This window comes from Pararhodobacter sp. CCB-MM2 (assembly GCF_001691415.1).
Lineage (GTDB): Bacteria > Pseudomonadota > Alphaproteobacteria > Rhodobacterales > Rhodobacteraceae > Pararhodobacter.
Window position 1 is genome coordinate 1 of record NZ_LRRR01000032.1, and the last position, 48,585, is coordinate 48,585.

44 protein-coding genes and 4 pseudogenes are annotated in these 48,585 nt (G+C 64.9%); 26 read left to right on the top strand and 22 right to left on the bottom strand.

Annotation, left to right across the window (positions count from 1 at the left end; genetic code table 11):
- Positions 1 to 185: 185 nt before the first annotated feature.
- Both clpA and gloB read right to left on the bottom strand, forming a co-directional pair.
- Positions 186 to 2,504, bottom strand: coding sequence for an ATP-dependent Clp protease ATP-binding subunit ClpA (clpA, locus tag BCY78_RS20550; RefSeq protein ID WP_068305583.1), 2,319 nt, complete (start codon positions 2,502 to 2,504; stop codon positions 186 to 188).
- Positions 2,505 to 2,718: 214 nt separating this feature from the next.
- Entirely contained in the window at positions 2,719 to 3,471 is a 753-nt protein-coding gene (gloB, locus tag BCY78_RS20555) for a hydroxyacylglutathione hydrolase (protein WP_068305584.1), read from the bottom strand.
- A gap of 84 nt (positions 3,472 to 3,555) precedes the next feature.
- Here gloB and BCY78_RS20560 point away from each other — a divergent pair, with 84 nt between their 5' ends.
- The 6 genes from BCY78_RS20560 to BCY78_RS20585 all read left to right on the top strand — a co-directional run bounded on the left by BCY78_RS20560 (position 3,556) and on the right by BCY78_RS20585 (position 9,641).
- The gene (locus BCY78_RS20560) at positions 3,556 to 4,335 is read left to right on the top strand and encodes a class I SAM-dependent methyltransferase (RefSeq protein WP_068305585.1); all 780 of its coding nucleotides are present in this window, start codon (positions 3,556 to 3,558) and stop codon (positions 4,333 to 4,335) included.
- A 436-nt stretch (positions 4,336 to 4,771) separates the two neighbouring features.
- Positions 4,772 to 5,332, top strand: coding sequence for a F0F1 ATP synthase subunit delta (locus tag BCY78_RS20565; RefSeq protein WP_068305586.1), 561 nt, complete (start codon positions 4,772 to 4,774; stop codon positions 5,330 to 5,332).
- Positions 5,332 to 6,870, top strand: coding sequence for a F0F1 ATP synthase subunit alpha (gene atpA / locus BCY78_RS20570; protein ID WP_068305588.1), 1,539 nt, complete (start codon positions 5,332 to 5,334; stop codon positions 6,868 to 6,870). Before BCY78_RS20565 ends, atpA begins: the two co-directional genes overlap by 1 nt.
- Positions 6,871 to 6,893: 23 nt before the next feature.
- Positions 6,894 to 7,763 carry a F0F1 ATP synthase subunit gamma gene (locus tag BCY78_RS20575; RefSeq protein ID WP_068305590.1) on the top strand — a complete coding sequence of 290 codons (870 nt, stop codon included), beginning with the start codon at positions 6,894 to 6,896 and terminating at the stop codon, positions 7,761 to 7,763.
- A gap of 19 nt (positions 7,764 to 7,782) precedes the next feature.
- Positions 7,783 to 9,198, top strand: coding sequence for a F0F1 ATP synthase subunit beta (gene atpD, locus BCY78_RS20580; RefSeq protein WP_068305591.1), 1,416 nt, complete (start codon positions 7,783 to 7,785; stop codon positions 9,196 to 9,198).
- Positions 9,199 to 9,221: 23 nt separating this feature from the next.
- Positions 9,222 to 9,641, top strand: coding sequence for a F0F1 ATP synthase subunit epsilon (locus tag BCY78_RS20585; protein WP_068305593.1), 420 nt, complete (start codon positions 9,222 to 9,224; stop codon positions 9,639 to 9,641).
- Between the two features lie 268 nt (positions 9,642 to 9,909).
- Here the strand turns inward: BCY78_RS20585 and BCY78_RS20590 are convergent, their stop codons facing one another.
- A complete protein-coding gene (locus BCY78_RS20590) occupies positions 9,910 to 10,926 on the bottom strand; it encodes a ribose-phosphate pyrophosphokinase (protein ID WP_068305598.1) in 1,017 nt (338 codons plus the stop codon).
- 94 nt (positions 10,927 to 11,020) lie between these two features.
- On the opposite strand from BCY78_RS20590, the gene BCY78_RS20595 reads away from it, so the two are divergent.
- Together BCY78_RS20595 and BCY78_RS20600 are read left to right on the top strand one after the other, a co-directional pair.
- The gene (locus BCY78_RS20595; RefSeq protein WP_068305599.1) at positions 11,021 to 11,620 is read left to right on the top strand and encodes a 2-hydroxychromene-2-carboxylate isomerase; all 600 of its coding nucleotides are present in this window, start codon (positions 11,021 to 11,023) and stop codon (positions 11,618 to 11,620) included.
- Entirely contained in the window at positions 11,620 to 12,423 is an 804-nt protein-coding gene (locus tag BCY78_RS20600; RefSeq protein WP_068305600.1) for an alpha/beta fold hydrolase, read from the top strand. Before BCY78_RS20595 ends, BCY78_RS20600 begins: the two co-directional genes overlap by 1 nt.
- Before the next feature lie 81 nt (positions 12,424 to 12,504).
- On the opposite strand, the gene BCY78_RS20605 is transcribed toward BCY78_RS20600, so the two are convergent.
- Positions 12,505 to 12,825, bottom strand: a complete 321-nt coding sequence (locus tag BCY78_RS20605) for a DUF6280 family protein (protein ID WP_068305602.1) — start codon at positions 12,823 to 12,825, stop codon at positions 12,505 to 12,507.
- A gap of 216 nt (positions 12,826 to 13,041) precedes the next feature.
- Here BCY78_RS20605 and efp point away from each other — a divergent pair, with 216 nt between their 5' ends.
- Genes efp through BCY78_RS20620 form a run of 3 tightly spaced genes read left to right on the top strand, consistent with a single transcriptional unit; the run spans position 13,042 to position 14,650 of the window.
- Positions 13,042 to 13,605: an elongation factor P gene (efp, locus tag BCY78_RS20610; RefSeq protein WP_068305604.1), complete on the top strand. Its 564-nt coding sequence runs from the start codon at positions 13,042 to 13,044 to the stop codon at positions 13,603 to 13,605.
- A gap of 3 nt (positions 13,606 to 13,608) precedes the next feature.
- Complete coding sequence (locus BCY78_RS20615) at positions 13,609 to 14,025, top strand: META domain-containing protein (protein WP_068305605.1); 417 nt, start codon at positions 13,609 to 13,611, stop codon at positions 14,023 to 14,025.
- Between the two features lie 16 nt (positions 14,026 to 14,041).
- On the top strand, positions 14,042 to 14,650 hold the full coding sequence (locus BCY78_RS20620; protein ID WP_068305606.1) for a CDP-alcohol phosphatidyltransferase family protein: 609 nt from the start codon (positions 14,042 to 14,044) through the stop codon (positions 14,648 to 14,650).
- A gap of 11 nt (positions 14,651 to 14,661) precedes the next feature.
- Here the strand turns inward: BCY78_RS20620 and BCY78_RS20625 are convergent, their stop codons facing one another.
- From BCY78_RS20625 to BCY78_RS20660, 8 genes and pseudogenes are all read right to left on the bottom strand, one after another.
- Positions 14,662 to 15,183: a lipocalin family protein gene (locus BCY78_RS20625; protein ID WP_068305607.1), complete on the bottom strand. Its 522-nt coding sequence runs from the start codon at positions 15,181 to 15,183 to the stop codon at positions 14,662 to 14,664.
- A gap of 75 nt (positions 15,184 to 15,258) precedes the next feature.
- A complete protein-coding gene (locus BCY78_RS20630) occupies positions 15,259 to 16,251 on the bottom strand; it encodes an acyltransferase family protein (RefSeq protein WP_068305609.1) in 993 nt (330 codons plus the stop codon).
- Between the two features lie 71 nt (positions 16,252 to 16,322).
- Positions 16,323 to 17,435 (bottom strand): annotated as a pseudogene (locus BCY78_RS20635) (IS5 family transposase).
- A gap of 396 nt (positions 17,436 to 17,831) precedes the next feature.
- A complete protein-coding gene (gene mgrA / locus BCY78_RS20640; RefSeq protein WP_068305611.1) occupies positions 17,832 to 18,860 on the bottom strand; it encodes an L-glyceraldehyde 3-phosphate reductase in 1,029 nt (342 codons plus the stop codon).
- Between the two features lie 147 nt (positions 18,861 to 19,007).
- On the bottom strand, positions 19,008 to 19,928 hold the full coding sequence (locus BCY78_RS20645) for a LysR family transcriptional regulator (protein ID WP_068305612.1): 921 nt from the start codon (positions 19,926 to 19,928) through the stop codon (positions 19,008 to 19,010).
- Between the two features lie 277 nt (positions 19,929 to 20,205).
- Positions 20,206 to 21,564, bottom strand: a complete 1,359-nt coding sequence (locus BCY78_RS20650) for a HAMP domain-containing sensor histidine kinase (RefSeq protein ID WP_068305613.1) — start codon at positions 21,562 to 21,564, stop codon at positions 20,206 to 20,208.
- Positions 21,561 to 22,232 carry a response regulator transcription factor gene (locus tag BCY78_RS20655; protein ID WP_068305614.1) on the bottom strand — a complete coding sequence of 224 codons (672 nt, stop codon included), beginning with the start codon at positions 22,230 to 22,232 and terminating at the stop codon, positions 21,561 to 21,563. Before BCY78_RS20655 ends, BCY78_RS20650 begins: the two co-directional genes overlap by 4 nt.
- A gap of 79 nt (positions 22,233 to 22,311) precedes the next feature.
- The gene (locus tag BCY78_RS20660) at positions 22,312 to 22,686 is read right to left on the bottom strand and encodes a PepSY domain-containing protein (RefSeq protein ID WP_068305615.1); all 375 of its coding nucleotides are present in this window, start codon (positions 22,684 to 22,686) and stop codon (positions 22,312 to 22,314) included.
- 201 nt (positions 22,687 to 22,887) lie between these two features.
- Between BCY78_RS20660 and BCY78_RS20665 the strand changes: the two genes are divergently transcribed.
- From BCY78_RS20665 to BCY78_RS24830, 5 genes and pseudogenes are all read left to right on the top strand, one after another.
- Complete coding sequence (locus tag BCY78_RS20665) at positions 22,888 to 24,273, top strand: lysylphosphatidylglycerol synthase domain-containing protein (RefSeq protein ID WP_068305617.1); 1,386 nt, start codon at positions 22,888 to 22,890, stop codon at positions 24,271 to 24,273.
- Positions 24,257 to 26,275 (top strand): bifunctional DedA family/phosphatase PAP2 family protein, encoded by a 2,019-nt coding sequence (locus tag BCY78_RS20670; protein ID WP_068305618.1) that lies wholly within the window; start codon positions 24,257 to 24,259, stop codon positions 26,273 to 26,275. The genes BCY78_RS20665 and BCY78_RS20670 overlap by 17 nt, the downstream gene beginning before the upstream one ends.
- 123 nt (positions 26,276 to 26,398) lie before the next feature.
- Positions 26,399 to 27,037: a hypothetical protein gene (locus tag BCY78_RS20675; RefSeq protein WP_068305619.1), complete on the top strand. Its 639-nt coding sequence runs from the start codon at positions 26,399 to 26,401 to the stop codon at positions 27,035 to 27,037.
- A gap of 4 nt (positions 27,038 to 27,041) precedes the next feature.
- Positions 27,042 to 27,830 carry a hypothetical protein gene (locus BCY78_RS20680; RefSeq protein WP_068305621.1) on the top strand — a complete coding sequence of 263 codons (789 nt, stop codon included), beginning with the start codon at positions 27,042 to 27,044 and terminating at the stop codon, positions 27,828 to 27,830.
- A gap of 328 nt (positions 27,831 to 28,158) precedes the next feature.
- Positions 28,159 to 29,179: pseudogene (locus BCY78_RS24830) on the top strand (IS5 family transposase).
- A gap of 113 nt (positions 29,180 to 29,292) precedes the next feature.
- On the opposite strand, the gene BCY78_RS20685 reads toward BCY78_RS24830, so the two are convergent.
- The gene (locus BCY78_RS20685) at positions 29,293 to 29,769 is read right to left on the bottom strand and encodes a hypothetical protein (RefSeq protein ID WP_068305622.1); all 477 of its coding nucleotides are present in this window, start codon (positions 29,767 to 29,769) and stop codon (positions 29,293 to 29,295) included.
- A 421-nt stretch (positions 29,770 to 30,190) separates the two neighbouring features.
- Positions 30,191 to 31,150 (bottom strand): alpha/beta hydrolase, encoded by a 960-nt coding sequence (locus BCY78_RS20690; protein ID WP_068305624.1) that lies wholly within the window; start codon positions 31,148 to 31,150, stop codon positions 30,191 to 30,193.
- A gap of 178 nt (positions 31,151 to 31,328) precedes the next feature.
- Here BCY78_RS20690 and BCY78_RS20695 point away from each other — a divergent pair, with 178 nt between their 5' ends.
- Both BCY78_RS20695 and BCY78_RS20700 read left to right on the top strand, forming a co-directional pair.
- Positions 31,329 to 32,222, top strand: coding sequence for a LysR family transcriptional regulator (locus tag BCY78_RS20695; RefSeq protein WP_068305625.1), 894 nt, complete (start codon positions 31,329 to 31,331; stop codon positions 32,220 to 32,222).
- Between the two features lie 148 nt (positions 32,223 to 32,370).
- Positions 32,371 to 33,651, top strand: coding sequence for an NAD(P)/FAD-dependent oxidoreductase (locus BCY78_RS20700; RefSeq protein WP_199523185.1), 1,281 nt, complete (start codon positions 32,371 to 32,373; stop codon positions 33,649 to 33,651).
- Here the strand turns inward: BCY78_RS20700 and BCY78_RS20705 are convergent.
- Positions 33,630 to 34,211, bottom strand: coding sequence for a TetR/AcrR family transcriptional regulator (locus tag BCY78_RS20705; RefSeq protein ID WP_158515974.1), 582 nt, complete (start codon positions 34,209 to 34,211; stop codon positions 33,630 to 33,632). The genes BCY78_RS20700 and BCY78_RS20705 overlap by 22 nt on opposite strands.
- 193 nt (positions 34,212 to 34,404) lie before the next feature.
- Here BCY78_RS20705 and BCY78_RS20710 point away from each other — a divergent pair, with 193 nt between their 5' ends.
- On the top strand, positions 34,405 to 34,968 hold the full coding sequence (locus BCY78_RS20710) for a nuclear transport factor 2 family protein (RefSeq protein ID WP_068305630.1): 564 nt from the start codon (positions 34,405 to 34,407) through the stop codon (positions 34,966 to 34,968).
- Positions 34,969 to 35,034: 66 nt separating this feature from the next.
- On the opposite strand, the gene BCY78_RS20715 is transcribed toward BCY78_RS20710, so the two are convergent.
- The 4 genes from BCY78_RS20715 to BCY78_RS20730 form a co-directional block, all read right to left on the bottom strand.
- On the bottom strand, positions 35,035 to 36,090 hold the full coding sequence (locus BCY78_RS20715; RefSeq protein WP_068305631.1) for an MBL fold metallo-hydrolase: 1,056 nt from the start codon (positions 36,088 to 36,090) through the stop codon (positions 35,035 to 35,037).
- A gap of 84 nt (positions 36,091 to 36,174) precedes the next feature.
- Positions 36,175 to 38,400, bottom strand: coding sequence for a molybdopterin cofactor-binding domain-containing protein (locus tag BCY78_RS20720; protein WP_083195203.1), 2,226 nt, complete (start codon positions 38,398 to 38,400; stop codon positions 36,175 to 36,177).
- Between the two features lie 3 nt (positions 38,401 to 38,403).
- A complete protein-coding gene (locus BCY78_RS20725; RefSeq protein WP_068305634.1) occupies positions 38,404 to 38,850 on the bottom strand; it encodes a (2Fe-2S)-binding protein in 447 nt (148 codons plus the stop codon).
- Between the two features lie 225 nt (positions 38,851 to 39,075).
- Positions 39,076 to 39,348 (bottom strand): cyclophilin-like fold protein, encoded by a 273-nt coding sequence (locus BCY78_RS20730; RefSeq protein ID WP_068305636.1) that lies wholly within the window; start codon positions 39,346 to 39,348, stop codon positions 39,076 to 39,078.
- A 275-nt stretch (positions 39,349 to 39,623) separates the two neighbouring features.
- Here BCY78_RS20730 and BCY78_RS20735 point away from each other — a divergent pair, with 275 nt between their 5' ends.
- From BCY78_RS20735 to BCY78_RS20750, 4 genes are all read left to right on the top strand, one after another.
- Positions 39,624 to 40,385 (top strand): carboxymuconolactone decarboxylase family protein, encoded by a 762-nt coding sequence (locus BCY78_RS20735; RefSeq protein WP_068305638.1) that lies wholly within the window; start codon positions 39,624 to 39,626, stop codon positions 40,383 to 40,385.
- A gap of 18 nt (positions 40,386 to 40,403) precedes the next feature.
- A complete protein-coding gene (locus BCY78_RS20740) occupies positions 40,404 to 41,042 on the top strand; it encodes an NADPH-dependent F420 reductase (protein WP_068305640.1) in 639 nt (212 codons plus the stop codon).
- A 28-nt stretch (positions 41,043 to 41,070) separates the two neighbouring features.
- Positions 41,071 to 41,466 (top strand): cupin domain-containing protein, encoded by a 396-nt coding sequence (locus BCY78_RS20745; RefSeq protein WP_068305642.1) that lies wholly within the window; start codon positions 41,071 to 41,073, stop codon positions 41,464 to 41,466.
- Positions 41,467 to 41,579: 113 nt separating this feature from the next.
- The gene (locus BCY78_RS20750; protein WP_068305644.1) at positions 41,580 to 42,887 is read left to right on the top strand and encodes an MFS transporter; all 1,308 of its coding nucleotides are present in this window, start codon (positions 41,580 to 41,582) and stop codon (positions 42,885 to 42,887) included.
- A gap of 61 nt (positions 42,888 to 42,948) precedes the next feature.
- Here the strand turns inward: BCY78_RS20750 and BCY78_RS20755 are convergent, their stop codons facing one another.
- Together BCY78_RS20755 and BCY78_RS24835 are read right to left on the bottom strand one after the other, a co-directional pair.
- Complete coding sequence (locus tag BCY78_RS20755; RefSeq protein ID WP_068305645.1) at positions 42,949 to 43,812, bottom strand: aldo/keto reductase; 864 nt, start codon at positions 43,810 to 43,812, stop codon at positions 42,949 to 42,951.
- Positions 43,813 to 44,178: 366 nt separating this feature from the next.
- Positions 44,179 to 44,873, bottom strand: a pseudogene (locus BCY78_RS24835) (IS5 family transposase); the annotation flags it as partial.
- 111 nt (positions 44,874 to 44,984) lie between these two features.
- On the opposite strand from BCY78_RS24835, the gene BCY78_RS20770 reads away from it, so the two are divergent.
- From BCY78_RS20770 to BCY78_RS24840, 3 genes are all read left to right on the top strand, one after another.
- Entirely contained in the window at positions 44,985 to 46,190 is a 1,206-nt protein-coding gene (locus tag BCY78_RS20770; protein ID WP_139103251.1) for a hypothetical protein, read from the top strand.
- 422 nt (positions 46,191 to 46,612) lie between these two features.
- Positions 46,613 to 47,563, top strand: a complete 951-nt coding sequence (locus BCY78_RS20775) for a BRCT domain-containing protein (RefSeq protein WP_068305648.1) — start codon at positions 46,613 to 46,615, stop codon at positions 47,561 to 47,563.
- 405 nt (positions 47,564 to 47,968) lie between these two features.
- The gene (locus BCY78_RS24840) at positions 47,969 to 48,217 is read left to right on the top strand and encodes a hypothetical protein (protein ID WP_083195204.1); all 249 of its coding nucleotides are present in this window, start codon (positions 47,969 to 47,971) and stop codon (positions 48,215 to 48,217) included.
- Positions 48,218 to 48,416: 199 nt separating this feature from the next.
- On the opposite strand, the pseudogene BCY78_RS24845 reads toward BCY78_RS24840, so the two are convergent.
- Positions 48,417 to 48,585: pseudogene (locus BCY78_RS24845) on the bottom strand (integrase core domain-containing protein); the annotation flags it as partial.

The window sequence follows — 48,585 nt, forward strand, 5'->3', positions numbered from 1 at the left end:
GAGCTCGTGGATGGGTATAAGAGACGGGGCGGGGGTGTTTGTATTGCAGATAGTGGTGGTGGTGGTGACCGCGTCTGAGTATTTGCGACAAGGTGAGAGGGGGGATGGGCGCAGGGAGGCAAGCCGCGAGATTGGAACGAAAAAGGCGCCCCGGAGGGCGCCTTTTCCTTTGGCTTGTCGGCAGGTCAGTCCGCCGTGAGAAGCGGCGGCTTCGAACCCGAGAGGCGGGGTTTGTCACCTTCCTCGCATTCGAGCGCGATCTTGTCGTCGCGCACCACCACCCGCACGAGGCCGCCCTTGGTGAGGCGCCCGAACAGCAGCTCCTCGGCCAGCGGCTTCTTGACGTTCTCCTGGATCACACGCGCCAGCGGGCGGGCCCCCATCTTGTCGTCGTAACCCTTCTCGCCGAGCCAGGCCGCGGCCTCGTCGGTGAGTTCGAAGGTCACGTTGCGGTCCATCAGCTGGGCTTCCAGTTGCAGCACGAACTTCTCGACGACCTTGAAGATGGTCTGCTTGGCCAGCGGGCCGAAGCTGATCACCGCATCCAGACGGTTGCGGAACTCGGGCGTGAAGGTCCGCTCGATGGCGGCCGTATCCTCGCCGTCGCGCCGGTCGCGACCGAAGCCGATCGCCGCCTTGGCCTGCTCGGCCGCGCCCGCGTTCGAGGTCATGATCAGGATCACGTTGCGGAAGTCCACTTGCCGGCCGTTGTGGTCGGTGAGTTTCCCGTGGTCCATGACCTGCAAGAGGATGTTGTAGACATCCGGGTGGGCCTTTTCGATCTCGTCGAGCAGCAGCACGCAATGCGGATGCTGGTCAACGCCATCGGTCAGAAGCCCGCCCTGGTCGAAGCCGACATAGCCCGGAGGGGCACCGATCAGGCGGCTAACCGCATGTTTCTCCATGTATTCCGACATGTCGAAACGCAACAGTTCCACACCCAGCGTATTCGCCAGCTGCTTCGCCACCTCGGTCTTGCCGACGCCGGTCGGACCCGCGAAGAGGTAGTTGCCGATCGGCTTCTCGGGCTCGCGCAGGCCGGCCCGGGCGAGCTTGATCGCCGAGCTGAGCTGCTCGATCGCCGAGTCCTGCCCGAAGACCACGCGCTTGAGGGTCGTTTCCAGATCCCGCAGCATTTCGGTGTCGTTCTTGGACACGTTCTTCGGCGGGATGCGGGCGATCTTGGCCACGACGGCCTCGATCTCCTTGGGACCGATGGTCTTGCGACGCTTCGATTCCGCCACCAGATGCTGGGCCGCGCCGGCTTCGTCGATCACGTCGATCGCCTTGTCCGGCAGTTTGCGGTCGTTGATGTAGCGCGAGGCCAGCTCGACCGCGGTGCGGATCGCATCATTGGTGTAGCGCAGCTCGTGGTGCTTTTCGAAATAGGGCTTCAACCCCATGAGGATCTTGACCGAATCCTCGACCGAGGGCTCGTTCACGTCGATCTTCTGGAACCGGCGGCTCAGCGCGCGGTCCTTCTCAAAGTGCTGACGGAACTCTTTGTAGGTGGTCGAGCCCATGCAACGCAGCTTGCCGCCCTGAAGCGCGGGCTTCAGCAGGTTCGAGGCATCCATCGCCCCGCCCGAAGTCGCGCCGGCGCCGATCACGGTGTGGATCTCGTCGATGAAGAGGACGGCATCCTCGTGATCTTCGAGCTCCTTCACCACCGCTTTCAGACGCTCCTCGAAGTCGCCGCGATAGCGGGTGCCGGCCAGCAGCGCGCCCATGTCGAGCGAGTAGATTGTCGAACCGGCGAGGATCTCAGGCGTTTCGCCGTCGACGATCTTCTTGGCCAGACCTTCGGCGATGGCGGTCTTGCCCACGCCGGGGTCACCCACCAGCAGCGGGTTGTTCTTGCGGCGGCGGCAGAGGACCTGGATCGCGCGCTCCACCTCGGCATGACGGCCGATCAGCGGATCGACGTCGCCCTTGCGGGACTTGGCGTTGAGGTCGACGCAGTACTTCGCCAGCGCCGAATCCTTGGGATCGGTCTTGGGCTGTTGCGGCTCGCCCTGGCCTTCCTCGGCGCCCGACACGGGGCGCGCCTCGGAGAAGCCGGGGTTCTTGGCGACGCCATGGGCGATGAAATTCACCGCGTCATAGCGCGTCATGTCCTGTTCTTGCAGGAAATAGGCGGCGTTGGATTCGCGTTCGGCAAAGATCGCGACCAGCACATTGGCACCGGTCACTTCATTGCGGCCCGAGCTTTGCACATGGATCGCCGCGCGCTGGATCACCCGCTGGAAGGCGGCCGTGGGCACGGCCTCGGAGCCTTCGACATTGGTGATCAGCGTGGAGAGATCGTCATCGATGAAATCGTCGAGCGTCTTGCGCAGCTCGTCGAGATCCACGTTGCAGGCCTGCATGACGCGGGCTGCCTCGGGTTCGTCGATCAGCGCCAGCAGCAGATGTTCCAGCGTGGCAAGCTCGTGCCGGCGCGTATTGGCCAGGGCCAGCGCACCGTGGATCGCCTGTTCAAGGGTCGCGGAAAACGAGGGCACGTTCTTGCTCCTTCAAGTTACGCGGCATCTGCCGCAAGAGGCGGAGCGACCGGAGCGTTCCCGGTCGATCCGGGCCATCCTAGGATGGGGCCATACGATTAAACTTTGGTTTTCCCGCCGGCGCTTCAAGTGTTTTCTGCGAAGGTTTTGCGTCACGTTTCAGTTTGCCGTCTTTTCAGGCGTTGCGTTGCGGGCGCGCAACGGCTGCGCTCGCTCAGGCATTGTCCTTCTGAAGACGGATCTGTGCAAGAACCTCGCGGGGCGAGGCACCCGGGACGCCGGCAGCGTCGGCCACCTGCGAAAGGTGACAGCGCAGATATGGGTTCAACCGGCGTTCACTTTCAAGGGTTGTTCCCGTCGTCGGCAGCCCTTCCGCCGCCAGACGGGGCAATTCGGCCTGACGGGCGGCCAGCGCCTCGGGGTCCGGGGCATAGCGTGCGGCGAAATCGAGGTTCGCTTGCGCATAGTCGTGGCCGGACAGGATCCGTGTCTCGCCGGGCAGGGCGTCGAAGCGGGCGATGGCGTTGAACATGTCCTCGGCCGTGCCCTCAAACAGGCGGCCACAGCCATGCGTCATCAGGCTGTCGGCGGTGAACAGGGCCTTCAGCGCCGGATAGTGGAAGGCGACATGGCCCAGCGTGTGACCGGGCGCGTCCAGCACCTCAGCCCCGCCGGGCAGGCTGTCGCCCGGCTCGAACGCGTGATCGAGGGGCGGGAGGCGATGGGCATCGGCCTTGGCGCCATAGACGGGGGCGGGCGCGGCCGCCAGAACCCCGGCGAGGCCATCGACGTGATCCCAGTGGTGATGGGTGATGTAGACGCGGGTCAGCGACCAGCCCTTGTCGGCCAAGGCCTTGAGGATCGGGCCGGATTCCGGCGCGTCGATGAGGGTGGTCTCGCCACTGGCCTCGTCGTGGACGAGGTAGGCGTAATTGTCCTTGAGACAGCGGATGATCTCGATGGCCATGGATTCTCCTGCGGCATTCGCGGGCTTTGCAAAGCGGTTGCGATGGGGCAGGGTGCAGTCTGTCGCAGGCCTGACCGAGGTTCAATGCATCTCGACGTGCATCATCTGAGGGACTTCTACTACCGCAGCCAGCTGGGGCGCGCGGCACAGAAGGGCGTGCGCGACCGGGTGATCGAACGCTGGGGCGATACCCGCGGCCTGACACTGGCGGGCTATGGCTTCGCGGTGCCGCTGCTGCGGCCGTTCCTGGGCGTGGCCGAACGGGTGATCGGCCTGATGCCGGGGCCGCAGGGCGTGATGAACTGGCCCGCCGACGGCCCCAACCATTCCGTGTTGTGCGACGAGGCCCGCTGGCCCCTCGCCAATGACAGCGTGGACCGGCTGGTGGTGATGCACGGGCTGGAGACCTCGGAGACGCCGCTGGCCCTTCTGGACGAGATGCACCGCGTTCTCTCGCCGCGCGGGCGGGCGCTGATCGTGGTGCCCAACCGCAACGGGCTCTGGGCGCGGTCGGACCGGACGCCCTTCGGTTTCGGTCGGCCCTATTCCCGCGGCCAAATCGAGCGGCTTCTGGGCGAGGCGGGGTTCGTCAGCCCGGCCCATGCCTCGGCGCTTTTCTTCCCGCCCTCGCCGAAGCGGTTCTGGCTGCGCTCGGCCCGGGCGATGGAGAAGGCCGGCCGCAAATGGGCGCCCGAGCGTCTGGGCGGTGTCCTGATGGTCGAGGCGATGCGTCGCGACATGGTTACTCCGCGCGGTCTGAAGGTGGCCGAGCGGCGGCCCCTGCGGGTGCTCGAGGGGATCCCGGTGAGCGGTGCGCAACCGGCCTGGCGGCAGGGCCCGGGCGAGGGTGACGGGCCGGCGTGACAGCCGCGTTTCACCGGGCTGATGCTGCGCTGCGGCGATGCGGGTGTGAGACGGCGCGCGGCGTAAACCACAAGTCACGACCAGAAGCCGAATCTCTCACGAATCTATCCCGCGATTCTTAATACGCGCGTGCGCGCGTATGATTTCGCGCGCACGGGCTGCCGAAATCCGACCCGATTCCGGGGCTTTCACGGGGCTTGCCGCTGCGCCGCGGCGGCCTGTAACATCAGCAAATCGACGCCTGTGCGACATTCTGTCCCGGCTAGCCCCGGATAAGCGCTAACAAGGGGGTATTTCACGTCTCCTTGATGGTTGCCGGACGGGGAATGCTCTGCTACACCCGCGCCGATTTGAGGTGCCGCGCAACTCCACGAGCACCCAGACCAGCCCGGACCTTGCGCGAGGTCGGAGGGCGCACAAACTCGAAAGGGTGGAAGTGTCCGAACCTGCTTCGATCTCCACTGGCATTGCGAACCGCTATGCCACCGCCGTCTTCGACCTGGCGAAAGAGAGCTCGGCCCTGGCCGCGCTCGAAGCCGATCTCGACACGCTTGAGGCCGCTCTGAACGACAGCGCCGATCTGCGTGGCGTGCTGACGTCGCCGGTCTACAGCCGCGAGGAACTGGCCAAGGCGGTAAGCGCCCTTGCCGCGAAGATGAACCTGTCGCAGTCGACGGCTGGCGCGCTGGGCATGATGGCCCAGAACCGCCGCCTGTTCGCGCTGCCCGCCCTGATCGCCGAACTGCGTCGCATGATCGCCGACGAAAAGGGCGAAGTGACCGCGGACGTCACCTCGGCGCAGGTCCTGACCAAGGCACAGGCGGACCAGCTGGCCGCGACGCTGAAAGAGCGCGTCGGCAAGAAAGTGAAACTGAATGTCGCCGTCGATGAAGCCCTCATCGGTGGCCTGATCGTCAAAGTGGGCTCGAAGATGATCGACACCTCGATCCGATCCAAGCTCGCGGCCCTCCAGAACAGCATGAAAGAGGTCGGATAATGGGTATCCAAGCAGCTGAGATCTCTGCGATCCTCAAGGAGCAGATCAAGAACTTCGGCCAGGAAGTCGAAGTCGCCGAAGTCGGTCGCGTTCTCTCGGTCGGGGACGGTATCGCCCGTGTCCATGGCCTGGACAACGTGCAGGCCGGTGAAATGGTCGAATTCCCCGGTGGTATTCGCGGCATGGCCCTGAACCTCGAAACCGACAACGTCGGTATCGTTATCTTCGGTTCGGACCGTGACATCAAAGAAGGTGACACCGTCAAGCGCACCAAGTCCATCGTGGACGTGCCCGCCGGCGAAGGCCTGCTCGGCCGCGTCGTCGACGGTCTCGGCAACCCGCTGGACGGCAAGGGCCCGATCGTCTTCTCCGAGCGTCGCATCGCCGACGTCAAAGCCCCGGGCATCATCCCCCGGAAATCGGTGCACGAGCCGATGGCCACCGGCCTGAAGTCCGTGGACGCCATGATCCCCGTCGGCCGTGGCCAGCGCGAGCTGATCATCGGCGACCGTCAGACCGGCAAGACCGCGATCGCGCTCGACACCATTCTGAACCAGAAGTCGTACAACACCGCCGCTGGCGATGACGAGTCGAAGAAGCTGTATTGCGTCTACGTCGCCATCGGTCAGAAGCGTTCGACCGTGGCCCAGCTGGTGAAGAAGCTGGAAGAAAACGGCGCGATGGACTACTCGATCGTCGTCGCCGCGACCGCTTCGGACCCCGCGCCGATGCAGTTCCTCGCGCCCTACGCCGCGACCGCGATGGCCGAATACTTCCGCGACAATGGCAAGCACGCCCTGATCATCTACGATGACCTGTCGAAGCAGGCTGTGTCGTATCGTCAGATGTCGCTGCTGCTCCGCCGCCCGCCCGGCCGTGAAGCCTATCCGGGCGACGTGTTCTACCTCCACTCCCGCCTGCTGGAGCGTTCGGCGAAGCTGAACGAAGACTTCGGCTCGGGCTCGCTGACCGCTCTGCCGATCATCGAAACCCAGGGCGGCGACGTGTCGGCCTTCATCCCGACCAACGTGATCTCGATCACCGACGGCCAGATCTTCCTGGAAACCGAACTGTTCTACCAGGGTATCCGCCCGGCCGTGAACACCGGTCTGTCGGTGTCGCGCGTGGGTTCGTCGGCTCAGACCAACGCCATGAAGTCGGTTGCCGGCCCGGTGAAACTGGAACTGGCTCAGTACCGCGAAATGGCCGCCTTCGCCCAGTTCGGTTCGGACCTCGACGCCGCGACCCAGAAGCTGCTGAACCGTGGTGCCCGTCTGACCGAGCTCATGAAGCAGCCGCAATACTCGCCGCTGACCAACGCCGAGATCGTCTGCGTGATCTTCGCGGGTACCAACGGCTATCTCGACAAGGTCGCCGTCAAGGAAGTCGGCCGCTTCGAGAAGGGGCTGCTGAACCACCTGCGCACCCAACATGCCGACCTGCTGGCCGACATCACCAACAACGACCGTAAGGTGAAAGGCGAGCTGGAAGACAAGATCCGCGCAGCCCTGGATGAATTCGCGAAAGATTTCGCCTGAGGGCGGGACGAGAGGATCGGTAGATGCCTAACCTCAAGGACCTGAAAAACCGGATCACGAGTGTGAAGAACACTCGGAAGATCACGAAGGCCATGCAGATGGTCGCGGCGGCTAAACTCCGCCGTGCCCAGGAAGCAGCCGAGGCCGCGCGGCCCTACGCCGCGCGGATGGAATCGGTCGTCAACGGCCTGGCGGCTTCGGTCGCCGGCTCCTCGACCGCGCCGCGCCTTCTGGCCGGCACGGGTGAGGACAAGGTGCACCTCCTGGTCGTCATGACCGGCGAGCGTGGGCTTTGCGGGGGCTTCAACTCCTCCATCGCCAAGCTGGCGCGGACTCGCATCCTGGAGCTGCAGGCGCAGGGCAAGACGGTCAAGATCCTGACCGTCGGCAAGAAGGGCCGTGAACAGCTTCGCCGTGACTTCGGCGCGCTGATGATCGGTCACGTCGACCTGTCGGAAGTCCGTCGCATCGGCTACGGCAATGCACGCTCGATCGCCCAGGACCTCCTGGCGCGCTTCGATGCAGGCGAGTTCGACGTTGCGACGATCTTCTACGCCCGCTTCCAGTCGGTGATCGCCCAGATCCCGACCGCACAGCAGGTGATCCCGGCCCCGGTCGCAGAAGCGGCCGACCTGGAGACGGATTACGATTACGAGCCGTCGGAAGAGGCGATCCTCGCCGATCTTCTGCCGCGTTCGGTCGCGACCCAGATCTTTGCAGCCCTGCTCGAGAACAACGCCTCGTTCAACGGTGCGCAGATGTCCGCGATGGACAACGCCACCCGCAACGCTGGCGAGATGATCGACAAGCTCACGATCGAGTTCAACCGTACCCGTCAGGCCGTCATCACCAACGAACTGATTGAGATCATTTCGGGCGCCGAGGCGCTCTGAGGAACCGGAGAAACACATAATGGCACAAGGCAAAGTCACGCAGGTGATCGGCGCCGTGGTCGACGTTCAGTTCGATGGGGACCTGCCCGCGATTCTGAACGCCCTGACCACCGACAACAACGGCAAGGCGCTGGTGATGGAAGTCGCCCAGCACCTCGGCGAGAACACCGTTCGCGCCATCGCCATGGACTCGACCGAAGGTCTGGTCCGCGGCCAGACGGTCACCGACAACGGTGCGCCGATCGAAGTTCCGGTTGGCACCGCCACCCTGGGCCGCATCCTGAACGTCGTCGGTGAGCCGGTGGACGAAAAGGGCCCGGTCAACGCGACCGCGACCCGCGCGATCCACCAGCCGGCCCCGACCTTCGAAAACCAGTCGACGGAATCGCAGATCCTCGTCACCGGCATCAAGGTCATCGACCTGCTGGCCCCCTACACCAAGGGCGGCAAGATCGGCCTGTTCGGCGGCGCCGGCGTGGGCAAGACGGTTCTCATCATGGAACTGATCAACAACATCGCCAAAGTGCACTCGGGCGTGTCGGTCTTCGCCGGCGTGGGCGAGCGTACCCGTGAGGGCAACGACCTCTATCACGAGATGATCGAGTCGGGCGTTATCAACATCGATAACCTCGAAGAGTCGAAAATCGCCCTGGTTTACGGCCAGATGAACGAGCCGCCGGGGGCCCGTATGCGGATCGCCCTGTCGGGTCTGACCCTGGCCGAGCAGTTCCGTGACGACACCGGCTCGGACGTGCTGTTCTTCGTCGACAACATCTTCCGCTTCACCCAGGCGGGTTCGGAAGTGTCGGCACTGCTGGGTCGTATCCCGTCGGCCGTGGGCTACCAGCCGACGCTGGCCACCGACATGGGCGCGATGCAGGAACGCATCACCTCCACGAAGAACGGCTCGATCACCTCGGTGCAGGCCGTTTACGTGCCCGCCGACGACCTTACCGACCCGGCGCCGGCGACCTCGTTCGCTCACCTCGACGCCACCACGGTTCTCGACCGCTCGATCTCGGAAAAAGGGATCTATCCGGCCGTGGACCCGCTGGGCTCGACCTCGCGTCTGCTCGACCCGCAGATCATCGGCGAAGAGCACTACAAGGTTGCGACCGACGTTCAGCAGGTGCTTCAGCGCTACAAGTCGCTGCAGGACATCATCGCCATTCTCGGCATGGACGAACTGTCGGAAGAGGACAAGCTGACCGTGGCCCGCGCCCGTAAGCTGGAACGCTTCCTGTCGCAGCCGTTCGACGTGGCGAAAGTGTTCACCGGTTCGGACGGCGTTCAGGTGCCGCTCGAGAAGACCATCGCCTCGTTCAAGGCCGTGGTTGCGGGCGAATACGACCACCTGCCGGAAGCCGCCTTCTACATGGTCGGCGACATCGACGAGGCGATCGCCAAGGCGCAGCGCCTGGCCGCCGCCGCCTGATCTGAGACGCAGAGGAGGGCCTCATGGCCGACACGATGCAGTTTGACCTGGTGTCGCCCGAGCGGAAACTCCTTTCCGCCCAGGCCACCGAGGTCCAGATCCCCGGCACCGACGGTGAACTCACCGTCGGCCCCGGCCACGCAGCGGTCATCACGACCCTGCGTCCGGGCGTCCTGAAGGTGACGTCGAACGGTCAGGTGACCGAATTCGCCGTGACCGGCGGCTTCGCCGAGATCTCGCCGGAAGGCGTCTCGGTGCTGGCCGAACGGTCGCTGCCGAAGGGCGAAGTGACCCAGAGCGTCATCGACGACTGGGTCGCCGAGGCGCACAAGGCGCACAAGGAAGCGCATCACACGGTGGTTGACGACGCGGCGAAGCTGCTGTCGGACATGGTGGCGATGGGTACGCATATCGGGCTGGACCCGAACGTGCCGAACTTCTGATCGCGCGACACGATTTTGGAGAAGCCCCGCCCTTGAGCGGGGCTTTTTCACGTCTTGGGGGCAGGGGAGGGGTTTCGCCCTCGCCCGCGACGCCTGCGGCGCCGAGGGCTCGGGCGACCGGAAAACAGGAAGGGGGGCTTTGCCCCCCTCGGCCTGCGGCCTCACCCCCCAGGATATTTGAGGCACAAAGAGGGGGGGCGTGTGGGGGAATGAGGAAGGGCGCCCGGTGAGGGGCGCCCTTGGGGAAGGTCGAGGCTTGGCCGGTGGGTCAGCGGCTGTAGAAGCCTTCGTAGATCGGCGTCAGCGTCTCCATGTCGAAGAGCGACGAGACCGAGGTTCCGTTCCAGGTGTTCAGGATCGCCTGGGCGAACATCGGCGCGGTCGGGACGATGCGGATGTTCGGCGTGGCCTTGACGGCCTCGGTGGGCGCGATCGAATCCGTGATCACCAGCGATTTCATCACGGAGTTCTTGATCCGCTCCACCGCCGGGCCCGAGAGGACGCCATGGGTGATGTAGCTGTGAACCTCGGTCGCGCCAGCGTTCATCAGCACCTCGGCCGCCTTGCAGAGCGTGCCGGCGGTGTCGCAGATGTCGTCGACGATGATGCATTTCTTGCCGGTCACGTCGCCGATCACGGTCATCTCGGCCACTTCGCCGGCTTTCTCACGGCGTTTGTCGACGATCGACAGCGGCGCGTTGATCCGCTTCGCCAGTTCGCGGGCGCGGGCCACGCCGCCGACGTCCGGCGAGACGACCATCACGTCCTCGAGGCTGTCCTTGAAGGTGTGCAGCACGTCCAGCGCGAAGATCGGCGCGGCGTAGAGGTTGTCCACCGGGATGTCGAAGAAGCCCTGGATCTGCGTCGCGTGCAAATCGAGCGTGAGGACGCGGTCAATGCCGGCTTCGGTGATCAGGTTGGCGACCAGCTTGGCCGAGATCGGCGTGCGGGCCTTGGCGCGGCGATCCTGACGGGCATAGCCGAAATAGGGGATCACGGCGGTGATGCGTGCGGCCGAGGAGCGTTTCAGCGCGTCGGCGATGATCAGCAGCTCCATCAGGTTGTCGTTCGCCGGGTTCGAGGTCGGCTGGATGATGTACATATCCTCGCCGCGGACGTTCTCGTAGACCTCGACGAAGATCTCTTGGTCGTTGAAGCGCTCGACGCGGGCATCGCAGAGGCTGACCTGCATGCCGCGATGCAGCGACATGCGGCGCGCGATGGCCGTGGCCAGCGGCTTGTTGGCATTGCCGGCAATGAGTTTGGGTTCGGTCATGGCGGGCATATCAACCTCGGATGGGGCGGGGATTCGCGCGGTTGACACCGCTTATCACCCGGATAGGGTCTTGCAAACCCAGCAGGGCAAGGGGGGAATGCTTATGCGACAGATTGACTACTACCTGACCGTGGTCTCGCCCTGGACCTATCTGGTGGGCAACCGCGCGGTCGAGATCGCCGCCGCCCACGGCGCCCAGCTGCGCTACAAGCCGGTCGATCCCAGCGCCCTGTTCGCGCGCACCGGCGGCCTGATGCTGAACGAGCGTCATGAAAGCCGCCGCGCCTATCGGCTGCAGGAACTGCGCCGCCAGTCGAAGAAATCGGGCCTGCCGTTCAACATCCAGCCGGCCTTCTTCCCGACCAACCCGGCGCCCGCCGCCTATGCGATCATCGCCGCGCAAGAGGCCGGGGGCGGCGATATCCACGCCCTCGTGCAGTCGCTGACGCGCGCCTGCTGGGCCGAGGACAAGAACGTCGCCGAGGACGAAGTGATCACCGCCGCCCTCAAGGACGCGGGCTTCAACCCGGGGCTGGCTATGTCCGGCATGCTGACCGGGGCCGAGATCTACGGCCGCAATCTGGAGGATGCCGTAGCAGCCGGGGTCTTCGGCTTTCCGTTCTTCGTGGTGGACGGAACTGAGCACTTCTGGGGCCAGGACCGCATGGACGATCTAAACCTGTATCTGGCAGGCGAGCTTTGATGCAGCTGCATAGCCGGCGGCTTGGCGTTGCCGGTGGCTTGCCGGCGCTCATGGCGCATTGCTTCCTCGGTCACGGGGGCAGCTGGAAGGCGCTTCTGGAGGCTCTGCCGGTGCCGCTGGACGCGCTGGCGCCCGACCTGCCGGGCCATGGCCGCAGCCCGATGCCCGCCGAGCCCGGCGACTTTCATGCCGCTGTGTCGGAGGCTCTGGGCGCGCTGATCGAGCGTCCGTCGCTGCTCGTGGGGCATAGTTTCGGCGCGGCCTCGTTGCTGCGTTACGCGCTGCACAATACGGGGCAGGTGACGGGGCTGGTGCTGATCGAGCCGGTGTTCTTTGCCGTGGCCGAGGGGCAGCCGGAATACGCGCCCTACCGCGCCAGCGAAGCGCCGCTGCATGCCGCCGTGGCTGAGGGCCGGCTTGACGATGCGGCGCGGCATTTCCTCGGGCTCAATCCCGGCTCGCCGGATTTCGACCGTCTGCCGCCGGCCATCCAGGCGGTGATGGCGGCGCAGATGCGGCTGGTCGCTGCGACTGGGCTGGGGTTGTTCGAGGACAGCGGCAACCTCAGGGCGCCCGGTGTGATGGAGGGGTTCGCGGCCCCCGTTCTGTTGCTGGCCGGCAGCGGCACCACGCCGATTTTTCACGCGACAATCAGGGAGTTGGCGCGAAAGCTGCCGCAGGCGGAGGCGCAGGTGATCGACGGTGCCGGGCACATGGTGCCGATCACCCATCCGACCCAGACAGCAGGTATCATCGGCGATTGGATGCAGCGCGTGGGGTTGCTGGAACCCAGCCTGACCTGAGGCGAGATCGGAACGACGGAAAACCCCCGCGCCGGAAGGCACGGGGGTTTTCCATTGGGTGCCCTTGCGGGCAGACTTGGATCAGGCAGCCTCGGAGAGAGCGGCGGCCATGCGGCGTTCGCTTTCTTCACGCGACAGAGCAACCGAGGTGCGCACACCGGCGGCGACAAATTGCATGAGGCCCGACACCACGCGCTCGTTGGGGTCGATCCCGGCGCAGGTCAGCACTTCGCGGCCATCGCGCGAGCGCGCCCAGCGGGCGATCTGCTCGGGGCCGTTGCCATATTTCTTGTCGTCGGCGATGGCGTCATCCAAGGCAGCCAGCACCACAGCAGCAAACAGCTTGCGCGCGCGCGAGCCTTGCTCGTGGTTGTAAGCCGAGCCATCCACGGAGTCGAACATGTTACCGTCCTTTTATTCTTGGTCTTGCATTTTCTGGCGTCCGCCTCTTTACCGATAACAGCATCCGATTCGCTACCGATCTTTTGCATGGCCGTCATGCTTATGGTGCATGACTGTTAGCGGAACGTTACACGCCCTCGCTTGGCTTGCGCGGCTGGACCCCGCAAGATATAGGCTCTGGACAAACGATCTCAACGCTTCTCACAGAGTTTTCTCATGGCCAAGATCAACGGCAACGAAATCCGCCCCGGCAACATCCTCGAGCATGACGGCGGCCTTTGGGCTGCGGTCAAGGTCAACCATGTGAAACCGGGCAAGGGCGGCGCCTTTGCACAGGTGGAACTGAAGAACCTGCGCGACGGCCGCAAGCTGAACGAGCGCTTCCGTTCGGAAGACAAGGTCGAGCAGGTGCGTCTGGAACAGAAGGACCAGCAGTTCCTCTACGAGGCCGACGACATGCTGACCTTCATGGACAGCGAGTCCTTCGAGCAGATCGAACTGCCGGCTGACCTGCTGGGCGACCGTCGCCCGTTCCTGCAGGACGGCATGACCGTCACCATCGAATACTATGGCGACGAGGCCCTGAACGTCTCGCTGCCGCAGAAAGTGGTGTGCAAGGTCGTCGAGACCGAGCCGGTGGTGAAGGGTCAGACCGCGGCCAACAGCTACAAGCCTGCGATCCTCGACAACGGCGTGCGCATCATGGTCCCGCCGTTCATCGCGCAGGACGAGGACATCGTCGTCCACACCGAGACCTTCGAATACTCGGAACGCGCCTGATCCATGCGCGCGGCTGCCTCCCTGGCGCTGGCCCTCTCGCTGCTGTCCTCAGTGGCGATGGCCGGCGATCTGGGGCCTCGCTTGGGGCCTGACGGGGCGTGGCAGGTGATCGAACTGGACGGGGCGGAGATCGCCCCCTCCGACAACGTGGTTGTCAGCTTCAACGCGGGCCGGATCAGCGGCAACAGCGGCTGCAACCGGTTCTCCGGCAGCTATGACCTGACACGAGGCCTCAGCTTCGGCGGGCTGGCGATGACCCGGATGGCCTGTCCCGGCCGCCGTGGTGAGCTGGAGGCCAGCTTCACCGCCGCGATGGACCGGGTGAACGACTGGCGCTTCACCGACGTCGAAGGCGCCGGCACCGAGCTTCAGCTGCTGCGCGATGCCCGTCCGGTGCTGCGCGCCCTGCTGCAGCCCTGAGGGCGGCGCCAGCGCGATGCTCGACCGTCATCTGCGCCCGCTGATCGACTCGCCGCTGAATGCCTTGGGACGGGCCTTGGCGCGCGCGGGGATCCATCCTGACCTTGTGACCTTGGTGGGCCTGTTGCTGGGCCTCATGGCCGCTGTGGCCATCGCCCTTGGCGCCCCCTTGTCCGGGCTGGGACTGATTCTTCTGTCGCGTCTGGCGGATGGGCTGGACGGGGCGGTGGCGCGGGCAACGCGGCCTAGTGACCTCGGCAGCTATTACGACATCCTCGCCGATTTCCTGTTCTACGCCGCGATCCCGCTGGGGTTCGTCTGGGCCGATCCCGCTGCCAATGCCGTGGCCGGTGCGGCGCTGCTGGCGGCCTTCTATGTGAACGGGGCCTCGTTCCTCGGCTATGCGATCCTCGCCGCCAAGCGCGGCCTCTCGACCGAGGTCCGGGGCCGCAAGAGCTGGTACCATTCCGGCGGGCTGCTGGAGGGGTCCGAGACGATCCTGTTCTTCGTGCTGTTCTGCCTCTGGCCCGGTGCCTTCGCGCCGCTCGCGTGGCTCTTTGCCGGGCTTTGCGCGGTCACCACGCTGGGCCGTGTGGCCATGGCCCGCGACCTGTTCCGCGACTGATCGGCCGCCGGTCAGGGCTGAACCGCACGCTCCAACGCCGGATCATGGCCTTGGTCGGCCAACGCGTTCTGAGCAAAGGCCAGCGCGGCGCCGGGCGGGTGCGGCTCTCGCGACAGCAGCCAGAAGCAACCCTTGCCGGGATCGCCGACGACGGCCAGCCCTGCAGCCTCGTCAAGGGCAATCAGGCTGTGTTCTTGCCGCAGGAACGGCAGGGTGGGGCCATAGGCGAGCCGGTAGCGTCCGTTGCCCTCGGGCGTCGCGCGACCTTGCTGGCGGTCCTGCGCGCCCGCAAGCGAGCCAACCCGGCCAACGCGCGTCACCGTCAACGAGCCATCGGCGTGGCAGCGGTAGTCCACCGTAGCCGCGAAGCGATCGGTCTCGCGCGTCGCCGGGCTGCGGGCGATCTCGTACCAGCGGCCGGACAGCGCCATCGCGGCGCTCGACGTCGCGTGCGGACGGCGTGCCTCGGCGGGTGCGCGGGGCAGGGTCCTACCGAGCGTCAGGCGCAGGGGAGAGAGCAGGCTGGGGATCATCGCGCGTCCTGTAGGCCACCGGGGTTGCCAGAGAGCTAGCGCGCGAGGAGCCCCCCTCAAGGGCCGGATGCGGTGTTACCAGCGGTGCCGGGAGGGGAAGGCGTTGCGCAGCAGGCGCGGCAGCATCGGTTCCCGCAGAAGGCGCACAAGCACCAAAGCCGCGACGGTCGGCAGCACGATGCCCGCCGGGACCATGACCCACATCTGGTTCAGCCCCAGATACAGCATCACCAACAGCACGAGGTAGTGCAGGAAGTAGATGAACATCGACACGAGGCCCAGTGCCGGCGGCATCGGCGGGACCGGGCTTCGCAGGACGGCCAGGAACAGGGCGATGATGAAGCCGACGGCGAGCGGCGGGAATTCCGGCGGCGCCGCGGGGCTGAGGCCGGCAAACTGCAGCGACAGCAAGGCTTCGCCCATCCGCAGGACCGCAAGGCCCGCGACGATCAGCCAGAGAGTGCGGGCGCGGGGAAGGCTCTCCAACCCCTCACGGCGCAGTTTCGCGGCGATCAGGTAGCCGATGGCGGCATAGGGATATTCCAGGAAGGCGCCATTGCGGTAGGCGTTCAGCGGCAGGTCCAAGGGCGAGAAGAAATCTACGGCCTGAAGGCTGAAGCCACACAGGATGCCCGCCACCGCCGTGATCTTGAGCCAGCGATGCGCGGCGTCCTCGTTGGGAGCGAAGGACAGGACGGCATGCAGCATGCCGACGGCCAGGATCAGGGCGGCCATGTACCACAGGTGGATCGGGCCGAAGACGAGGTTGCCCAGAAGCGCACGCATCGACATGGTGCCGTCCAGCCAGATCGGCAGATAGACCAGAGCCCAGAACAGATAGGCGCAGGTCAGCACCGTCAGCCAGCGCCGCGTGTTCCCCTTGGCGCGCGTACCGAAGTACAGAAAGCCCGAGATCAAGGCGAAGCAGGGAACCGCATTGCGCACCAGCCCTTGGCCGATCAGGTAGTTCGTGGGGGTGATATGCCCGCCCAACAGCACGGCATGCGCCCAGACAACGCAGGACGCAATGAGGATTTTCAGCAGATCGACGGCATGGATGCGGGTCATGCCTTGAAGTTTCGCGTGTGAATGGGGCGGAAATGGGAAAGCGGCGGGGCGTTTTATGCGCAGAGCGGGGATCAGCCACGCGCCTGCCGCGGAAGTTGTGACAACGAAGGCAGAGACGGGAGATGAACGGCTCTGTTGTACAAAAGAGCTGATGGGCGGGGTTGCCCTTTCCCCGGACAGACCCCTCCCACGGCCTTTGTCACCGGGATGCCAAGTGCGGAGTCGCCGTTCAGAATGGCGATACAGACCTGATGCTCGGCGACCTGTCGGTCGAAGTCCCTTGCGATGAGACGCTGTCCCGGAAGTTTCACGCAGCGCATCTTCGTCTCGACGCGGCTTCGGCGGTGGTCTCCGCTCCATCGTCGCCAGAGGGCACGACCGAGGGATTTCGATGCCCGCAATGCTTCGTTTCGTGCGACCGCGCCGGCGGTGACTGTCCTCCACGGTCTGGCGTTCTTGCGGGGCGGAGCGAGGACGCGAACGCCATCGGTTCGAGAGAGTGTCCGGGCGCGCGGGCGCCGCGGTCAGCGATGGCATCGTGGCCTTTGCGGGTGTCGTCGGCACCGTCGGCGGTGACGCTGCCGATCTGCTCGTGCGCCGGGATCCGTTTGAGCAGGTCGGCAACGCCGGCGCATCCATTCCCCGGCTGGCGCATGCTCAGCATGCTGCCGAGAGGGGCCGATGTGGCTCGCTGTGATCTCCATGGCCCGAACCTCCGGCGTTTCCTCATCAATCCCCAGATGGATCTTGCGCCAGACGCGCCGTATCGGGCCGCCAAGCTTGCGGGCGTGCTACTCGCCTTCGCCCTTGATGCCGGTGCTGTAGATCAGCAAGTGCAGTGGCTCTTTGGAGCCGCGGTAGGGGATGTTCACAACCAGGGTCTTCTGGCGGCGGGACAGGGTGCTGACGTCAGGCACCGTCCAGTCAAGGCCAACCAACTGCAGCAAGCTCTCGACGACGCCGGTCGTCTGCCTGAGCGCCATGCCACATAGCACCGTCATCGAAAGGCACGCCTGAAGGGCGCCATCGCTGTAGGTCTGCTGGCGGCCACGCCTGCCTGTCGGCGCGGCATCCAAGCTCATTTCGGGGTCGAACCAGATCGTCAGCGAGCCCCGGCGCTTGAGCGCTTTATTGTCGGCAGGCCAGTTTCTGGTCCTGTAGATCGTGGGTGTCGGTCTGCTCAGGCATCTCAGCTACCGCACTGGATCAACGAGATGAAACTCTCATAGAGTTTGTCCAACAGAGCCCAGATGCTATGCCTCATCGCCTTCAGTCGGCTTCACGCCCAAAACGCGCATGACCGCTAGCGGCCCTCTCCAGACGCTCGCCAAGTTGGCTCCGCGGCAGCGCGGCTTCCCCAAACGGCCATCTGTGGCTTCGTGCAGCAAGGTCTGGCACGCCGAGGTCAGCAGTGCGGACTTTCCGGACTCTCGCTGCGGTGTCGCACGCAGTTGCTAATCCAAGCCTTGTGGCCTCTCCATCGAGACCATCTCAGTCGCAGTGCCGCCCTGCACGAGCAGGACGGCACGGTTGCGAGCGGCGTTTGGACGTAGGAAATTCCCTGGCCGCGTTCTCGCGCATTAGAGGTCGCTCGAGACCCGCCAGAAGTCGATGTTGCCATCTTTGGCATGCAATTCGATTTCGGCCAATTCCTCTGCCTCAAACTCCATCTTTTCAAGCGCGCTGAGAGAATTGTCGAGCTGCTCAACCGTCCGTGCGCCGATAAGGGCCGACGTAACTCGGGGATCCCGCAGAGCCCAAGCGATGGCCATCTGTGCCAGGGTCTGACCACGGCGTCCGGCGATCGTGTTGAGCGACCGAATGCGCCCAACAAGTTCATCTGTGATCAGCCCCTTGTCAAACCCGCCACGTCCGGCGCGGGCGCTCTCTGGGACGCCGTGCAGGTACTTGTTGCTGAGAAGGCCCTGAGCCAACGGTGAAAAGGCGATGCATGCCGTGCCCAAGTCCTCGAGCGTGTCGAGAAGCCCGTGCTCAATGCGCCGGTTGAACATCGAATAGTTCGGCTGGTGTATGAAGAGCGGCACGCGCTCTTCGCGCAGAAGCGCGGCGGCCTTGCGCGTCAGTTCGGGCGAGTAGCTCGAAATGCCGATGTACAGGGCCTTGCCCTGCCGGTGCAGGTGCGCAAGGGCGCCCATGGTTTCCTCGAGGGGCGTCGTCGGGTCGACGCGGTGTGAGTAGAAGATGTCAACGTAATCGAGTCCCATCCGGTGCAGAGATTGATCAAGGCTTGCAACCAGGTACTTCCGGCTGCCGCCTATGCCACCATAGGGTCCGTCCCACATCTGCCAGCCAGCCTTGGTCGAGATGATCATTTCGTCCCGGTGGCGGGAGAAATCTCTTGCGAGCACCTCACCGAAGAAACTTTCGGCGGACCCCGGCGGCGGGCCGTAATTGTTGGCAAGATCGAAGTGCGTGATGCCGCGGTCGAACGCGCGGCGCAAAATCGCAGTGGCCATGTCGAGATCGTCGTTGCCGCCGAAGTTCTGCCAAAGGCCAAGCGAAATCGCCGGAAGGTCAATGCCGCTATTGCCTGCGCGACGATAGCTCATCGTGCTCTGGTATCGGTCCGATGCTGGCTGGTAGGTCATCTTGTCATCCTTGTCGTTGCGACGGAACTTTTGCTGATGGCAAGATAGCCTCGGGAGTATCTTAAAGCGATGGTGAGGGATGCCAATGCTTCATTGAGAATTTCTCAACAAAATCCTGGCCAGAGTCAGAATTTTGTACGTGCGGTTTCAACCGCTGAGAGCGGAAAGGCCCTGATCTCTGCGGATGAGGTTGATGAGTTCGCGCAACCCCGGCGGCGTCTGGCGACGGCTTGGATAGTAAATGGTGAAGGGCGGCCCTTCCGAGGCCCATCCATCTAGCACGACGCGCAGGCGACCATCCTGCAGTTCGCGGCACACTGCGGTCTCAAGGACATAGGCAAAGCCCAATCCCTCGATCGCCATGGCGACGATCTGCGCCGTTCCATTCGCACGCACCGGTCCGCGAACGGCCAAACGTGTCATGGTGGGATCGTTGCCGAGTTCCCAGGCGTAGGAGTTCCCATCTCCAAGCTCGATCTCGATACATGGGAGCTTGAGCAAGTCTTCCGGCGTTGATGGCAACCCGACGGTAGCAATCAACGCGTCGGAGCCTGCGACGATCCATCGTGTCGGCTCGCTGAGGGCGACGCCGACCATGTCGAGGGGCACGCGGTCGCCATAGCGTATGCCAGCATCAAACCCTTCGGCAACTACATCTACCATCAGGTCATCGGCATGAATTTCAAGCTTAACGTCTGGAAAAGCCCTAGAATATTGGGCAAGAACCGGAGTGACGAGCAGCCGTGCGGCATCCTGCAGAAGGTTTATTCGCAGACGGCCTGCCGGATTGTCTCGCTGCCGCGCCAGCGACGTGAGGGCTTCGTCGATCGTGATAAATCCTGCTGTCAACTGCTCGGCCAGACGCTCTCCAGCGACCGTCGCCGAAAGTGAGCGACTCGTGCGGTTAAGCAGCCGCACGCCGACCTGATCCTCCAGCTTGCGCATGCGATGGCTCAATGCCGAGACGCTGACCCCTAGCTCCACGGCGGCGCGTTTCATGCTGCCATGCGTGAGAATGGTCACGAAGATATCGAGGTCTGCGAGGAGGGCCCGGTTTCGATTGCGCATGCATCATCCTTTCATGGCGCAAGCTGTCGCGCTTCAAGCCATAAGCTCGGCCATCCGTGATCAGCTGCGGCGGCGCAGGTCTGCACAGCAGCGAATGTGGCCGGGGATTGGCAAAGAACGCCAATCTTTATCGGCGTCTACCTTCCGTTGCGCCAGAGCGAGACCGTTCCAACAGTTCTTCCATAGAGTCATGAGGCTCTGGAACCGAAATTTCGACCGAAAGCGAACCTTAGGTAAAGAAGGCACGAACAACTCACGACGTTGAGATCCTTATGGCTTATGCGGACTGGACAAGCGAAACCCGAAGCCCTGGGGCGTTGTCTTCCAGCGCGAGCTCCATGCCGTGCCGCTCGGCGATGGCGGCGACGAGGCTCAGGCCCAATCCTGATCCGACGACGCTGCGGCTGGTATCGAGGCGCACGAAGCGCTCTAGCACCCGCTGGCGTTCGGGCGCCGGGATGCCGGGGCCGTTGTCGCTGACGGTGATCCGCGCCTGCCCTTCGGTTCCGCCGATGGCCACGGTGATCTCGGCAGGGGCGGGGCAATGGCGCAAAGCGTTGTCGACAAGGTTCACCACCGCCTGCATCAGCAGGTCGGCATCGCCGATCAGGGACATACTCGACGGAGGCGCAATGAGGGTGAGGCGGTGCCCAGCATCCTCGGCCACAGGGGACAAAAGCTCGACAACATCCTGAGCGAGGCGCGTCAGATCAACCACATCCCGACGCAACTCGACGCTGCCTGATTGCAGCCGCGACAGGCGGAGGATCGCGTCGAAGATCCCCGAGATCGCGTCGATCTCCTCGAGCGCTGAACCGGCCTCGTGCCGGGCCTGTTCCGGCAGATCGGCGTCCAGCGCCAAGGGCTCCAGCCGGATCCGCAGCCGAGAGAGCGGCGCGCGCAGGTCATGGGCGACGTCGGTCGAGACCTGCGTGATCGCCGCCACACCCGCTTCCAGCCGGCCGAGCATCCGATCGATCCGCAGCCCCAGCCGCGCCAGATCATCCCGGCCGTGATCGGCGATCCGCTCGTCCAGACGGCCGGCGCCGACACGGTCCAGCACCGCCTCCATCGCGGCGATCCGCCGCTCATTGCGCCGGGCCACGACGAAGGCCAGCGCGACGGACAGTGCCAACGCGAAGGCGAGGGCCCATGCCGTCGTCTGGATCAGGATCTCGCCGCTCTCGGCGACCCAGGCTTCGTCGCGCGCGGCGATCACCCAGCCGAGGTCGGTGCGGACCCCGTAAGCCTGATAGGCGTCGGCCATGTCGGCATGCTCGGGCATCGAGGGCAGATCCTCGCCCATAATCAACCGCCGTGCGCCCTCGAACGGCGCACTGACCATCAAAGAACCGAGCCGCTCACCCGTCTGGGCATCGAAAAAGGCGTAAAGGCTCGCATGGTCGGTGTTCGAGACGACATGGGCGTCGATCTGTTCTATCAGGTCGGTGCGGTCGCCCGCTGCGGCGATCCGGCCGAGGCTTTCGGCACTGGCGCGGGTATCGGCGGCGAGGCGTTGGGCCATCTCATGCGACAGGAAGACATAGGACAACCCGCCCGCCGACAGCGCGCCGATGGCGAAGACCGCCGACAGCGCCAGGGCGAAGCGCATGGACCAGGAGATCGGCGCGCTCATGGCTGCAGCACGTAGCCGACGCCGTGCAGGGTCTGCAGGTGCTGGCGCTCGAAGGGCTTGTCGATCTTGGTCCGCAAGCGGCTGATATGGGTCTCGACGACGCTGGTCTTGGGGTCGAAATGCAAGCCCCAGACCGCTTCCAGCAGGACCGTTCGGGTCTGCACCCGGCCGGGGCGCTCCATGAAATGCTTGAGCAGCAGGAATTCGCGCGGCTGCAGGTCAATGCGCTGCCCCTCGCGCGTGACGTCGCGGGTGAGAAGGTCCAGCCGCAGATCGCCGACCACCAGTTCCAGCACCTCATCCTTCAGCGCCGGGCGCCGGCGCAGGGTATCGATCCGGGCGAGGAGTTCGACGAAGGCGAAGGGCTTGACCATGTAGTCATCGGCTCCAGCGCGCAGCCCGGCCACCCGGTCATCGACGCTGCCCATCGCCGTCAGCAGGATCACCGGCGTGCCGATCTTCGCCGCGCGCAGAGCCTTGAGGATCGACAACCCGTCCAGCCCCGGCAGCATCCGGTCGAGGATCACCAGATCATAGCTGCCGCTCATCGCCTGCGTCAGCGCCTCGCGCCCGTTGTCGAGCGCATCGACGACATGGCCCTCGCCGGTCAATCCCTTGACGATGTACTCGGCGGTGTCGTGGTCGTCTTCGGCCAGCAGGATCTTCATGTCTCAGCGTCGCTCTTTCGGCATTGAGCCCCGGCCCGCGAGGGGGCCGAGGCTGTTCGAGGATCGTTCAGGTGTCGGATCAGTCGTCGTCTTCCTCGCCATCCTCGTGATCGTCCTGCCCATGGGCCTGATCTTCGTGATCATTCATAGCCGAAGAGGCGGCCGAGGCGAAGACATCGCCGGTCTGCGCATCCACCAGCACCGTCCAGGGCTGGCCATCGGCGCCGATCACGACCACTTCATAGCCCATCCGGCCGTCCTCGTCGCCATAGGTCACCGAGGCCAGCGCGCCGGGGTGGTCCTGCAGCGCGGTGGCGCCGGCCTGATCAAGGCTGACGGCGGCGCTTTGGAACTGCGTGACCTCGGCCGGGCTGAGGCGTTCGGCGGCCATCGCGGCCAGCGGAAGCGAGGCGATCAGCGCGGCGGGGATCAGGATCATCTTGGTCTTGGTCATCGGTCTTTCCTTTCTGGTGACAGGCCCGTTGCCCGCCAAACAGAAATGGGGAACGGCTTCCCGGATCGTCTTGGGAGGGTCTTACAAATCCGTAAGAAGCGGATTTCCGGGCGGAAACGGTTTTGTCCTCCGCCCGGACTGCGGTATCGAGCCCCCCGAAAGCCCGTTCGCCCTGCTTATGCCCTCTGTCAGGAGTGCCCCGTGCCAAGACCGATCCTCTTCGCCCTCAAACGCTACGGCCCGATCGTTCTGGCGGGCGTGCTGTTCGCGATGGGGATCTATGCGCTGGTGCATCTGCTGCGCCCGGTCAATCCCGCCGACATCATGGCGCAGATCAAGGCCATGCCGCTGTCCACGCTGGCGCTGGCACTGGGCGCGACCGCCATCGGCTATGCGGCGCTGGTCTGCTACGACTGGTACGGGCTGCGCTTCATCCGGCGGCGCCTTCCGGGCGGGGTGATCGCGCTCGGAGGCTTCCTCGCCTTTGCCTTTGGCAACACCATCGGCGTCAGCGCCATTTCGGGCGGTGCGGTGCGCTACCGGCTCTATTCCGCGATGGGCCTCACCGGGATCGAGGTCGCGGCGGTGTCGGCCTATGTCGCCGTCGCGCTCGGCACCGGGCTCACCTTGGTAGGGCTGGCCGCTCTGGCGATCCATCCGCATGCCATCGCCGCCTACCTCCCCTATGCGCCCGAGACGGTACGGATGGTGGCCGGCGGGCTGTTGCTGCTGTCGCTGGGCGCGATCCTCACGGCCTCGATCCGGCAGAGCAATCTGCGGCTGTTCCGCGTGACCCTGCACATGCCCCCGCCGCGCGATCTGGCCGGGCAGGTCGTCGTCACGCTGATCGACATCGCCATGGCCTCTTTCGCGCTGTGGATCCTGCTGCCGGCTGGCAAGCCCGATTTCGCGACCTTCCTCGCGGTCTATTCCGCCGCGATCATGATTGGCGTCCTCAGCCATGTGCCGGGCGGCGTCGGCGTGTTCGAGACCGTGGTGCTGGGCGTCATGCCCGCCTCGGTCGCGGTCAGCGATGCGGCGGCGGCGCTGTTGCTGTTCCGGCTGATCTATTACCTCGTGCCCTTCATCCTGGGCTTCGTCCTCGTCGCCTTGACCGAGGCCCGCGCGATCAGCCGCATCGCCCGCCGCCTGCTCCCTCGCGCGCCCGAGCCGATGCAACCCGCGCTGTCTGCGCTGCACGGGCTGGCCCCCGCGCTGGTGGCCGCCGTCGCCTGCGGCTTCGGCCTCTATCTGGGGCTCGTCTCGCTGATCCCCGCCCTGCGCTCGGACGCGCTGGCCGAGGGCGACCTCGCGGGGATGATCCTGTCCGAGGGCGGTGCGCTGACCTCGGGCCTGACGGGCCTTGCGCTGATCGCCCTGTCCTTCGGGCTGGTACGCCGGTTGCGCGCGGCCTTCCTCGCCAGCGTCGGCCTGTTGCTCTGGGGCTCGGGCCTTGCGCTGGTCGATGGCTTCGATGTCGAGAACGCCCTGTTCCTCGGCCTCGGCGCGCTGCTTCTGCTGCCCTTCCGCAGCGCCTTCGATCAACCCGCCAGCCGTGGAAAGGCCACCGATGTTCCCCTCGATTGACCAGATCCTGCCCTCGCTTCAGGCGCTTGGCGTCCTCGGCTATTGGCTGATCGGGCTCGCCTCGGCGCTCGAGGCCTTTTTCCTTACCGGCGTCGTCATTCCCGGCACGCTGGTCGTCGATGCGGGCGGGCTTCTGGTCCAGCAGGGGTTGATGGATTTCTTTGACCTTTGCTGGTTCGTCGCCATCGGCTCGATCCTCGGCTCCGAGCTGAGCTATTGGACCGGGCGGTTGGCCCTGTACCGCATCCCCGGCCGCCAGAAGATCGAAGGTTCCGCCGTCTTCCGCCGCGCGCAGGCGCTGTTCGAAAGGCGCGGCGGCCTGGCGCTGGTGATGGGGCGGTTCCTCGGGCCGGTCGCGGGTCTGGTGCCGCTCGCTGCCGCGATGTCGGGGATGGAGCGTCGGCGGTTCCTGATCTGGAACGTGATCGGCAGCGTGCCCTATGCGCTGGGGCATGTCGCCTTCGGCTATGTCATGGGCGATGCGGCCAGTTGGCTGGGCCGCTCGCTGGGCCATAGCGCGCTGGTGGCCGGCATCGCGGCGGCGGTTCTGGCGGTGCTGTGGCTCCTGCTCTACGCGGCGCTGAAACTCTTGCCGCTGGCGCTGGTGATCCTCGGCGTCGCCGGTCGAGCCCTTGCGGCGATGCCCCCGGTCGCTCGGCTGATCGCGGCCCATCCTCGCACCACCCGCTGGGTCGAGGTCCGGCTCAATCGCCACCAGTTCACCGGCCTGCCGCTGACCCTGCTGTCGCTGATCTTCGTCTATATCGGCGTCGTCTGGCTGGACACGGTGATCGATTTCGTCGCCGGCGATCCCGTTCTGCAGATCGACGCCCGCCTCGCGCAATGGATCCATACGCTGCAATCGCCCGTGCCCCTACGCGTCGCGACCCTGCTTTCGGCCATCGGCGGCAAGCATGTCGTCGTGCCGCTGACCGCCGCGCTGCTGGTCTGGCTGCTGCTGCGCCGCCAGAAGGCGCTGGCCATCGGACTTGCGGTCTCGGTCGCCAGCAGCGCCGCCGCTATTGCCGCGCTGAAGCTGGTGTTCCAGCGTCCGCGCTCGCCCTTGGGCTATTTCGCTGAAACATCGAACAGTTTCCCGTCGGGTCATGCCGGCAGCTCCATCGGGGCCTTCGGCATGATGTTCTACGTGCTGTGGCGCGCGGGTAAGATCCGGGCCGAGACCGCGCTTCTGGGGGCCGGGCTGATGGCGTTGTCCATCGGTGGCAGCCGCATCTACCTGATCGAGCATTACGCCAGCGACGTGTTCAGCGGCTGGCTGGTCGGGGCCTTGGCGCTGGTCAGCGCGATTGCCGTCACCGAATGGCTGATCGACCGCCAGCCAGCGCCGCAGGGGCCCGTCCTCGGGTGGCGCATTTGGGCGGGGCAGGGGCTTGTCACCGCGCTGCTGCTGCTCGCCGCCTTCGAGGTCAGCCAATACGCCCCGCCCCGCAACGCCCCCGTGGAGACGCTCGCCGATCAGCAGATCACCAGCGTCGAGACGGCTCTGTCCACGCCGGGCACCGACCTTCGGACCCTCTCGCTTCTGGGCACCGAGGTCCGGCCCATGAGCATCGCCCTTCTCGCCCCGGATGCCGCCGGCATCGAATCCGCCCTCACCGCGCAGGGTTGGGTCGTGACCGGGCTGCAGGGACCGCGCGCCTTGATCGGTGCGTTGAACGCCGCCGTCGAGGCCGATGCCGATCCCACGGTCGAGATCGCCCCGCATTTCTGGCGTGGGATGACGCCGACGCTGACCCTCGCCGCGCCCTCTGACCCCTCGGCCCACGCAAGGTTCTGGCGCACCGAGTTCGTCACCACCGAGGGTCTGCGGCTGTTCATGGCCAGCGTGGGCCCTGACGCCACGCCCGAGCCCGGAGTCCCGCAAGCGGTGGACGGGTCTCAGGCGGAACTGCTGCAAGCGCTCGATGCGAACGGGACCGCGAACGCCCCGATCACGCTGGGCGATATCACCCTGACGCCGGTGACCATCGCCACCCGCTGAGCCGGAAAGCGGGGTTCTTACACGCTTGTAAGAACCCTGCCAGACCGATCCGGAATCTTCCTGTCATAGCCCTGCACATGAGGCCGCAACGGCCCCGATGACAGTAGGAACAGGAAGACCCCGATGACATCGCCCCTCAGAAACCTCGCGCTGTCGCTGGCGCTGATTGCCGTCCCGGCCGGGGGCTTTGCCCTCGCCGAAGCCTGGATCGCGCCGGCGCCCGCTGCCGCCACTGCCAATGCCGCCCCGCTCGGCGACATGAGTGCCTATCAGACCATCGTCACCGACACCCAGACCATCGCCGCTACGGGCGATCTGACCGCCGCCGAAACCCGGATCACCGATCTCGAGGCTCTCTGGGACCAGAACGCCAGCGCCCTGCGCGCCATGGATGCCAATGCCTGGGGCACGATCGACGGCGCGGCGGACGATGCCTTCGCGGCGCTGCGGGCCCGGACGCCGGATGCCACCCGCGTCACCGCGACCCTCACGGCGTTGCAGGAGGCCTTGGCGAATCCCGCGCAAGACATGGCGCAAGGCGGCGTCGTGCAGATGGTCTCGGGCATCGCGGTGACCGACGCCAATGGCCGCGCGCTGCCCTGTGAGACGCTGATCGGCCAGCTCAGGACCGAGCTTGCCGGCCTCACCGCCCCCGCCAATGTGACCGACCTTCAGGCCCGCGCGCTGGAACGCTGCAACGCCGACGATGACGCCCATTCCGATGCCTTCGCCGCGCAGGCCCTGGCTCTGCTGAGAGGATAAGACCATGACCGACGCATCCCTTGCCGATTTCCCTGAACGCCCCTTGCTGGACGGCGCCGTGAACCGCGTGCCCGAGGTGACGCCCGGCTTCTGGCTGATCAAGCTCACCGCCGTGACCATGGGCGAGACCGCCGCCGACTTCCTTGCCGTGAACCTCGGGCTGGGACTGGGGGCGACGACGGTGCTGATGTCCGCGATCCTGGTTGCGACGATGCTCTGGCAATTCCGCCAGCAGGCCTATGTGCCGATGGTCTACTGGCTGAACGTGGTGCTGATCTCGGTCGTGGGCACGTTGATCACCGATAACATGACCGACGCCCTCGGCATCCCGCTTTTGTATTCGACGCTGGGCTTCTCGGCGCTGCTGGCCGGCACCTTCGCCCTGTGGTTCGCCGTCGAGCGCACGCTGTCGATCCACGAGGTCTACACCTTCCGCCGCGAGGCCTTCTACTGGCTGGCGATCCTGTTCACCTTCGCGCTGGGCACGGCCGCCGGTGACCTGATCTCGGAGGCCTTCAGCGTCGGCTTTGCCGGCACGGGCGTGCTGTTCGGGCTGATCATCGCGTCGCTGGCGCTGGGATATTTCGCGCTGGGGCTCGACGGGATCTGGGCCTTCTGGCTGTGCTACATCTTCACCCGCCCGCTGGGCGCCTCCTTCGGGGATTTCCTCGCGCAACCGGCCGAGTTTGGCGGTCTGGGTCTGGGCACCGTGGTGACGAGCCTCGTTTTCCTCGCCATCATCGCCGGGACCGTCGGTGCCATGACGTTTAGTCCCCGGCGCGTGGCGACATAAGTCCTGACGAGGACTGAAGCGTCGCAAAGAAATGGCCGGCCCGTTCGAGGGGCCGGCCTAAGGCATCATGGACGCCGCCGGCTTCACGCTGAGCAGTGTAAGGCAGACTAGGCTTTTCTGTTTGCTGGACTGTACCAAAAGACGTGGTTACGAAATACGTTTGCATCGTTTTCGTCGAGGCCGCGATAGATGTCCGGTTTCCGCCGATGGTGTTGAAAAACTCCACTTGAGTGATGGCTTGGCTGCTGGTTCACTTCTCCTGAGGGGCTCTGTTGCACAAGTTCTATAAGGGATTCATCTCAGTGCTCTAGTGCGGTAGCTGGGATGCCTGAGCAGACCGACTCCCACGATCTACAGGACCAGAAACTGGCCAGCCGACAATGAAGCGCTCAAGCGCCGGGGCTCGCTGACGATCTGGTTCGACCCCGAGATGAGCTGGCCCGACTTGAGCTGGGATGCCGCGCCGACAGGCAGGCTTGGCCGCCAGCAGACCTACAGCGATGTCGTCCTTCAGGCGTGCCTTTCGATGACGGTGCTATGTGGTCTGGCGCTCAGGCAGACGACCGGCGTAGTCGAGAGCCTGCTGCGGCCGGTTGGCCTTGACTGGACGGTGGCTGACGTCAGCACCATCCCGCCGCCCGAAGACCCTGGCTGTGAACATCCCCTACCGCGGCTCCAAGGAGCCACAGCACTTGCCGATCTACAGCACTGGCATCAAGGTCGAGGGCGAAGGCGAGTGGCACGCCCGCAAGCATGGCGCCCCGAAACGGAGCGTCTGGCGCAAGATCCATCTGGGGATTGATGAGGAAACGCCGGAGGTTCGGGCCATGGAGATCACAGCGAGCCACATCGGCCCCTCTCGGCAGCATGCTGAGCATGCGCCTGCCGGGCAATGGATGTGCCGGTGCGACCCGACCTGCTCAAACAGATCCCGGCGCACGAGCCGATCGGCAGCGTCACCGCCGGCGGTGGCTAGGGCACCCGCAAAGGCCACGATGCCATCGCTGACTGCGGCGCCCACGCGTTCGGACACGCTCTCCAACCGATGGCGTTCGCGTCCTCGCTCCGCCCCGCAAGAACGCCAGACCGTGGAAGACAGTCACCGCCGGCGCGGTCGCACGAAACGAAGCACGCCGGCATCGAAAAACCTCGGTCGTGCCCTCTGGCGATGATGGAGCGGATACCACCGCCGAAGCCGCGTCGAGACGAAGATGCACTGCGCGAAATTTCTGGGGCAGCGCCTCATCGCAAGGGACGTCGACCGACAGGTCGCCGAGCTTCAGGTCTGTATCGCCATTCTGAACGGCGACACCGCGCTCAGCATCCCTGTCACAGAGGCCATGGGGTAGGTCTGTCCGAGGAGAGGGGAACCCCGGCCATCACCTCATCTGTGCAACAGAGCCCAGGGCCACCGCCCTTTTCACAGGAACCGTGACGGTGGCGTCGCAGGCGTCGGCTTGCTCTAAACGGTTTGCGCAAGCTTACGGGCGCCGAGATGGCCACGTGCTGCATTGTGGCGCAAGCGGTGCCAGACATGGGTGGTCGCTTCGGACAACCATGGGAAATCCATATGCAGAGCCGCCGCGATCTCATCGGCGTGGTGGGTCGATGCCAAGCTGATGAGATCGGCTCCCTTTTGGCACCCTTGAAGCGAGAGCCGGTCCTCTGCGGAAAGGCGGGTTGGCGTCAGTTTCTTCAGGTGGTTACGACGGATCTTGGTCGCCCAACGCCGAATTCTGATGTCGAGCGCAACAGGGACCTCGATCCGTTGTTGAAGCCAGAACGCCTCGTGGTCGGCCTTCTCATCCTCGGAGAGTTTGTCTGGCCTCTGACGCTTCTCTTGGAGATCCGAATAGAACGATCTGAGACGCTGGATGATGGCAATCTCCTCGAAGTCTGGATCGGGCAGTTCGTTCAGGATGAAGCGAATTTGGGGCATCGACGCGGTCTTTCGTCATGGCTCCGCCAGCCGTCATGACTGCAGTCATGCGGCGTGAGCTTTGGTGAGAAGGGCAGGTTGGGTTTGCGGTGAGTTGGGCGAAGTTCGGGGAGCCCATGTCATAGGCAATCAGATGCTGCAAGTGATTCTAAGGCACTGATATATAGTAATAAAACTGAGTTTTGATACTCGCATAATCGACGCTTCTGGATTGCAGTGGTTGCCCGCGCATTCGATCGCCTGCCGTTGCGGTTCGTCCTGACGTCGTGACATTGAAACGGCCAGGGCATGCCCTGGCCGTTTCATAGGTGGAAGCGTAAGGGTAAATCGACCCCAGGCGTCATTGGCCGCGTTGGTCGCCCCCCGCGCAGACACGCCTGAGTCCACAGTTTGGGGACCGGGACCTCCTTCGAGCGATGGATCAGCCCTTGAGATTTTCGCTGAAGAACCCCGCCATCTTGTCGAAAGGGATTTTGTCCAGTTGATCGTAGAGGTCGGTGTGGCTGGCGTCGGGGATAATCACCAGTTCCTTCGGCTCGGCGGCTGCGGCATAGGCGTTTTCGCTGAAATAGCGCGAATGGGCCTTCTCGCCGTGGACCAGCAGCACCGGGCGCGGCGTGATCTCGGCGATGTAGGTCAGAAGCGGCATGTTCATGAAGGACAGCGCGTTGGTCAGCGTGAACGAGCCGTTCGAGTTGATCGCGCGGGGATGGAAACCGCGGTCGGTCGATTTGTAATAGGCCGCATAATCCTGCACGAATTGCGGCTCGCCGCCCTGAAGCTCCAGCGACACCGGGCCATAGGCCGGGGCACCAGCCTCGGCATCGCGCCAGCGTTGGGCCGCCAGCTGATCGAGCGTCGCCCGGCGTTGATCCGGCGTCAGGCTGTCGAAATAGCCCTTCGCCATGACGCGCGACATGTCATACATCGTGCTGGTCGCGACGGCCTTGATGCGCGTGTCGATGGCGGCTGCGTTCAACGCCATGCCACCCCAGCCGCAGATCCCGAGGATACCGATCTGCTCGCGGTCCACAGCCGCATGGGTGCCGAGGAAGTCGACCGCGGCGCTGAAATCCTCGGTGTTGATATCCGGCGAGGCGGTGTTGTGCGGCGTGCCGCTGCTTTCGCCGGTGAAGGAGGGGTCGAAGGCCAGCGTCGCGAAGCCGCGCTCGGCCAGCGTCTGGGCATAGAGGCCCGATACCTGTTCCTTCACCGCCCCGAACGGGCCGCTGATGGCGATGGCCGGCAGGGGTGCATCGCCGCGGTCCTTGGGCAGGTAGAGGTCGCCCGCCAGTGTGAAGCCGTAGCGGGTGGTGAAGCGGACCTTCGCGTGTTCGACGCGGTCGCTTTGGGGGAAGGTCTTGTCCCAGCTCTGGGTCATAGTTTGTATCCTGTTCTCTGTTCGCAGCGACATTTCGGGTCGAAGGGATGGCAATCACCCCGTCTGCATCATGAATGGGATCTAGAGATGCTGCCGGCGCTTTGGTATTCTGGGAATTCTCATCGGCTTCATGAGTGCAGCTCATGAAACCGGATTGCTGTCCTGTCGGGGGTGCTGCATGAAACGCGAAGATCTGGCGGACCTTTCGGTCTTTCTCGCCGTGATCGAGGAAGGCACCTTCACCCGGGCCGCCCTGCGGCTGGGGGTCTCGCAATCGGCGGTCAGCCATACCGTGCGCAGGCTCGAGGAATCGCTGGGGTTCCGCCTCTTGAACCGCAGCACCCGCAGCCTGTCGCCGACGGATAGCGGCGAGAAGCTGCTGGCGGCCTTGCGCCCCGGCTTTGGCCAGATCGAGGCCCGCGTCGAAGAGCTGCGCTCCTTCACCGACACGCCGGGCGGGCTGGTGCGCCTCACCACCTCGCGCGAGGTCGCCAAGTCCTTCCTCTGGCCGGTGATCACCGGGCTCGTACGCGATTACCCGGAGGTGCGGGTCGAGGTGAACACCAACAGCCGCGTCGTCGATCTGGCCGAAGGCGGTTTCGATGCGGCGATCCGCCTGTCGGAAACGGTGAGCCCGGACCTGATCGCCGTTCCGGTAAGCCCGCCGATGACCATGGCCGCCGTGGCTGCGCCCTCGTATCTGCTGGTGCGCGGCGAGCCCGAGCATCCGGCGGATCTCGCGCAGCACGACTGCATTGCCATGAGGTTCGGAACCGATACCCAACCCTACGACTGGGAATTCGAGAAGGACGGCCAGACCCTCGTGCGCAAGGCCCAAGGACCCTTCGTGTTCAACGACGGCGATCTCTGCGTTCAGGCCGCGCGCGAGGGCTACGGGATTGCCTATGTCCTGCTGGCGGATGTTCAGGCCGAGATCGACAGCGGGCGATTGCGCCGGGTCCTCGCGGATTGGTGCCCGCCCTTTGACGGCTACAGCCTGTGCTATTCCAGCCGTCGCCAGATGAGTTCGGCGCTGCGGATCCTGATCGAGAGACTACGCTATCGCGCGTGAGCCAAATCAGCCCAAATTCATGGATTCCCTGAATACATCTCAGTGATGCATTGAATTTGAGCGACGCTCAATACTGAGTCATCTTCCACGCCGGAGGACGCTGGGCCGACGGCGATGCCCGGCTTTCGCGCAGGGGGAGGAGATGATCATGGGCAGACATTGGCGGCCGGGAAAACGGGTGGCGATCGTGGGGGCAGGGCCGGGCGGCGTGTCGGCCGCGCTGGGGCTCTTGCAACGCGGTTTCGACGTGCAGCTCTTCGAGCGGCAGGCGGAACCGAAGCCCCTCGGCGGGGCGGTGCTGCTGAGCGTGCCGGTACTTGCGGTGCTGCGCTCCTACGGGATCGACAGCGCCACCTTCGGCGCGTTCACCCGGACCGAGTTCCGCAATGCTGCCGGCAAGCTTCGGGTGGATGTACCGTTCAACGCCGAGGTCGAGCGGGCGATGGGCATCCCGGGCTGGCATTACGGCGTGCTGCGGTCGACCGCCTTCCGGCACATGCTGGACCGCCTGCCGGAGGGTGTGGTGCAACCGGGGCAAAGCTTTGAGTCTTATGCCGAGACACCAAGCGGCATCGAGATCCGCTTCGCCTCGGGCCTGAGGGTCAAGGCCGACATCCTGATCGGCGCGGACGGAATCCGCTCCGGCGTCTCGGCGCAGGCTTTCGGGGCGCCGGACCTGTTCCATGTCGGGCTTCGGGTCTGGCTGGCGTGGTGCGGCGAGGTTCCGGGCCTGCCGCGCGACAGGGGCGTTTTGCACCACGGACGCCGGGTTCAGGCGAGCTACTTCCCGATGCTGCATGAGGGCAAGCCGGGGTTTGAGTGGTGGGTGGTCGAGCCGTCCAGCGCCGATGCCGTGCCGCCCGAGGATGTCGAGGCCCATCTGCGCGGCTTGCTGAAGGGCTTTGCCGATCCGATGCCGCGCTTCGCCGACCACACGGATTTCTCGCGCCAGATTTTCCGTTGGGAGATCTACAACCGCCCCTCGCTGAAGCATTGGACCAAGGGGCGTGTGGCCTGCCTCGGCGATGCAGTGCATCCCGTCTCGCCCTATGCGGCCTACGGCATGGGCATGGCGATCGAGGACGGCTATGTCCTCGCCCGCGCGCTGGAAGGCCGGTCACTGTCGGACGGGCCTGCGGTCGCCGACGCCTTCGCGCGCTACGAGGCCGAGCGCGTGGCCTATGTGAACCACAATGTCGAATTCGCGCGGATGCTGGGGCAGCGGTTCCACAATGCGCCCGCGCCGGTGGCTTGGCTGCGGGACATGGTCTTCGACCACACCAGCGTGCTGCAACGGCTGGTCGAGAAGGACTACCTCGCCGCCGCCGAGGCCATGTCCCTGCAGCTGCGTGAGCTGCATGTCGACGCGCAGGGCAGGGCGCCCGCTGCGCTGCCGATCGAGCCGGATCAGGGCGCCAGCACCGACTGAACCGCCAGCCGGACGATGCGGGCGGCCATGTCCGGCGGCAGGGCGAGGCTATCGAAGGTCCGCAAGGCCTGCCGGTTCATCAGGCTGGCATGGCCCCAGAGCGTCGCCCAGAAGGTGAAGGTGCGGATCTCGACCTCGTCCTCAGCAAGCCCCGGCCGCGCGCGGCGCAGTTGGCTGGCGATCAACCCGTGCCCGCGCATCTGATAGGCACGGATCTGCGGATCGGTCTCGCCCTCGAACAGGGCGCGATCATACATCAGATCAAACAGGTTCGGCCGCCGTTCAGCAAAGTGCAGAAGACCCAGCCCGAGGCCGGTCAGCACCGCCTCGGGCGTGCCGTCGTTGGGCAGATCCTCGGGCATCAGATCCGCATAGCCCGCCAGCGCCACGGCCGAGAGCAGGCCCTTGCGGTCTCCGAAGTGATGGAAGGGCGCGCCGACCGAGGCGCCGAGATCGCGGCACAATTGCCGGAATGACAGCTCGGCATGTCCGTGCGCCTCGACCTGCGCGAGGGCGGCATCGAGGAAGGCGGCGCGGGTGGTGGAGGCGGATCGGGACACGGGGGCAGCCGGCGGGGGAAGGGCGGCGGCCATCATGCAAAGGGCTCTGGGGCGATGCAACGGGGTGATCTTGATTGAGAACAAATTGAAGGAAGTGATCGCCGAATATCTCCATTTATTGCGGCCAAAAGCCCGGTTACCTCTGTCTCATCGCAGCGACAGACGCTGCCTTGAACCCCGAGGAGACACGAGAATGAGTAACAAGTTCAGCGCCTTGATCGCCCTTTCCCTGCTTGCCGGCAGCGCTGCCGGCGCCCAGACGCAAGACAATGCCGCAACCGTCGCGGCACTCGCCGAACTGGCCAGCCGTCAAGCCGACGACGCCCGCATCGCGCAGAATCTCGACACGTTCGACACGCTCGATTTCGAGGTCTTCACCCACCAGCAATGGGACCGTCTGCATGAAACCCATGCGCAGGACATCGTGGTCCACCTGCCGGACGGCACCACGACGACCGGGCTGGAGCCGCATATCCAGTATCTCGACTATTTCTTCAGCTTCGCGCCGGACACCCGCATCGAACAGCACCCGATCCGCTTCGGGCAGGGCGAATGGACGGGCGTCGTGGGGGTGATCGAGGGCACGTTCTCGCAGCCGATGCACCTTGCGGATGGCAGCGTGATCGAGCCGACGGGCCTTGCCTACAGCCTGACCATGGCGACTATCGGCCATTGGACCGAAGAAGGCGTGATGGATGAGGAATATCTGTTCTGGGACAACCAGAGCTTCTATCGCCAAATCGGCCTCGGCCAGTAACCACTCGGCTTGCCGCAGCCCTCCGCCGGTCGGTGGGCTGCGTGTCGTTTCATCGGATTACCGAGGTTACAGCGCCGGGATCTCCCAGACCTCGCCGGCTTCCAGCGCGCGGAACCGCTCAGGCGTGACGCCTCGTTGAGCCAGAACCTCTGCCAGCACGTCGCGCGGCGCGTTCCGGCCCTCGTTCGTCAGCTGGATCGTGCCCCAATGGTGCCCGACGGCATAGGCCGCGCCCGAGGCGAGGAAGCCCTGCACCGCCTGATCGGGGTCCTGATGCTGATCGGCCATGAACCAGCGCGGGTCATAGGCGCCGATCGGCAACAGCGACGCCCGGATCGGCCCGAAGCGGTCGAGACCCCGGTAGGGCCGTCCCTCGTCATAACCGGTGTCGCCGATCACATGCACCGCGCCGCCGGGCGCCGTGACCATGAACGCGGCCCAAAGCGCCATCGAGCGGTCCGTCACGCCCCGCGCGCCCCAATGGTGGCAGGGCAGGCAATGGATGCCGAGCGGGCCGAACCGCGTCTCGTCTCCCCAGTCCATCACCTGCGTGCGCAGGCCCGTGCCGGCGATGATCGTGTCGTTGCCCAGAGGCGTGATCACCAAGGGATCGTGCGTGCCCTTCAGCCGCTCCAGCGTGGCCAGATCCATGTGGTCGTAATGGCAATGCGACAGCAACACGAGGTCGATGGGCGGCAGATCCTCGAAGCGGATGCCGGGCTCGATCACCCGTTTCGGCCCGGCGAAGGAGACCGGCGAGGTGCGTTCGGACCACCAGGGATCGGTGAGGATGTTCACGCCCTGCATCTGCACCAGCATCGTCGCATGGCCGACCATGGTGACGGTCAGGTCCTGCACGCGCGCGGCGGGGCGGGCGAAATGCGCGACCTCGATCCTCTCGGGCCAGACCTCGGGCGAGGGTCCGGCGCGCCAGCGCAGGATATCGGCAAAGCCCTTCGGCGGCTGGCCGCCCGGGTTGAAGAAGCGCACCCCGTCGAAATGGTCGCTCACAGGGCCCGAGTAATAGCGGTTATAGCCCTGCCGGACCGCGGTCGTGGCGCCCCCGACGGCGGTGATGCCGACCAGAGCGGCGAGCGAGCGAAGGACAGTGCGGCGTTTCATGGCGGTCCATTTGACGGAAGCGAGGCGCCCGGCCGTTTCTCACCGGCCGGGCATTGAGCGTTTTAGGCGATAACCCGCAGGCTATCAGTTGAAGTCGTGAGCGGACAGCGGCAGCGAGCGGATGCGGCGCCCGGTCAAAGTCGCAAGCGCATTGGTGATCGCGGGCATGACACCTGGCAGGCCCGGTTCGCCCACGCCGCCCATCGGCGCGCCGCTTTCGAGGATGCGCACGTGAACCGCGGGCATCTCGTCCGGCGAGAGGATGGGGTAGGCGTCGAAGTTGCGAGCGGTGGGCTCGCCTTGCTCGTAGGTCAGGCCCTCGACAAGCGTCTGCGAAACTCCCAGCGCCACCGCCGATTGGACCTGCGCCACGACGGTCTGCGGGTTGACGATCTGCCCGGGATCGATCGCCACCCAGATCTCATGCACTTTGACCCGCCCGCGATCGACCGAGACCTCGGCAATGGTCGCGACTTCCGACCCGAAGGGCGAGGCCATCGCCACGCCGCGCGCCCGGGTCGTGCCGTCCGCGTGGTCATAGGCCGCGCCCCGCCATCCGCCCGAAAGCTCCGCCACGGCGTCCAGAAGCGCGAGATAGCGTGTCTGGCCAGCGAGCAGGGTCCGACGCAGGGACAGCGGGTCCTGGCCGGCCGCCAAGGCCATCTCGTCGAGGAAGGATTCGTAGAAGAAATCGTGCATGGAATGGCCGACCGACCGCCAATAGCCGATTTCTGCCGGGTTCTGCACGGGCACATGCCCGAGGCGGCGGTTCGCGATGGCGTAGGGCTTGCCGCTCAGCCCCTCATGGGCAGACGGATCGGCCCCGGCGGGCGCCCCGTACCATCGGCCGGTCGGTCCCTCGCCGACCACTTCGATCGACAGGGCGACGGGTCCGTTGGCGTCCACCGCGCCCCGGAATCTGGCGAGGCCGAAGGGCCGTACGGTGTCGCGCAGAAATTCCTCCTCGCGCGTCCACATGACCTTCACGGGCCGTCCCACGGCTTTCGCCAGCGGCACGGCCTGCCGGAAGGGGTTGGCGTGCGCATAGAGGAAATGCCGCCCGAAGAAGCCGCCGAGCACCTGACTGTGGATGCGCACATTCTCGGGGGAAAGTCCGGCGATGGTGGCAGCGGCCCCGGCATATTGCTCGGGCGCCTGACAGGGGAGCCACAGGTCCAGCGTCCCGTCGTCGTTGAACCGCGCGAGCGTCGAGGGAGGCTCCAACTGGCCGTGCAGCAGGAAGGGTGCCTCGTAAACGGCCTCCAGCCGTGTCTCGGCCGCCGCGAATGCGTTGTCGACATCGCCTGCCGCTTCGATCTCAACGCCGGGCCCGTCTGCGGCGCGCAGCGTCTCGCGCCATCCGGAGGTGGAGAAATCCTCGGGCATCGGGTGTTCGGCTTGCCCGCCCGGCTCCCAATGGACCTGCGCCGCTTCGGCCGCAGCGCGGGCCTGCCAGAAACGATCGGCCACGACCGCGATGGCGCCGTCCAGCAGGTGGACCGAATGCACGCCCCGCATCGCCTCAATCTCGGCGCGGTTGTCGATCGAGGCCGGGGTCAATCCGAGACGCGGGGCATGCTGAACGGCGGCGATCAGCATGGCGTCGACGGCGACATCGATGGCATAGCTCTGCCGGCCTGTCGATTTCGCCCGGACGTCATAGCGGGGCAGGGGGCGCCTGATCCATCGGAAGGAGGCTTCATCCTTCAGGGGCAGGGTCTCGGGCACGGTCAGATCCATGGCGGCCGCTGCCAGTGCGCCATAGCTCAGCCGGCGGCCCGAGGCGGCATGCACGACCTCGCCCGGTTCGGTCCTCAGCTCGGCTGCATCCACCGCCCATTCCCGCGCCGCCGCCTGAACCAGCAACGATCTTGCTGCCGCGCCGAGCCGTCGCATGAACGGATAGCCCACGCGTGTAGAGGCACTTCCTCCGGTCAAGCGCATGCCGCCCATGATGCCGTATGGCCCGCCGGCCGGCGCCGGCACGACGGTGAACAACGCCGGGTCAAGATCCAGCTCCTCGCCGACAATCTGGGCCATGGCGGAATGGATGCCCTGTCCGCCCTCGATGAACGGGCTTTGCAGGGTCGCGGTGCCATCCGCGTGCAATTCGAGGAACGCGGCCACGGCAGGCGCCGCAGAGGGTGCCGCCTGCGCCTTGCCCATGGTCGGCAGGGCGGTGGCGACGACCAGCGCAGCGGCGCTGCCTGCCAGAAAGGCTCGGCGCGAGACATTTAGCGGCCGGGGCGCCGCCGCCACGGCTTCGGCCAGCGAGTGATGGCGGTGCAGCGGGAAGGGATGGTCTGTCATCGCTCAGGCCTCGGCAGCCGCGCGGACGGCGGCGCGGATCGTGTTGTAGGTGCCGCAGCGGCACAGGTTGGTCATCGCGCCGTCAATGTCGGAATCGGTCGGGTTTGCGACCTCGTTCAGAAGCGAAACCGCGGCGAGCACCTGGCCGGATTGGCAATAGCCGCATTGCGGAACCTGATGGCTGACCCAGGCCTCGACGACGCGGCGCCCGATCTCGGTGTCTTCGGCGGCTTCGATGGTGGTGATGTCGGCTCCCTGCAATCCATCGACCGGGGTCACGCAGGACCGGGTGGCAATGCCGTCGATCAAGACCGTGCAGGCACCGCAGACCCCGATGCCGCAGCCATATTTCGTGCCGGTCAGGCCCAGTTCCTCGCGGATGGCCCAGAGCAGCGGGGTTTCGGGATCGACATCGACCTCGCGGGTCGTTCCGTTGACGGTGAGTTGCATGGGGGCTCCTTGCTGGCGACGGCTCTAGCGGAATCTGCGTCGCCGGGACGTGGCGACCATGGGCCGATCAATGCTAGGGGTCATGATCCACGTTCATGAATGCCGTGGGCCGCGTCGGCTTCGATCAAGATCCCCCTTAACCGCCTCAGGCCATCGCCGCAAACACGGCGGTAGCGGGTTTGTCTTGCAGCAGAGCCTCGATCGACCCGTCGAAACTGCCCAGCTTTACCAGCCCGCTCGTCCATGGGATCGGCTTGTAGAAGATCGCCAGATTGCCCCAGGGGCGTAGAGCATCAGGTCGCCCGCCTTCGCCGCGAGTTTCGGTCGCGCGCCGGTGGTCTCCAGCTTTCGCGGCAGATCCGCGACCTTCTCCATCCCGTGGTAGTCGGTCAATGTCAGTGTCAGCGGCAGGAGCGGGGCGAAATCGCGGCCTGCCGGGCTGTCCTCCAGCGTCGCCGTCAGGACCTTCCCGGCCAGCGTCACGGTGATCCGTGTCATCCCAAATCCTTTCCCATTCCATTGCCCCAGCATGTAGCCGAGTTTCCGCCCTCGATAATCGCCGGTTGATTGCTGGGGCTCATGAAGGGGCTTCATGATCGCGGCCGTGCCGGGGCCAGAGATCCGCTCGGCACGCCGATCGCGCGGCAGGGGGCGTAGGGACAGGGCGCGGCGATTGATGAGTGTCGCTCATGAGGTCATGCGGAATCCCGGCATTGAGTTCGGGTCCGGGAGGCGCAATTTCTGACCGGAACCCAAAACGCAGAGGAACTGCCATGAAATCGCTTCTTGCCGCGACCACGCTGGCCCTCGCCACGTCTGACGCAGGCGCTCAGGACCTTGGTGCCACCCTGCCGGCCTCGATCGCGCAGGTCGCGCCAGCCCTTGCCGCCTATGGCCAGTCGGCCGTGATCGGCACCCTATGGGCCGATGCCACCCTGTCGCCCCGCGACCGCGCCTTGGTCACCTTCGCAGCCCTGATGACGCGGCACGAGGCGGACACGATCGGCTCTCATGCCGAGCTGGCCCTCGACGCGGGCGTCACACCGGCGGAACTGTCCGAGACCATCACCCATCTCGCCTTCTACACCGGCTGGGGCAATGCGATCATGGCGACCGAGGCCTTGGCGCCGATCTATGCCTCGCGCGGAGTTGCCAGCACGGACCTGCCGGGTGCCGAGGTCGATCTGCTGCCTCTGAACGCCGACGCCGAGGCCGCGCGCGAGGCGAATGTGCAGGGCAATTTCGGCACGGTCAGCCCCGGTGTCGTCGATGCCACCCGCGAGGTGCTGTTCCATGACCTCTGGCTTCGCCCGGACCTCGCGCCGCGCGACCGCAGCCTCGTGACGGTCGCGGCCCTGATCGCCGCCGGACAGCCCGAGCAGATGACCTTCCACCTGCACCGCGCCATGGACAACGGCCTGACCAAGGATGAGGCGGGCGGCGTCCTGCAGCATCTTGCCTTTTATGCAGGCTGGCCCCGCGTCTTCTCGGCCCTGCCGGTCGCGCGGAGCGTGTTCGAGGCCCGCGGGCTCTGACCCGCTGAGGAGCACCCGATGAAAATCGCCATTCTGGGATCCGGCTTGATGGGCGCGAAGCTTGGCCGGCTTTGGGCCGCCAGCGGCCACGAGGTCACCTTCGCTTACTCCCGCAGCCCTGCGAAGCTGCAACGGCTGGCCACGGAAACCGGCGGTCGGGCGGCCAGTGTGCAGGAGGCCGTCACCGGGGCCGATGCGGTGCTTCTGGCGGTCCACTGGTCCCGCGTCGGCGATGTTCTGGAGCAGGCCGGCGATCTGGCCGGCCTCCTTGTCCTCAATTGCTGCGTGCCGCTGGATGACAGCGACAGCGAGATTGTCGTTGGCGGGACGACCTCTGGCGCCGAAGAGCTCGCCCGGCTGCGTCCTGAGGCGCGTTGGGTCGCCTGTTTCAACACTAGCCCGTCCGAGAGCTTCGCCTCTGTCTTCGTCGCGAAAGGGCAGGGCGAGCCCCCGCATCTGCTCATCTACGGCGACGACGCGGGCGCAAAACGGGACGCTGCCCCCTTGATCCGCGCCATCGGCTTCGAGCCGCTCGATGCGGGGGGGCTGAGGACCGGCCGCTTCGCCGAACCCTTCGCCATGGTCACTGCCGAGCTGGCCTATGCACAGCCCGGTGGCGCGGCACTGACCTATCGCTTTCACAAACGGCGCGCCTGATCGCGCGCCCCCCTCAAGGAGCAACCCCATGAAGATCATCCGTTCCGGCACCGCACCCTCAATGGCCGGCCCCGGCGACTGGTTCACCGGCACCGTCCGGATCGACCCGCTGTTTCAGGCCGAGGAGCCCGGTCGCAGCGCCGGCGCCCATGTCACCTTCCAGCCCGGCGCCCGCACCGCGTGGCACACGCACCCTGCCGGGCAGACGTTGATCGTCACCTTCGGGCGCGGCCGCGTCCAGCGCGAGGGCGGGCCGGTCGAGGAAATCCGTCAGGGCGACATCGTCTGGTTCCCGGCGGGCGAGAAGCATTGGCACGGGGCCTCGGCCGAAACCGCGATGAGCCATATCGCCATTCAGGAGGCCGTCGACGGTTCGGCCGTGACCTGGATGGAGCAGGTGAGCGACGACCAGTTCAACGGCTGACCCTCAGGCCGACCTATCGGCATCGGCGGAGCTGACTTGTCCGGTGAGTTTTCAGGCGGCCCGCGGGACCTCGCGGGCCGCTTCTATATGCTGCTATCCAACAGGAAGACATCATGGTCCCGTCCTCTGATCGCCAATCCTCATGGGGCCCGCCCGGTCCCGTTCCGCTGTTGGTTGTCGCGCTGGCGACCGCCTTGGCGCTGGTGGTCTTCACCGCCCCACTGACCACTCTGGACGCGATGACACGCGATCTCGCGCTTGGTCCCGGAGCGCAGGCCTGGGTGATGAGCGCGATGCCCCTTGGGGCAGCGTCCGGGCTGTTGGCCGCGGGAGCTCTGGGGGACACCTCGGGGCGCCGGCGGATCTTCGTGATGGGGCTTGGCCTGACCGCGATCAGCTCGATCGCCGCGGGCCTCGCGCCCTCCGGCCCGGTGCTGGTGGTCCTGCGCATCGTGCAGGGATTGGGCAGTGCAGGGATCATGGCCTGCGGTCTGGGCCTCTTGGGGCAGGTCTATCGCGGCGCGGTGCTGGCGTCGCTGCTGATGGAGCTTGGCGGTTGGCGCGCCATTCACGCTGCCATCGCCGTTGCCGCCGCCCTGCTGGCGGTCTCGGCCCTGCGACGGTTGCCGGAAAGTCAGGCCTTGAGGCAGCGCGTTGACCTCGCCGGGTCAGTTCTGCTGATGTTCGGGATGGCGGCCCTGATGGCGGCTCTGATCGAGTTGCGGGTCGGAACGGCCACCTTGGTGACCGGTCTCATCGGCGCGTCCCTCGTCCTGCTGCTCGGGTTCATCGCGGTCGAGCGCCGCGCGAGTAACGCGATCCTCGACCTCGGGTTGTTCCGAAATCCGGGCTTCGTCGCGGCGACTCTGGCGGCCTTTGCCTCGGGCGCGGGCGTATTGGCGCTGATGTCGCTCGCGCCGACCCTGATGGTCCGGGGCTTTGACCTGCCGCCGCTTTCCGCCGCGATCCTCACGACCGCCTGGTCCGGCGTGACCATCTTTGCCGCCCTGTGGGGCGGTCGTCTGCTGCCGGCGGCCTTGAGTGCGCAGGCCCGTGTGGTCACCGCCCTCGCGGGCTGTGGTCTGGGACAAGCACTGCTCTACGCGGCCAATGGCGACAGCGGATGGGCCATCCTCTTGCCGGGGCTGCTCGTGTCGGGGTTGTTCAACGGTATTCTCAACGCGTCACTCGGCCATGCCGCACTGTTGCACGTGCCGGACACCCGCGCGGCGATGGGTTCGGCCGCCAACAACACGGCGCGGTATCTGGGGTCTGCTCTGGGGATCTCGCTGATCTCGATCGCGATCACCGGCGGGGAGGGTCTGTTCCAAGGCTGGCATCTGGCGGTGATCGGCACGACGATCGTCAGCCTCGTCGGTGCCGGGGTGATGATCGTCATGCGCCGAGGCGTCCTGGCCTGACCCACGGCATGAAAAAAGCGGCAGGCCGGTTGGCCTGCCGCTGTGTCCGTCAAAACGCTTCTCAGAGCTTGCCGCCATAGACCGGGAACATGCTCGCGTCGCCGTAATCCTTGATCGGCTCGATCGTCTTCAGCGCGTCCATGTCGTCCTCGGAGATGACGAAATCCAGCTCGGCATTCGACTTCATATGCGCCGGGGTCTTGGTCTTCGGCAGCGCCGCCAGACCCAGCTGCAGGACATAGCGGATCGAGATCTGCGCGACGCTGACGCCATACTTGGCCGCCATCTCTTGCAGGACCGGATTGTTCAGGATCTGCCCGTGGCCGATGGGCGAATAGGCTTCGACCAGCATGCCGTTGGCATGCGTGTAGCGGATGAGGTCGAACGGCGTGTTCGAGACATGCGCGAGGATCTGGTTGATCATCGGCTTGACCTTGGCGTTCTGCAGCAGGTTGTCGAGGTCTTCCTTCTGGAAGTTCGACACGCCGATCGCGCGGATCTTGCCGGCCTCATAGGCCTCTTCCAGTGCCTTCCACGCCGCGAGGTTGCCCTCATAGAAGCGGTCCTCGCCGGCGAATTCCATCCACGGCTGCGGCGAGTGGATGATCATCAGGTCGATGTACTCGACGCCCAGCGTGGCGAGCGAGCCCTCGATGGCCGCCTTTGCGGTGTCATAGTCCTTGGCTTCGGCGGCGAGTTTCGTCTGCAGGAAGATCTGCTCGCGCGGGGCGCCGCTGGAGCGGATGCCTTCGCCGACGCCGCGTTCGTTCTGATAGGCCTGCGCGGTGTCGATATGGCGATAACCGATCTCGATGGCGGTCCGGACCGCCTCGGCCACGGTGTCGTCTTCGATCATCCAGGTGCCGAGGCCCAGCTTGGGCATGGCGACGCCGTTCGGCAGGGTGAGGGTTTCGGTCACGATCATAGTGTCACATCTCCATGCGGCATCGTTCGCGCCATAGCGCGTTGCGATAATTGTGATTGGCTTGGGACCCTTCTGGCCTGCGGAAGCAGACGCAACGACTGGGCCGCTCGTTGATGCAATGGATTTATTGGGGGCGGGGCTGCCTGACAATCCGGCGAGGCGTCAACGGGCCTATGAGACCTGTTCATGAAACACGGCGTCGAAGGCCATGTGAGAACGGTGCAGCAGGCTGTTATTGCACAGATCGAGAGAGAACTCGTCTCGTGATTTCAAACTGGTAGGCGGGTGATATGAGCAGATCGACATCCGCGATCTACAAGACCACGAGTTTGCCGGCCTTCAAAGAAGCGCTCAAGCGCCGAGTGACCTGCCAAACATGATCTCGATACGGTTGCGTCGTTTGTAGCGGCGCTTGTCGTAGCGGACGACCTTTCCGCGTGACTTCCGACCCGGGATGCAGGCGCGTATGCCCTTGTCTTTCAACGCATCTCTGAACCAGTCTGCGTCGTCCCTCCGGTCTGCGATCAGCCAATCCGAGGCCGGCAGGCTGCTCAGCATCGCCGCTGCCCCAGTGCAGTCGCTGACTTCACCCGCCGTCATGAAGAACCGGATGGGCCGCCCCGTGGCGTCGGTCACGGCGTGAAGCTTGGTGTTGAGCCCGCCTTTCGTGCGCCCGATCAGGCGCCCGCGCCCCCCTTTTTGACCCGCAGGCTCGAGGCCGTGCGGTGGGCTTTCAGATACTTGCGCAGGCTCACTTGAACGCATGGCGTTCGCCTGCTCACATCGATCATGATGGTCTTCTGCTCGGTGCCCTCAGCGGCCAGCCCCTCCATCATCCGGGTGAAGACCCCCATGTCGCTCCACCGCTTCCAACGATTGTAGAGCGTCTTCGGCGGGCCATAGCCCCTGGGCGCGTCACACCACCGCAAGCCATTGCGATTGATGAAAATTACCCCGCTTAACACGCGTCGATCATCGACCCGTGGCTTGCCATGGGACCTGGGAAAGAACGGCCGAAGCCGGTCCATCTGCGCGTCAGTCAGCCAGAAAAGATTGCTCATCATTGCCCCCATCAGTTCGGGAGCGTGAATCACGCAGCCAAGGCGACAGCAAGAAATTTAATGGGTCCTGAGCCTAGCCTGCATAGCTTGCCTCATTGGCAGTCTAAGGTGATGCTGGCAGAAGCCGAAACGTCACTTGGCGAACATCGGCTCAGGATAGATGAGAAGGAGTTCGACATGGCATTCGGCGGTTTCGGCGTGATCCGGGGAACAACCTGCGCACTCGTCATGGGGTTTGGCACATCAGCAAGCGCGCAGCATGGCGGGCATGATGACCACGGATATGCCATTCTGCACACAGCGCCGATGTCGGAGGTCTGGGCTGCCTTTGTGGAATCCTGCTCAAATTTCGTGACTGATCCCGAAGCCTACGTCGACGCGCACACACGTCCCGATCCGAACGCGGAACAGGTCGCGCATCGGACACCGGATGGCGGCATTGTCATGGCCAGCCGCACGACCCATAGCGGCGTCTGGCACATGATGGAGCTGGTCGATACGTCAGTGCGGCGCCGCGCCGTTTGCCAGGTGCAGTCGGAGCCCGAGGTCGAGTCTTTCTTCGACCACACGCGCTATCACCAGCTAATGACAGACGGCGATGCCGAACTTCGGGCGATGGTGGCAGAGGCCGGCGGCTCCATCGTGGGTGGCTCAATGCCACTGCTGGATATCGGGGCCTCGCATGACTTCCCCGAGATCCCCGGTGCCGAATTCTATACCTATGCCTACGCAATCGAATTGGACTTCGCCGGCGAGACGCGGTTGGTCCATGCCGGCATCAATGGCGGCGCCCTCTCGATGAGCGGCGAATACCAGGTCACGCAGGCTTCCGAGCACGGCCTGCCGTCGTCAGTGGCGGACACAAGCCCTGTGGATTCGGCTGAGGCCAGTGCTATGAGGCCGGAAATGACCGCCATGCGCGCCTTTGCACGCGAATGCCTGCGAAACTATCGGACGCCGGGACTGGCGATCGCCGCCCTCGAAGCGCAAGGCTTGAGGGCGGTACCGGGCATGGACGCAGGAAGCTGGGAGCTTGCCGCACCTGGCCTGCAGGGCCTCGTCACCGTCGGGGACGCCCTTTACTGCTCGATCCAGTCACCCGATATCCCTCTGGACGAAGCCGCGACGCTTGGCTGGGAACTTGCGAATGAGCTGTTCCCAGATTTGGTCGAGAAAGGCTCACCGGAAGGGGCAAATGGGCTGTGCGACGGCCTGACGATCGTTGCGCCGCGGCAGATGATATGGGTGAGCTACGCGCAAGCCGGAAATTCCGGGGCCTGCATCGAAGACGGTAGCTCAGCGGTGATCATCCGCTGACACCGAGGTGCGGGCCGTATCAAATCTTATGATAAGTTTTTTCTCGAACTCTTGGGAGCTTCTGGGAGACCTGCATTTGGCTTCCGGAGTCGGTAGGGTGTTGGGACCTGCTGACCTACCACAGAACTTTCATCCAGCTGCGATTTAAGCCTAGTTGTCGTGGGTCCAGTGACCGCGTGTCGATTCTGCTAACATAGCGCGCCGTCGAATGCGTCTAGGTTCGGCCCAAAGCCGCCGATAGCCTTTAGACCATCGCTGCGGTGCAGCTTCCCTAGAGCCGTCGTTCACATAAGCATGCAACATCGGGCCACTAATGGAGGTTGATCGCTGAAGCTATTTGCCTGACATCGAACCACGAAAATGTTTGCCTCAGTCAGATCTCTGCGCCTACGCTGGATCATTCGTATCCAAAGGGCCCATTCATGTCACTTTATGACAATGCACTTTCCAATATTTCATCGCCCGCGTCTGCCCCGAAAACCAGCGCAGATATCGACCGCATCCAAAAGGGAGCGAACGATAGAAAGCGTGAGGTCTACTGGATCGGCTTTCTCGAAGGCGCCCTTTCATCTCACGCGATTGAGCCTGGTGAGGAGGCCGCAATCCTCGCTGAAGCCGACAAGTTCGCGGAGTTTTTCGACGATCCTGATGCGTCGGACTTGGCTGAAGATATCCGCGCGCGATGCTTTTCTGGCCAAAATGACTTGATGGCGGCGTTAGAAGACGTAATCGCCGACAAAAGGGATGAGATCCAAGCCACGGCGCCGTACAGCGAGCGTGACGAAGTGAACGAGTTCCTCGGGTTTTGCGCTGGTATTGTCTGTGATGGACTGATCCTCCCCGAAGAAGCCGACGCCATCCTCGCAAGGATTAGGTCCAGCGATACGCTTACATCCTCGCCGGTATATCGCGATCTATGGCGGGCGACCGAGGCCGCGATGGCGGACAGAGTGCTGAGCGCTGACGAGGCAGAGGAAATCCGGCAGTGGATCGCCTTGTTGGTCGGTGACGGTTACGTGGACACGGGTGTTCCGAACATTGGCAACACCGCAAAGCTGGACGAACCGATTTCCGACCCGGCACTGATCGAGTTTGAAGGTAAGTGCTTTGTTCTGACCGGCCCCATGAGGATGGGCACCCGTAGCTTCATCATTCAGGAGATCGAACGCTGTGGCGGTGAGGTCGGAAAAACCGTCGTACGCCGAACAGATTACGTGGTTGTGTCCTCGACTGCTTCAAAGAACTGGCGCACTACGCATTTCGGGACGAAGATCGAGCGGGCAAAAGAGCTGATCGTCGAGGGTTACAAGTTGCGGTTCGTTGCGGAACACGCCTTAGAGAAGGCAATCAAGACGCACGGGCGAGGGGCTTGAACACCTTACAAGAACGGCCTCTGCTCCGCTGCCGCAGAGCGAACCCGCCTTGAGATTTTTTCGTACCAGGCACTGGTTGCGCTTGGTGTCGGCCCTGAGGGGGCCTTCGCGCCAAGGGCCGCAGGCGGCCTGAGGCATACCTTGGCGCCATCTTTTGAGAATGGCCGCGACCTGCATTCCTCGGAGTCTCGTTCTCGTGCTTTGCCGCCACAATGGTGGCAAGGCGTGGGTGGGACGGTGAGGACGCCTAACCTGCCACAGATGGGGCAATTTCTGCGTTTGATCATGCCGCACAATGCGCGGCCTCACTGTTTTCTGGTCTAACACTATGTCTTGTGGAATCCATTTGGACAAAAGGCGAACATGGGTTAGATGTCGTCTTAATCATCCATTGGAGACGATAGCATGTCTAAGAACACAAAAGGCACTTCAGGCGGTATGGCATCGAAGGCAGGCTCGATACTCGGCAACCCGAACGCTTCAGCAACCGCTCGCAGCCTCGCGGGGTCGGCGCTGGCGCAGGCAGGGACAGCCAAGCAGACAGGTGCGCGGATGGAAGATCGTGCTTCGCAGGTGCTGTCTAGCTCGAAGTACAGCGCCACAACGAAATCGCTGGCCGGGTCGGTCCTGTCGCAGTCGAACAAGCAACGCTGACCGCTGACCCGGTCTAGCGCAATGACGGGGAATAGGCACCAACGGCCACCATTTTATACCGCATCAGCGACAAGCCTGCATCTTTGCGGTTGGTACGTATGCCGGGCATGAGCTGCAAGCAACATGTTGCTGCAGGACGCAAGTGGGCGGGCGTGGCTCGGTGACGCCACCAGTGACCTGCCCCCCACGGGTCCCTCATTCATAATGAGAGTCTGCTGGTTGGATTTTGGTATTCGGGCGCCTCGGCGCGCTTGTTGCGGGGTCTGGTTGCCCAGCGAGGAGTGCGGTCTGACCGCGTTGTAGTCGTAGCGCCACAGGGCCAGCTTCCGCCGCGCATCGTCCAGGCTGTCAAAGAGCTCCTCGCTCAA

Coding starts and splice junctions, on each gene's coding strand:
- gloB (WP_068305584.1), bottom strand. CDS start 3,471: ATGGCCATCGAGATCATCCGCTGTCTCAAGGACAATTACGCCTACCTC.
- BCY78_RS20560 (WP_068305585.1), top strand. CDS start 3,556: ATGCATCTCGACGTGCATCATCTGAGGGACTTCTACTACCGCAGCCAG.
- atpA (WP_068305588.1), top strand. CDS start 5,332: ATGGGTATCCAAGCAGCTGAGATCTCTGCGATCCTCAAGGAGCAGATC.
- BCY78_RS20575 (WP_068305590.1), top strand. CDS start 6,894: ATGCCTAACCTCAAGGACCTGAAAAACCGGATCACGAGTGTGAAGAAC.
- atpD (WP_068305591.1), top strand. CDS start 7,783: ATGGCACAAGGCAAAGTCACGCAGGTGATCGGCGCCGTGGTCGACGTT.
- BCY78_RS20585 (WP_068305593.1), top strand. CDS start 9,222: ATGGCCGACACGATGCAGTTTGACCTGGTGTCGCCCGAGCGGAAACTC.
- BCY78_RS20590 (WP_068305598.1), bottom strand. CDS start 10,926: ATGCCCGCCATGACCGAACCCAAACTCATTGCCGGCAATGCCAACAAG.
- BCY78_RS20595 (WP_068305599.1), top strand. CDS start 11,021: ATGCGACAGATTGACTACTACCTGACCGTGGTCTCGCCCTGGACCTAT.
- BCY78_RS20600 (WP_068305600.1), top strand. CDS start 11,620: ATGCAGCTGCATAGCCGGCGGCTTGGCGTTGCCGGTGGCTTGCCGGCG.
- BCY78_RS20605 (WP_068305602.1), bottom strand. CDS start 12,825: ATGTTCGACTCCGTGGATGGCTCGGCTTACAACCACGAGCAAGGCTCG.
- efp (WP_068305604.1), top strand. CDS start 13,042: ATGGCCAAGATCAACGGCAACGAAATCCGCCCCGGCAACATCCTCGAG.
- BCY78_RS20615 (WP_068305605.1), top strand. CDS start 13,609: ATGCGCGCGGCTGCCTCCCTGGCGCTGGCCCTCTCGCTGCTGTCCTCA.
- BCY78_RS20620 (WP_068305606.1), top strand. CDS start 14,042: ATGCTCGACCGTCATCTGCGCCCGCTGATCGACTCGCCGCTGAATGCC.
- BCY78_RS20625 (WP_068305607.1), bottom strand. CDS start 15,183: ATGATCCCCAGCCTGCTCTCTCCCCTGCGCCTGACGCTCGGTAGGACC.
- BCY78_RS20630 (WP_068305609.1), bottom strand. CDS start 16,251: ATGACCCGCATCCATGCCGTCGATCTGCTGAAAATCCTCATTGCGTCC.
- mgrA (WP_068305611.1), bottom strand. CDS start 18,860: ATGACCTACCAGCCAGCATCGGACCGATACCAGAGCACGATGAGCTAT.
- BCY78_RS20645 (WP_068305612.1), bottom strand. CDS start 19,928: ATGCGCAATCGAAACCGGGCCCTCCTCGCAGACCTCGATATCTTCGTG.
- BCY78_RS20650 (WP_068305613.1), bottom strand. CDS start 21,564: ATGAGCGCGCCGATCTCCTGGTCCATGCGCTTCGCCCTGGCGCTGTCG.
- BCY78_RS20655 (WP_068305614.1), bottom strand. CDS start 22,232: ATGAAGATCCTGCTGGCCGAAGACGACCACGACACCGCCGAGTACATC.
- BCY78_RS20660 (WP_068305615.1), bottom strand. CDS start 22,686: ATGACCAAGACCAAGATGATCCTGATCCCCGCCGCGCTGATCGCCTCG.
- BCY78_RS20670 (WP_068305618.1), top strand. CDS start 24,257: ATGTTCCCCTCGATTGACCAGATCCTGCCCTCGCTTCAGGCGCTTGGC.
- BCY78_RS20675 (WP_068305619.1), top strand. CDS start 26,399: ATGACATCGCCCCTCAGAAACCTCGCGCTGTCGCTGGCGCTGATTGCC.
- BCY78_RS20680 (WP_068305621.1), top strand. CDS start 27,042: ATGACCGACGCATCCCTTGCCGATTTCCCTGAACGCCCCTTGCTGGAC.
- BCY78_RS20685 (WP_068305622.1), bottom strand. CDS start 29,769: ATGCCCCAAATTCGCTTCATCCTGAACGAACTGCCCGATCCAGACTTC.
- BCY78_RS20690 (WP_068305624.1), bottom strand. CDS start 31,150: ATGACCCAGAGCTGGGACAAGACCTTCCCCCAAAGCGACCGCGTCGAA.
- BCY78_RS20695 (WP_068305625.1), top strand. CDS start 31,329: ATGAAACGCGAAGATCTGGCGGACCTTTCGGTCTTTCTCGCCGTGATC.
- BCY78_RS20700 (WP_199523185.1), top strand. CDS start 32,371: ATGGGCAGACATTGGCGGCCGGGAAAACGGGTGGCGATCGTGGGGGCA.
- BCY78_RS20710 (WP_068305630.1), top strand. CDS start 34,405: ATGAGTAACAAGTTCAGCGCCTTGATCGCCCTTTCCCTGCTTGCCGGC.
- BCY78_RS20715 (WP_068305631.1), bottom strand. CDS start 36,090: ATGAAACGCCGCACTGTCCTTCGCTCGCTCGCCGCTCTGGTCGGCATC.
- BCY78_RS20720 (WP_083195203.1), bottom strand. CDS start 38,400: ATGACAGACCATCCCTTCCCGCTGCACCGCCATCACTCGCTGGCCGAA.
- BCY78_RS20725 (WP_068305634.1), bottom strand. CDS start 38,850: ATGCAACTCACCGTCAACGGAACGACCCGCGAGGTCGATGTCGATCCC.
- BCY78_RS20730 (WP_068305636.1), bottom strand. CDS start 39,348: ATGACACGGATCACCGTGACGCTGGCCGGGAAGGTCCTGACGGCGACG.
- BCY78_RS20735 (WP_068305638.1), top strand. CDS start 39,624: ATGAAATCGCTTCTTGCCGCGACCACGCTGGCCCTCGCCACGTCTGAC.
- BCY78_RS20740 (WP_068305640.1), top strand. CDS start 40,404: ATGAAAATCGCCATTCTGGGATCCGGCTTGATGGGCGCGAAGCTTGGC.
- BCY78_RS20745 (WP_068305642.1), top strand. CDS start 41,071: ATGAAGATCATCCGTTCCGGCACCGCACCCTCAATGGCCGGCCCCGGC.
- BCY78_RS20750 (WP_068305644.1), top strand. CDS start 41,580: ATGGTCCCGTCCTCTGATCGCCAATCCTCATGGGGCCCGCCCGGTCCC.
- BCY78_RS20755 (WP_068305645.1), bottom strand. CDS start 43,812: ATGATCGTGACCGAAACCCTCACCCTGCCGAACGGCGTCGCCATGCCC.
- BCY78_RS20770 (WP_139103251.1), top strand. CDS start 44,985: ATGCTGGCAGAAGCCGAAACGTCACTTGGCGAACATCGGCTCAGGATA.
- BCY78_RS20775 (WP_068305648.1), top strand. CDS start 46,613: ATGTCACTTTATGACAATGCACTTTCCAATATTTCATCGCCCGCGTCT.
- BCY78_RS24840 (WP_083195204.1), top strand. CDS start 47,969: ATGTCTAAGAACACAAAAGGCACTTCAGGCGGTATGGCATCGAAGGCA.